This window comes from Micromonospora aridisoli (genome assembly GCF_056150025.1).
The window spans coordinates 1-57671 of sequence record NZ_JAXCFK010000010.1; the positions used below are offsets into that span (position 1 = coordinate 1).

General features: G+C 71.5%; 51 protein-coding genes, 1 tRNA gene and 3 pseudogenes (1 of these 55 running past the window's edge). 19 read left to right on the forward strand and 36 right to left on the reverse strand.

All coding sequences use genetic code 11. The features are described 5' to 3' along the window. Positions 1-370: 370 nt before the first annotated feature. The 13 genes from SM447_RS20710 to SM447_RS20770 form a co-directional block, all read right to left on the reverse strand. A complete protein-coding gene (locus tag SM447_RS20710; RefSeq protein ID WP_474574496.1) occupies positions 371-826 on the reverse strand; it encodes a DUF2550 domain-containing protein in 456 nt (151 codons plus the stop codon). Positions 827-838: 12 nt separating this feature from the next. Continuing rightward, positions 839-1123, reverse strand: a complete 285-nt coding sequence (locus SM447_RS20715) for a F0F1 ATP synthase subunit epsilon (protein ID WP_474574497.1) — start codon at positions 1121-1123, stop codon at positions 839-841. Positions 1124-1212: 89 nt separating this feature from the next. Beyond that, on the reverse strand, positions 1213-2355 hold the full coding sequence (locus SM447_RS20720; protein ID WP_474574498.1) for an LCP family protein: 1143 nt from the start codon (positions 2353-2355) through the stop codon (positions 1213-1215). Positions 2356-2594: 239 nt separating this feature from the next. After that, positions 2595-4031, reverse strand: a complete 1437-nt coding sequence (atpD, locus tag SM447_RS20725; protein WP_474574499.1) for a F0F1 ATP synthase subunit beta — start codon at positions 4029-4031, stop codon at positions 2595-2597. Then, entirely contained in the window at positions 4031-4969 is a 939-nt protein-coding gene (locus SM447_RS20730; RefSeq protein ID WP_474574500.1) for a F0F1 ATP synthase subunit gamma, read from the reverse strand. The genes atpD and SM447_RS20730 overlap by 1 nt, the downstream gene beginning before the upstream one ends. 9 nt (positions 4970-4978) lie before the next feature. Further along, complete coding sequence (gene atpA, locus SM447_RS20735; protein ID WP_474574501.1) at positions 4979-6625, reverse strand: F0F1 ATP synthase subunit alpha; 1647 nt, start codon at positions 6623-6625, stop codon at positions 4979-4981. A gap of 93 nt (positions 6626-6718) precedes the next feature. Further along, on the reverse strand, positions 6719-7540 hold the full coding sequence (locus tag SM447_RS20740) for a F0F1 ATP synthase subunit delta (RefSeq protein ID WP_474574502.1): 822 nt from the start codon (positions 7538-7540) through the stop codon (positions 6719-6721). Further along, entirely contained in the window at positions 7540-8064 is a 525-nt protein-coding gene (locus SM447_RS20745; protein WP_474574503.1) for a F0F1 ATP synthase subunit B, read from the reverse strand. The genes SM447_RS20740 and SM447_RS20745 overlap by 1 nt, the downstream gene beginning before the upstream one ends. Before the next feature lie 29 nt (positions 8065-8093). Beyond that, positions 8094-8315 carry an ATP synthase F0 subunit C gene (gene atpE, locus SM447_RS20750; protein ID WP_474574504.1) on the reverse strand — a complete coding sequence of 74 codons (222 nt, stop codon included), beginning with the start codon at positions 8313-8315 and terminating at the stop codon, positions 8094-8096. Positions 8316-8410: 95 nt separating this feature from the next. Next, positions 8411-9232: a F0F1 ATP synthase subunit A gene (gene atpB / locus SM447_RS20755; RefSeq protein ID WP_474574505.1), complete on the reverse strand. Its 822-nt coding sequence runs from the start codon at positions 9230-9232 to the stop codon at positions 8411-8413. Beyond that, positions 9233-9454 carry a hypothetical protein gene (locus tag SM447_RS20760; protein WP_474574506.1) on the reverse strand — a complete coding sequence of 74 codons (222 nt, stop codon included), beginning with the start codon at positions 9452-9454 and terminating at the stop codon, positions 9233-9235. Between the two features lie 166 nt (positions 9455-9620). Continuing rightward, complete coding sequence (locus SM447_RS20765; RefSeq protein ID WP_474574507.1) at positions 9621-10094, reverse strand: hypothetical protein; 474 nt, start codon at positions 10092-10094, stop codon at positions 9621-9623. Further along, on the reverse strand, positions 10091-11377 hold the full coding sequence (locus SM447_RS20770) for a serine hydroxymethyltransferase (protein WP_474574508.1): 1287 nt from the start codon (positions 11375-11377) through the stop codon (positions 10091-10093). Before SM447_RS20770 ends, SM447_RS20765 begins: the two co-directional genes overlap by 4 nt. A 34-nt stretch (positions 11378-11411) precedes the next feature. Here SM447_RS20770 and SM447_RS20775 point away from each other — a divergent pair, with 34 nt between their 5' ends. Beyond that, complete coding sequence (locus SM447_RS20775) at positions 11412-12890, forward strand: SDR family oxidoreductase (RefSeq protein ID WP_474574509.1); 1479 nt, start codon at positions 11412-11414, stop codon at positions 12888-12890. A gap of 29 nt (positions 12891-12919) precedes the next feature. On the opposite strand, the gene SM447_RS20780 is transcribed toward SM447_RS20775, so the two are convergent. From SM447_RS20780 to prmC, 4 genes are all read right to left on the reverse strand, one after another. Continuing rightward, complete coding sequence (locus tag SM447_RS20780; RefSeq protein ID WP_474574510.1) at positions 12920-15031, reverse strand: transglycosylase domain-containing protein; 2112 nt, start codon at positions 15029-15031, stop codon at positions 12920-12922. A gap of 96 nt (positions 15032-15127) precedes the next feature. Continuing rightward, on the reverse strand, positions 15128-15739 hold the full coding sequence (locus SM447_RS20785) for an arsenate reductase/protein-tyrosine-phosphatase family protein (RefSeq protein ID WP_474574511.1): 612 nt from the start codon (positions 15737-15739) through the stop codon (positions 15128-15130). Then, entirely contained in the window at positions 15740-16384 is a 645-nt protein-coding gene (locus SM447_RS20790; RefSeq protein WP_474574737.1) for an L-threonylcarbamoyladenylate synthase, read from the reverse strand. After that, entirely contained in the window at positions 16384-17349 is a 966-nt protein-coding gene (prmC, locus tag SM447_RS20795) for a peptide chain release factor N(5)-glutamine methyltransferase (protein ID WP_474574512.1), read from the reverse strand. Before prmC ends, SM447_RS20790 begins: the two co-directional genes overlap by 1 nt. Before the next feature lie 74 nt (positions 17350-17423). Here prmC and SM447_RS20800 point away from each other — a divergent pair, with 74 nt between their 5' ends. Then, complete coding sequence (locus tag SM447_RS20800; RefSeq protein WP_474574513.1) at positions 17424-18974, forward strand: GGDEF domain-containing protein; 1551 nt, start codon at positions 17424-17426, stop codon at positions 18972-18974. A 14-nt stretch (positions 18975-18988) separates the two neighbouring features. Here the strand turns inward: SM447_RS20800 and prfA are convergent, their stop codons facing one another. The 4 genes from prfA to thrB form a co-directional block, all read right to left on the reverse strand. Beyond that, complete coding sequence (gene prfA, locus SM447_RS20805) at positions 18989-20077, reverse strand: peptide chain release factor 1 (RefSeq protein WP_474574514.1); 1089 nt, start codon at positions 20075-20077, stop codon at positions 18989-18991. 96 nt (positions 20078-20173) lie between these two features. After that, positions 20174-20398, reverse strand: coding sequence for a 50S ribosomal protein L31 (rpmE, locus tag SM447_RS20810; protein WP_278178965.1), 225 nt, complete (start codon positions 20396-20398; stop codon positions 20174-20176). Positions 20399-20685: 287 nt separating this feature from the next. Further along, the gene (gene rho / locus SM447_RS20815; RefSeq protein WP_474574515.1) at positions 20686-22734 is read right to left on the reverse strand and encodes a transcription termination factor Rho; all 2049 of its coding nucleotides are present in this window, start codon (positions 22732-22734) and stop codon (positions 20686-20688) included. A gap of 296 nt (positions 22735-23030) precedes the next feature. Continuing rightward, complete coding sequence (gene thrB / locus SM447_RS20820) at positions 23031-23984, reverse strand: homoserine kinase (RefSeq protein ID WP_474574516.1); 954 nt, start codon at positions 23982-23984, stop codon at positions 23031-23033. 119 nt (positions 23985-24103) lie between these two features. On the opposite strand from thrB, the gene SM447_RS20825 reads away from it, so the two are divergent. Next, positions 24104-24514 carry a hypothetical protein gene (locus SM447_RS20825; RefSeq protein WP_474574517.1) on the forward strand — a complete coding sequence of 137 codons (411 nt, stop codon included), beginning with the start codon at positions 24104-24106 and terminating at the stop codon, positions 24512-24514. A gap of 16 nt (positions 24515-24530) precedes the next feature. Here SM447_RS20825 and SM447_RS20830 read toward each other — a convergent pair whose 3' ends face one another. The 3 genes from SM447_RS20830 to SM447_RS20840 form a co-directional block, all read right to left on the reverse strand. Further along, complete coding sequence (locus SM447_RS20830) at positions 24531-25772, reverse strand: MFS transporter (protein WP_474574518.1); 1242 nt, start codon at positions 25770-25772, stop codon at positions 24531-24533. A 91-nt stretch (positions 25773-25863) separates the two neighbouring features. Then, on the reverse strand, positions 25864-29169 hold the full coding sequence (locus SM447_RS20835) for an efflux RND transporter permease subunit (RefSeq protein ID WP_474574519.1): 3306 nt from the start codon (positions 29167-29169) through the stop codon (positions 25864-25866). 9 nt (positions 29170-29178) lie between these two features. Further along, a complete protein-coding gene (locus SM447_RS20840) occupies positions 29179-31053 on the reverse strand; it encodes an ABC transporter ATP-binding protein (protein ID WP_474574520.1) in 1875 nt (624 codons plus the stop codon). A gap of 72 nt (positions 31054-31125) precedes the next feature. Between SM447_RS20840 and SM447_RS20845 the strand changes: the two genes are divergently transcribed. Further along, a complete protein-coding gene (locus SM447_RS20845) occupies positions 31126-31692 on the forward strand; it encodes a TetR/AcrR family transcriptional regulator (protein WP_474574521.1) in 567 nt (188 codons plus the stop codon). 366 nt (positions 31693-32058) lie between these two features. Here SM447_RS20845 and thrC read toward each other — a convergent pair whose 3' ends face one another. Genes thrC through argS form a run of 4 tightly spaced genes read right to left on the reverse strand, consistent with a single transcriptional unit; the run spans position 32059 to position 37515 of the window. After that, entirely contained in the window at positions 32059-33108 is a 1050-nt protein-coding gene (thrC, locus tag SM447_RS20850; RefSeq protein ID WP_474574522.1) for a threonine synthase, read from the reverse strand. A gap of 35 nt (positions 33109-33143) precedes the next feature. After that, entirely contained in the window at positions 33144-34466 is a 1323-nt protein-coding gene (locus SM447_RS20855) for a homoserine dehydrogenase (RefSeq protein WP_474574523.1), read from the reverse strand. Then, positions 34463-35848, reverse strand: coding sequence for a diaminopimelate decarboxylase (lysA, locus tag SM447_RS20860; RefSeq protein ID WP_474574524.1), 1386 nt, complete (start codon positions 35846-35848; stop codon positions 34463-34465). The genes SM447_RS20855 and lysA overlap by 4 nt, the downstream gene beginning before the upstream one ends. Before the next feature lie 2 nt (positions 35849-35850). Then, positions 35851-37515: an arginine--tRNA ligase gene (gene argS / locus SM447_RS20865; protein ID WP_474574525.1), complete on the reverse strand. Its 1665-nt coding sequence runs from the start codon at positions 37513-37515 to the stop codon at positions 35851-35853. A gap of 100 nt (positions 37516-37615) precedes the next feature. On the opposite strand from argS, the gene SM447_RS20870 reads away from it, so the two are divergent. From SM447_RS20870 to SM447_RS20895, 6 genes are all read left to right on the forward strand, one after another. Next, the gene (locus SM447_RS20870; protein WP_474574526.1) at positions 37616-38437 is read left to right on the forward strand and encodes a DUF3105 domain-containing protein; all 822 of its coding nucleotides are present in this window, start codon (positions 37616-37618) and stop codon (positions 38435-38437) included. Between the two features lies 1 nt (position 38438). Further along, complete coding sequence (locus tag SM447_RS20875; protein WP_474574527.1) at positions 38439-39095, forward strand: DUF305 domain-containing protein; 657 nt, start codon at positions 38439-38441, stop codon at positions 39093-39095. A 225-nt stretch (positions 39096-39320) separates the two neighbouring features. Beyond that, positions 39321-40013, forward strand: a complete 693-nt coding sequence (locus SM447_RS20880; protein WP_474574528.1) for a winged helix-turn-helix domain-containing protein — start codon at positions 39321-39323, stop codon at positions 40011-40013. A gap of 59 nt (positions 40014-40072) precedes the next feature. Further along, positions 40073-40144: transfer RNA gene (locus SM447_RS20885), tRNA-Arg, on the forward strand. A 184-nt stretch (positions 40145-40328) separates the two neighbouring features. Further along, positions 40329-40886, forward strand: coding sequence for a hypothetical protein (locus SM447_RS20890; protein ID WP_474574529.1), 558 nt, complete (start codon positions 40329-40331; stop codon positions 40884-40886). A gap of 212 nt (positions 40887-41098) precedes the next feature. Beyond that, positions 41099-41692 (forward strand): hypothetical protein, encoded by a 594-nt coding sequence (locus SM447_RS20895; protein WP_474574530.1) that lies wholly within the window; start codon positions 41099-41101, stop codon positions 41690-41692. Between the two features lie 91 nt (positions 41693-41783). On the opposite strand, the gene SM447_RS20900 is transcribed toward SM447_RS20895, so the two are convergent. Together SM447_RS20900 and SM447_RS20905 are read right to left on the reverse strand one after the other, a co-directional pair. Continuing rightward, positions 41784-42746 carry a DNA polymerase domain-containing protein gene (locus SM447_RS20900; protein ID WP_474574531.1) on the reverse strand — a complete coding sequence of 321 codons (963 nt, stop codon included), beginning with the start codon at positions 42744-42746 and terminating at the stop codon, positions 41784-41786. A 192-nt stretch (positions 42747-42938) separates the two neighbouring features. Continuing rightward, positions 42939-43709, reverse strand: a complete 771-nt coding sequence (locus SM447_RS20905) for an isocitrate lyase/PEP mutase family protein (RefSeq protein ID WP_474574532.1) — start codon at positions 43707-43709, stop codon at positions 42939-42941. A gap of 126 nt (positions 43710-43835) precedes the next feature. Between SM447_RS20905 and SM447_RS20910 the strand changes: the two genes are divergently transcribed. The 3 genes and pseudogenes from SM447_RS20910 to SM447_RS20920 all read left to right on the forward strand — a co-directional run. Further along, positions 43836-44384: a TetR/AcrR family transcriptional regulator gene (locus SM447_RS20910; protein ID WP_474574533.1), complete on the forward strand. Its 549-nt coding sequence runs from the start codon at positions 43836-43838 to the stop codon at positions 44382-44384. 37 nt (positions 44385-44421) lie between these two features. After that, a pseudogene (locus tag SM447_RS20915) lies at positions 44422-45427 on the forward strand (MMPL family transporter); the annotation flags it as partial. 113 nt (positions 45428-45540) lie between these two features. Further along, positions 45541-46668, forward strand: a pseudogene (locus SM447_RS20920) (MMPL family transporter); the annotation flags it as partial. Between the two features lie 69 nt (positions 46669-46737). Here SM447_RS20920 and SM447_RS20925 read toward each other — a convergent pair. Then, positions 46738-47994, reverse strand: coding sequence for an erythromycin esterase family protein (locus SM447_RS20925; RefSeq protein ID WP_474574534.1), 1257 nt, complete (start codon positions 47992-47994; stop codon positions 46738-46740). 85 nt (positions 47995-48079) lie between these two features. On the opposite strand from SM447_RS20925, the gene SM447_RS20930 reads away from it, so the two are divergent. After that, positions 48080-48271: a DUF2795 domain-containing protein gene (locus SM447_RS20930; RefSeq protein WP_474574535.1), complete on the forward strand. Its 192-nt coding sequence runs from the start codon at positions 48080-48082 to the stop codon at positions 48269-48271. A 19-nt stretch (positions 48272-48290) separates the two neighbouring features. Here the strand turns inward: SM447_RS20930 and SM447_RS20935 are convergent, their stop codons facing one another. Continuing rightward, complete coding sequence (locus tag SM447_RS20935; RefSeq protein WP_474574536.1) at positions 48291-49193, reverse strand: Gfo/Idh/MocA family protein; 903 nt, start codon at positions 49191-49193, stop codon at positions 48291-48293. A gap of 137 nt (positions 49194-49330) precedes the next feature. Between SM447_RS20935 and SM447_RS20940 the strand changes: the two genes are divergently transcribed. Next, on the forward strand, positions 49331-49729 hold the full coding sequence (locus tag SM447_RS20940; RefSeq protein ID WP_474574537.1) for a hypothetical protein: 399 nt from the start codon (positions 49331-49333) through the stop codon (positions 49727-49729). Then, positions 49722-50208: pseudogene (locus SM447_RS20945) on the forward strand (hypothetical protein). The gene SM447_RS20940 and the pseudogene SM447_RS20945 overlap by 8 nt, the downstream one beginning before the upstream one ends. On the opposite strand, the gene fabG reads toward SM447_RS20945, so the two are convergent. Next, positions 50181-50939 (reverse strand): 3-oxoacyl-ACP reductase FabG, encoded by a 759-nt coding sequence (fabG, locus tag SM447_RS20950; RefSeq protein WP_474574538.1) that lies wholly within the window; start codon positions 50937-50939, stop codon positions 50181-50183. The pseudogene SM447_RS20945 and the gene fabG overlap by 28 nt on opposite strands. Positions 50940-50981: 42 nt before the next feature. Next, the gene (locus tag SM447_RS20955) at positions 50982-52634 is read right to left on the reverse strand and encodes an alpha-amylase family protein (RefSeq protein ID WP_474574539.1); all 1653 of its coding nucleotides are present in this window, start codon (positions 52632-52634) and stop codon (positions 50982-50984) included. A gap of 59 nt (positions 52635-52693) precedes the next feature. On the opposite strand from SM447_RS20955, the gene SM447_RS20960 reads away from it, so the two are divergent. Both SM447_RS20960 and SM447_RS20965 read left to right on the forward strand, forming a co-directional pair. After that, a complete protein-coding gene (locus SM447_RS20960; RefSeq protein ID WP_474574540.1) occupies positions 52694-53284 on the forward strand; it encodes a DUF1349 domain-containing protein in 591 nt (196 codons plus the stop codon). Positions 53285-53384: 100 nt separating this feature from the next. Beyond that, complete coding sequence (locus SM447_RS20965; protein WP_474574541.1) at positions 53385-54080, forward strand: DedA family protein; 696 nt, start codon at positions 53385-53387, stop codon at positions 54078-54080. Positions 54081-54110: 30 nt separating this feature from the next. Here SM447_RS20965 and SM447_RS20970 read toward each other — a convergent pair whose 3' ends face one another. Both SM447_RS20970 and SM447_RS20975 read right to left on the reverse strand, forming a co-directional pair. Further along, positions 54111-55496 carry a chitinase gene (locus SM447_RS20970; RefSeq protein WP_474574542.1) on the reverse strand — a complete coding sequence of 462 codons (1386 nt, stop codon included), beginning with the start codon at positions 55494-55496 and terminating at the stop codon, positions 54111-54113. A gap of 147 nt (positions 55497-55643) precedes the next feature. Then, a complete protein-coding gene (locus SM447_RS20975) occupies positions 55644-57068 on the reverse strand; it encodes a carbohydrate-binding protein (protein WP_474574543.1) in 1425 nt (474 codons plus the stop codon). Between the two features lie 213 nt (positions 57069-57281). Between SM447_RS20975 and SM447_RS20980 the strand changes: the two genes are divergently transcribed. Then, positions 57282-57671: the beginning of a carboxylate-amine ligase gene (locus tag SM447_RS20980; RefSeq protein ID WP_474574544.1), read on the forward strand. Its footprint extends 759 nt past the window's final position; only the first 390 of its 1149 coding nucleotides appear in the window; the start codon lies at positions 57282-57284; its stop codon lies beyond the right edge, outside the window.

Genomic DNA, 57671 nt, shown 5'->3' on the forward strand with positions numbered 1-57671 from the left:
ACACCCACCCACCACGCCGGCGGGCGATCTTCCTCGGTCGCTCAGCCATGTCCAACGACCGGCGGCCCGCCACCATTCCCGGACCACACCCACCCACCACGCCGGCAGGCGATCTTCCACGGTCGCTCACCCGTCAACAACCACCCCGACCCGCCACCCATTCCACCCCGAGCCCCCAACCGCCCCGCAATCTTGGTCCCAAACCACCCACCGAAGGGCGAAACCGCACCAAGATCCCCACCCGACACACCACGAAACCGGACACCCGGCGCACCCGGGCGGAGGTCACCCACGACGAGGGTGTGGCACGGGCGGGCTGCAGCCCACGATCACAACGCGGCAGGCCGAGCTCGGACGGGCGCGGCCTGGGTCAGGCGGCGGGCCAGTCCTGGGAGGCCACACGTGGCGAGACCGCCCCCGGAGGGGCGGCCTCGAGCCAGGAGAGAAACCCGGTGACGGTGGATCGTGCCATTGCGATCTCGACCGGGGCGTGTCGACTGGTACAGCGGAGGATGATCCAGTCGGCCGGCATGGACATTCGTTCCTGCCCCTCCGGCAGCCGCCGCCGCTCTACCGTCAACCCTTCGCGGGAGAGCACCCGCTTGGGACGTACGGCGAAACTGAACATCCGGTACCAGCGGAGTTGATCGCCGACGAAGCGGCCGAAACCGGGCGACCAGCCGCGGCCGTCAAGCATGGTGGAGGTCCGGACGCTGAGCCGGATGATGCCTCCGCTACGAGTGACCAGAGCCCGCCGGATGAAGAGGAACAGGATCGCGCCGAGGATCACGGCGAAGCCGATTCCGATCCCTTCCACGATCTCCATCGGCGGGTCGGCTCAGTTGCCCGTAGCGGCGGCGGCCGGAGTGGCGTTCTCGGCCAGCACGGTCACGCCCTGCTCGCTGACCGACAGGAAGCCGCCGGCCACGTCGTAGGTCAGCTGCTCACCCCCGGGGAGCTTGATGCGTACCTGGCCGGGCTCGGCGAGCTGGCCGAGCAGGGGCGCGTGCCCCGGCAGCACACCCAGCTCACCTTCGGTCGTCCGGGCCATGACCATCTCGGCCTTGCCCGACCAGACCTTCTCCTCGACGGCCACGAGCTGGACGTTAAGCTGCTCTGCCACGCTGTCTCCTTGCTGAGGCGGCGGATTGGGAAAATTCTAGTCGCGCCCCGGTCGTGTTCTTCAGGCGGGTGCCGAGACCCACACCACTGTCAGCTCTTGTTCACCAGCTTGGGATGCTCCAGGAGGAACGGGTCCAGCAGCTCCCGCTCCAGGGCCACGAAGAAGTCGTCCACCTCGGGTTCGAACCGCTCACCCAGGTATTTGCCGTTCTCCACGATCCCGCCGCCCGGCAGCTTGATCATCTGGATGTTGCCGGGGCGGATGTCCTTGAGGGCGAGGCCGAAGTCGACCACGCTGTGCCCCCGGCCGCTGAAGATCAGTGACTCGCCGGCCGCGCGGAGCACCTTGTCCAGCTTGACCGGGTTGGTCACCACGTCGGCGCTGAGCGCCTGGCCGGCCATCGCCTTGACGAACTGCTGCTGGTGCCGCTGCCGGCCGTAGTCGCCGTCCGGGACACCGTTCTCCGGGTACCGCTGGCGGACGTAGTCCAGCGCCTGCCAGCCGCTCAGGTGCTGCTTGCCCTTCGGGTAAACCGCCTGCGGCCCGATGTAGCCCTTGCCATTGGGGTTGCCCTGGCGGTGCTTGCCGTTCGGCTCCCGGTGCTCGGAGCGGACCTCCCGCTCGATGTTCATGGTGACGCCGCCCATGGCGTCGACGATCTTCTGGAAGCCGGAGAAGTTGATGATCGCGCCGGCGTCGAACCGCTCGATGCCGGTGACCTGCTGCACGGTGAGGGCGAGCAGTTCGAAGCCGCGGGCCGCGTCCGGCTTCCCACCCGGCACCCGGCTGCCGAACGACATCGCGGCGTTGAGCTTGGTGGTGGCGCCGCCGAACTCCGCCTTACGGAACGGCGGGATCTCCACGTAGAGGTCGCGCGGGATGGAGAAGAGGTACGCGCGGTCCATCTCCTTCGGCACGTGCAGAACCATGATCGCATCGGAGAGCGGCGGGGTGTCCTCGTCGCGGGGGTCGATGCCGACCAGCAGGATGTTGAGCGGTCCCTTGATGTCGCTCTTGCGCGTGTTGGCACCGGCCGCCTGGTCGCCGAAGAGGTCGGCCTTGCCGATCGCGCCCTCGTAACGGGCCATCAGCGCCTCCGCGCCCACCAGGCTCGTCCCGCTGAGGACCATCAGGATGACGCCGAAGATGGTGCAGAGCTGCGCCCAGCGGGGCACGCCCCGCCACACCGACGAGCGCCCACCAGGCTTGCCGCGTCTACCGGCCCTACCCACAAGCTTCTCCGTTCGTCGCGCCCCACCGAGGGATACGGACGCGCGCGGTCCAATGGTTTAAACGGATCAACGCTCATCGGCGCATGAGCGTGGCTAGACGGTATCTCGCAAGCGGCGTGATCGCCGAGCACGGGAAACCGGGCAAGCGGGGATGGTACGTCGCGAAGATGAACAGAAGGCCGCCCCGGGGTTACCGGGACGGCCTTTTCTGTTTCGTGTCTCTCAGCGGAGCCGAAGGGTCAGCCCTTCATCAGCTCGGCGGCCTTCTTCTCCAGGTCGTCGAGCCCGCCGCACATGAAGAACGCCTGCTCGGGGAAGTGGTCGTACTCGCCCTCGCTGATCTTGCGGAAGGCCTCGATGGTCTCCTTGATCGGGACCGTCGAGCCCGGCACGCCGGTGAACTGCTCCGCCGCGTAGGTGTTCTGCGACAGGAAGCGCTCGATCCGCCGGGCCCGGGCCACGGTGATCTTGTCTTCCTCGGAGAGTTCCTCGATGCCGAGGATGGCGATGATGTCCTGCAGGTCCTTGTAGCGCTGGAGGATCCGCTTCACCTCGCTGGCCACCTGGAAGTGCTCCTGGCCGACGAACTCGGGGGCCAGGATCCGCGACGAGGAGGCCAGCGGGTCCACCGCCGGGTAGATCCCCTTGTCGGAGATGGACCGCTCCAGGTTGGTGGTGGCGTCCAGGTGGGCGAACGTGGTGGCCGGGGCGGGGTCGGTGTAGTCGTCCGCCGGCACGTAGATCGCCTGCATCGAGGTGATGGCCTGGCCCCGGACGGAGGTGATCCGCTCCTGCAGCTCGCCCATCTCGTCGGCCAGGGTCGGCTGGTAACCCACCGCGCTGGGCATCCGGCCCAGCAGGGTGGAGACCTCGGAACCGGCCTGGGTGAAGCGGAAGATGTTGTCGATGAAGAGCAGCACTTCCTGCTTCTGCACGTCGCGGAAGTACTCCGCCATGGTCAGCGCGGAGAGTGCCACCCGCAGCCGGGTGCCCGGCGGCTCGTCCATCTGGCCGTAGACCAGGGCGGTCTTGTCGATGACGCCGGAGTCGGTCATCTCGTGGATCAGGTCGTTGCCCTCACGGGTCCGCTCACCCACGCCGGCGAAGACCGAGGTACCACCGAAGTTGCGGGCGACACGGGTGATCATCTCCTGGATGAGCACCGTCTTGCCCACGCCGGCACCGCCGAACAGGCCGATCTTGCCACCCTTCACGTACGGGGCGAGCAGGTCGATGACCTTGATGCCGGTCTCCAGCATCTCGGTCTTCGGCTCCAGGTCGGCGAAGGCCGGGGCCTTGCGGTGGATGCCCCAGTGGTCGTCGGCCTGGATGGTCTCGCCCTCGGTGAGGTTGAGGCACTCGCCGATGGCGTTGAAGACGTGGCCCTTGACCGCGTCACCGACCGGCACCTTGATCGGGCCGCCGGTGTCGCGCACCTCGGCACCGCGCACCAGGCCGTCGGTCGGCTGCATCGAGATGGCGCGGACCAGGTTGTCACCCAGGTGCTGGGCGACCTCCAGCGTCAGCGTCTTCTCGCCGCCGGACAGGGTCACGTCCACGTGCAGCGCGTTGAACAGGTCCGGCATGGCGTCGCGCGGGAACTCGGCGTCGACGACCGGGCCGATGACCCGGACCACGCGACCCGTGGCCGTCTTGGTCTCTACTGGGGCAGTCATCACACTTCACTTCCCGACGCGGCCAGCGCGTTCGCGCCGCCGACGATCTCACTGATCTCCTGGGTGATCCCGGCCTGGCGGGCCGAGTTCATCTCACGCGTGTACTTGTCGATCATCTCTTCGGCGTTGTCGGTGGCGCTCTTCATCGCCCGCCGCCGGGCCGCCGACTCGCTGGCCGCCGACTCCAGCAACGCCGCGTAGATCCGCGTGTTGATGTACTTCGGCAGCAGCGCGTCGAGCAGCGCCTCCGCGTCCGGCTCGAACTCGTAAGCCGGCAGCACGCCGGGCGCCGCCTCCGACCGGGGCCGCTCCTCGATCTGCAGCGGGCCGATGATCCGGGTGACCGGGTTCTGCGTCATCAGGGACTTGAACTCGGTGTAGACGATGTGCAGCTCGTCCACCCCGCGCACCCCGTCCGGGCCCGGCTCGCCGTCGACGTCGTCCGCACCGGCGGCGAACGCCTTGATCAGCGTCTCACCGACCTCACGGGCGTCGGCGAAGGACGGCTGCTCCGAGAAACCCGTCCAGCTGGCCTCGATCGGCCGGTTACGGAACCGGTAGAACGACACGCCCTTGCGCCCGATGACGTAGAGCACCGGCTCCTTGCCGTCGGCCTGGAGCCGGGCGACCAACGACTCGGCCGTCCGGATGGCGTTGGAGCTGTAACCACCGGCCAGACCCCGGTCGGCGGTCACCAGCAGCACGCCCGCCCGCCGGACCCGCTCGCGCGGGGTGAGCAGCGGGTGGTCGACCGAGGCGTTGGACGCCAGCGCGGTGAGCACGCCGGTGATGGCCCGGGAGTACGGCAGGGACGCCTCCACCCGGGCCTGGGCCTTGGCGATCCGGCTCGTCGCCACGAGCTCCATCGCCTTGGTGATCTTCTTCATCCCCTTCGCCGAGCGGATGCGTTGACGAAGAACACGTACCTGCGCCGCCATGGCCCGGCCCTACTGCTTCTGGGCCGGGGCTCCGCCGCTGTAGCGGGTGACCGTCTCGTGCTCGGCCTCGCCCTCCAGCGGCGCCGCCGGCGCCTCGTTGATCGTGCGCTCGTCCTCACGGCCGAGGAAGCCCTGCTTGAACTCCGCGATGGCGGAGTCGAGGGTCGCGATGATCTCGTCGTCCCACGTGTTGTCGGCGATAGCCTGCAGCGTGGCGTTGTGCTTGCGCCGCAGGTGCTCCAGGAACTGGGTCTCGAAGCGGCGAACCTCACCGACCGGGACGTCGTCGAGCTTGCCCTCGGTGCCGGCCCAGACCGAGACGACCTGCTCCTGCACCGGGTACGGCGAGTAGTTCGGCTGCTTGAGCAGTTCCACCAGGCGGGCACCGCGGTCCAGCTGGGCGCGGGAGGCCTTGTCCAGGTCCGAGGCGAAGGCGGCGAACGCCTCCAGTTCGCGGTACTGGGCCAGGTTCAGCCGGAGCGAGCCGGCGACCTTGCGCATCGGCTTCACCTGGGCCGCGCCGCCGACCCGGGAGACCGAGGTACCGACGTTGATCGCCGGCCGGACGCCCTGGTTGAACAGGTCGGTCTCCAGGAAGATCTGGCCGTCGGTGATCGAGATGACGTTGGTCGGGATGAAGGCCGAGATGTCGTTGGCCTTCGTCTCGATGATCGGCAGGCCGGTCATCGAGCCGCCGCCCATCTCGTCGGAGAGCTTCGCGCAGCGCTCCAGCAGGCGGGAGTGCAGGTAGAAGACGTCACCCGGGTACGCCTCACGGCCCGGCGGGCGACGCAGCAGCAGCGACACCGCCCGGTACGCCTCGGCCTGCTTGCTGAGGTCGTCGAAGACCACCAGGACGTGCTTGCCGCCGTACATCCAGTGCTGTCCGATGGACGAGCCGGTGTACGGGGCGAGGTACTTGAAGCCGGCGGGGTCCGACGCCGGGGAGGCGACGATGGTGGTGTACTCCATCGCGCCGGCCTCCTCGAGGATGCCCTTGATGCCGGCGATGGTGGAGGCCTTCTGGCCGATGGCGACGTAGATGCAGCGGACCTGCTTCTTCGGGTCGCCGGAGGCCCAGTTCTCCCGCTGATTGAGGATGGCGTCCAGAGCGACCGTGGTCTTACCGGTCTTGCGGTCACCGATGATCAGCTGCCGCTGGCCCCGACCGATCGGGGTCATCGCGTCGATGGCCTTGATGCCGGTCTGCAGCGGTTCGAAGACGGACTGCCGGGCCATCACGTTCGGGGCCTGCAGCTCCAGCTCGCGGTAGCCCTCGTCGGCGATGTCGCCGAGGCCGTCGATCGGCTGCCCGAGCGCGTTGACCACGCGGCCCAGGAAGCCGTCGCCGACCGGCACCGAGAGCACCCGGCCGGTGCGCTTGACGCGCTGCCCCTCTTCGAGCCCGGAGTAGTCGCCGAGGACGACGACACCGATCTCCCGGACGTCGAGGTTCAGCGCCACGCCGAGCGTGCCGTCCTCGAACTCCAGCAGCTCGTTGGTCATGGTCGAGGGCAGGCCCTCGACGTGGGCGATGCCGTCGCCGGTGTCGGCGACGGTGCCGACCTCCTCACGGGAGACGTCGGGCGAGTAGGAGGAGACGTAGCGCTCCAGGGCGCCGCGGATCTCCTCCGTCGAGATGGTCAGCTCGGCCATCCTCTGCTTCCTTAAGTATCAGGGGCCCGGGATACCTAGTACCGACCGGTCCTCGGGTCGACTGTCGTTTCCGGGCGCTGCGCGGGGTGCTGGTCAGCGCTTCGCGAGCGCGTTGCGGGTCTCGTTGAGGCGGCGGAGGATCGTACCGTCGTACAGGTCCGAACCCACCCGGACGCTCACTCCACCGAGGATCGTCGGGTCAACCGTAAGCTTGACAGCAACCTGTCGATCGTATATGGCGGATAGCCGATCGCCCAGTCGCTGCTCCTCCTCCTCGGTGAGTGGGGCGGCGACCGTGACATACGCGACCTGCCGGTCCCGCCGCTCCGCCGCCAACTCCACCAATCGGGACAGCGAGGCGGTGAACGACCGGCCACCGAAGCCGGCCAGTGCCGCCTCCGCCAGCCGCACCGTCACCGGCCGGGCCTTGCCCGTCAGAAGCATCCCGACCAGCTCGGCCCGCTGCGCCACCGGCGCCATCGGGTCGGACAGGGCGTTGGACAGCTGTGGGTCCGCGGCGACCACCTGGCCGAAACGGAACAGCTCGTCCTCCACCTCGCCCAGCTCACCGGCGCGGTCCGCGCTGGCGAGCAGGGCCTGCACGCCGAGGCGTTCCGCGCCGTCGAGCAGTTCCGACGGCGCCGACCAGCGGCCGGCGACCAGAACCCCGAGCAGGTCGAGCGTGTCCGCGCCGACCTTGCCGGAGAGCACCGAGTTCAGCAGACCGGTCCGGTCCGCGCCCGCGCGCGCCGGGTCGGAGAGCGCCCGGCGCAGCCGGACCTCCCGCCGCAACAGGTCCGCGACGGCGAGCAGTTCCGCGCCGGTGCCGGCCACCGCCGACGGCTCGGCACCGGCGACGTGCTCCTCCAGCCGCGCGAGCGCGGCGGCGTAGGACTCCCGGCTGGCGGCCTGCATCAGCGGGTCCCCGCGCTCTCGAGGTCGGTGAGGAACCGCTCGACGGTGCCCTTGCGGCGGGCCTCGTCGGCGAGCGACTCACCCACGATCCGGCTGGCCAGGTCGACCGCGAGGCCACCGACCTCCGCGCGCAGCTCGCGCACGATGGTCTGGCGCTCCACGGCCAGCGACTCCCGGCCGGCGGCGATGATCCGGTCGGACTCCTCCCGGGCCTTGGCCAGGATGTCCGTACGGATCGACTCGGCGTCGGCACGGGCGTCGTCCCGGATCCGGGCCGCCTCGGTACGCACCTCGGCGAGCTGGGCCCGGTACTGCTCCAGCAGCTGGTTGGCCTCGGCCTGAGCAGCCTCGGCACGCTTGAGGCCGCCCTCGATCGCGTCGACCCGCGCCTGGTACATCGCCTCCATGCGCGGCAGCACGAACTTCATCAGGACGAAGCAGAGCAGGGCGAAGGCGATCGTCCCGACGACGAGCTCCTGCCAGATCGGCACGAGCGGGTGGTGGCCTTCAGCGGCGAGATTCATGTCAGACCTCCGGGTCGACTAACGGACCGTCAGACTGCGAACGCGAGCACCAGGCCGAACAGGGCGAGCGCCTCGACCAGCGCGAAGCCCAGGACCAGCCAGGTGCGGTTGTAGCCGGCGGACTCCGGCTGACGGGCGCTGGCCTGGATGTAGGCCGCGAAGACCAGGGCGACACCGATGCCGGGGCCGATGGCGGCGAGGCCGTAGCCGATGGTGTTGACGTTGCCCTCGATGGCGGCAAGAACGTCCATTGCGGGTATTCCTCCTAGTAGACGCGTGAGTTCTCACGCGTACGCGGTCGTGCCGGAAGCTAGGTCGGGCCGGGCGGCCCGCCGGGGTCTGTGGATCAGTGCTCGTCGGCGAGGGAGCTGCCGATATAGTTGGCGGTCAGAGTGACGAAGACGTACGCCTGCAACAGCGCGACCAGCACCTCGAAGAAGGCCATCAGGATCGCCATGAGGAACGCGGCGATCGACGAGATCTGGACGAAGAGGTTGTCCGAGGCGAGCATCACGAAGCCGCCGACGGTGAACACCAGCAGGATCAGGTGGCCGGCGAACATGTTGGCGAAGAGCCGGACCGCCAGCGTGACCGGCCGCACCACGAACGTCTGCAGGAACTCGATCGGGATCAGCAGGAAGTGCATCGGCCACGGGATGCCGGGCAGGATCAGGCTCTGCTTGAGGTAGCGGCCCAGACCGTGCTTGCGGACACCGATGTAGAGGTACATCACGTAGGAGATCGCGGCGAGCACGATCGGGAAGGCGATGTGCGAGTTCGGTGAGATCTGCAACCCGGGGGTGATACCGAAAAGGTTGGTCACCACGATGAAGCAGAACAGCACAGTGAAGTAGGGCGCGAACCGGATCCCGTCCTTGCCCATCTGCTCGCGGGCGATGTTGTCCCGGACCAGGCCGTAGATCGACTCCGCGTACCACTGGCCCTTGCTCGGCACCAGCTTCGGGTTCCGGTAGGTGGCCATGAAGAAGATGATCAGCAGACCGACGGCCAGCCAGACCATCAGCGTGAACTTCGTGACCCACGGGCCGGCGAGATCCGGCGGATAGAAGTCTTCGACGCTGGGGGGCCAGGGAAGGCCCTCTGCGGCGACAAGCTGTCCGCTCACCGTGTCATCCTCCGCACTCGACAGACCCGCGCGTGCCGGCACTCAGGCACTGAGCCTCTTCATGATCAGGTAGATCGCTCCGGCTGCGCCGAGCATCATGCCCACGGCGATTCCCACGCCGGTCGGCACGCCGAGGAACTCCCCCGCCAACCAGCCGAGGAATCCCCACACCACGATGCCGGCGAGCAGGTAGCCGAGGACGGCTCCGGCGACACCTTCCGACGAGTCTTCGTCGGGGCTTCTGCGGTGAGGGTTGTCGGCCATGACGAGGCGAACACTATCAGCCGGGTGTTTCGCGAGTGTGCGGCACCCCCCACACTGCGAGCAGCGTGCGGGCGGCGGGTGCGGGCGCGTCAAGCCGGAATCAGCCTACTCCTGTCCGGCCAGCCGGACAGGCCGACGAAACGCCCGGGAAACGCCAGCCGTACGGTCAGTGACCCGCTGGACGGTCCACGTGCGGCAGCGGGGAGCGCAACGCCCAGGTCAGGTGGGCGCCGGTCCACACGACGACGGCCGCGATGATGGCCACGCCCATGTCCGGCAGCCCGGGCCAGCCGGTGGCCGCGACGGCGGCCATCACCACCCCCAGGATGACGATCTTCGTTACGTAGGTGACCAGTCCCACCGACATGATCAGTCTCGGGTGGACCGCGTCCGCCCAGGCCACCGAGAGCCCTGAGATCAGGTAACTGACGATCACCAGGGCGATCCCGGCGGCCATCCCCGCCGCCCCGGTCGGGCCACGCAGCCAGGCCGCCGCCGGCACCGCGATCACGGCCAACCCGGCGCAGGCGAGCAGCGGCAGGCGCAGGTGGGGCACGCGGGCCCGGATGGCACCGGGCTCCCCCGCCCGGGGCGCGGTCGTCGGCGGCACGTCGGGCTCGCCGGTACGGGGCTCGCTCATCGGGGATAGGCCGGGAACTCGGCGGCCAGGTCGGCCACGTCGGCGGCGATCCGGGCCAGCTCGTCGGTCCCACCGGCGGCCGACGGGTCGGCGCGTACCGCCCGGGCGATGAGCTGCGCGATCTGGCGCATCTGCGCCTCCCCCATGCCCTGGGTCGTCACGCTTGGGGTGCCGACCCGGATACCGGAGGCGACCATCGGCTTCTGCGGGTCGTACGGGATGGCGTTCTTGTTCAACGTGATGGTGGCGGCGTCGCAGCGCGCCTCGGCCTCGGCGCCGGTGACCCCGGAATCCCGCAGGTCGATCAGGGCCAGGTGGGTGTCGGTGCCCCCGGAGACCGGTCGCATCCCCTCGGCCGCCAGACCGTCGGCGAGCGCCCGCGCGTTCGCCACCACCTGTGCGGCGTAGCTGCGGTACGCCGGTTGCGCCGCCTCGTGCAGCGCGACGGCCTTGGCCGCCACCGCGTGCATCAGCGGACCGCCCTGGGTGAACGGGAAGACCGCCTTGTCGATCCGCTCGGCCAGCGACTCCCGGCAGAGGATCATGCCGCCGCGGGGGCCGCGCAGCACCTTGTGGGTGGTCGCGCAGACCACGTCGGCGTACGGCACCGGTGACGGGATCGCCTGTCCGGCGACCAACCCGATGAAGTGCGCCGCGTCCACCATCAGGTACGCGCCCACCTCGTCGGCGATCTCCCGGAACCGGGCGAAGTCGATCAGTCGCGGATACGCCGTCGCCCCACAAATGATCATCTTCGGTTGGTGGGCGCGGGCGAGGTCGCGGACCTCGTCGTAGTCGATCAGCTCGGTGTCCCGCCGGACCGTGTAGCCGACGGGGTGGAACCACCGGCCGGAGAAGTTCACCCGGCTGCCGTGGGTCAGGTGCCCACCGTGCGGCAGTTCCATCGCCAGCACGGTGTCGCCCGGCTGCACCAGCGCGGCGTACGCGGCCAGGTTGGCGCTCGCGCCGGAGTGCGGTTGCAGGTTGGCGTGCTCGGCGCCGAAGAGGTCCTTCGCCCGGGCGATGCCCAGTTCCTCGGCCCGGTCCACCTGGGCGCAGCCACCGTAGTAGCGCCGCCCCGGGTAGCCCTCGGCGTACTTGTTGGTCAGCGTGGAGCCCAGCGCCGCCAGCACGGCCGGCGAGGTGAGGTTCTCGCTGGCGATCAGCTGCAGGCCCCCGCGCAGCCGGTCGAGCTCGCCGAGCACCACCTCCGCGATCTCCGGGTCGGTGGTGCTGAGCTGCTCGAAGTCCGGCCCCCAGAAGGTGCCCTCGGCGGTCTCCACAGCGCCAGAGTCTATGAGACCGCAGACTGGAGGCGTGAGATGCCTGGTGACCGGTGCGACCGGATACATCGGCGGGCGCCTGGCGCCGCGCCTGCTGGCCGAGGGATACACGGTGCGCTGTCTGGCGCGGCGGGCCGGCCGGCTGCGCGACGTGCCGTGGGCCGCGCAGGTCGAGGTGGTCGAGGGTGACCTGAGCCGGCCGGAGAGCCTGGCCGGGGTGTTCGACGACGTCGACGTGGCGTACTACCTGGTGCACTCGCTCGGCCAGGCCGGCTTCGAGGCCGCCGACCGGCAGGCCGCGACCGCCTTCGCGGACGCCGCCCGCGCCGCGGGCGTACGCCGGATCGTCTACCTGGGCGGGCCGGCGCCGGCCGCCGGCGACGAGCGCTCGTCGGCGCACCTGCGCTCCCGCACCGAGGTGGGCCGGATCCTGCTGGACAGCGGGGTGCCGACGGTGGTGCTGCGGGCAGCGGTGATCATCGGTTCGGGCTCGGCCTCCTTCGAGATGCTGCGCTACCTGACCGAACGGCTGCCGGTGATGGTCACCCCGCGCTGGGTCGCCAACCGGATCCAGCCGATCGCGGTCCGCGACGTGCTGCGCTACCTGGTCGGCTGCACCGGAATGCCAGCGGAGCTCAACCGTGCCTTCGACATCGCCGGCCCGGACGTGCTGACCTTCGGCGACATGATGCAGCGCTACGCGCGGGTCGCCGGGCTCTCCCGCCGGATCCTGTTACCGGTACGGCCACTGACGCCCACGCTGTCGTCGTACTGGGTCGGACTGGTCACCCCGGTGCCGAACGCGCTCGCCCGGCCGCTGGTGGAGAGCCTGGTGCACGAGGCGGTCGCGCACGAGCACGACATCGCGGCGTACCTGCCGGACCCTCCGGGCGGGCTCACCGGCTTCGACCGGGCCGTCGAGCTGGCGCTGGCCATGGTCCGCGACGCCCAGGTGGAGACCCGCTGGTCGACCGCGGCCGGTGCGGACGCCCCCGCCGAGCCGTTGCCCAGCGACCCGCAGTGGAGCGGCGGCACCGCCTACACCGACCTGCGGGAGCAGGCGGTGGACGCCTCGCCGGAGGCGTTGTGGCAGGTGATCGAGGGGGTCGGTGGAGACAACGGCTGGTACTCGTTCCCGCTCGCCTGGTCGGTGCGCGGCTGGTTGGACCGACTGGTCGGTGGGGTGGGGCTGCGGCGTGGTCGGCGTAACCCCCACCACCTGCGGGTGGGTGAGGCGCTGGACTTCTGGCGGGTGGAGGAGATCGTGCCGGGCGAGCTGCTGCGGCTGCGCGCCGAGATGCGGTTGCCCGGCCGAGCCTGGTTGGAGATGCAGGTGCAGCGGGACGACGACGGAGGGGTGCGGTACCGGCAACGGGCGGTGTTCCTGCCCCGGGGTCTGGCGGGGCACGCGTACTGGGCCGCGGTGGCGCCGTTCCACGCGCTGGTCTTCGGCGGCATGGCCCGCAACATCGCTGTGGGCGCCGAACGTCTCGCCGTGCCGGCCCGGCCGTAGGCCGCCGTTCACGAGCCCAGCCGCGCCGGTCAGTTGCCGGTGCGCTGCCCGGTGACCCGCCAGGCGGTCATCTCGCTCGGCGGCACGAAGTCACGCACCGGCTCGTCCCGCAGCGCGAAGGCCAGGATCTCGCCGATCCCCTCCACCATGGCGTCCTGCACCGCCCGACCGACGGCGTCGTGCGGCTCGTCGGGGTTCGCCGCCATCGCCGCCACCGCCAACTGCGGGGTGAGGGCCACCACCGTCTCCGTGGCGTACCGCTCGGAGCTGCCCGTCTTGCCCGCGACCGGCCGGCCGAGCTGACCGCGCAGCCGGGCCGCCGTGCCGCCGGCACAGCCGTGGTACATGGACTGGTCGCCGACCGGGCAGCGGGCCGCGTCCGCCGCCGCGCGGGCCACGTCGACGTCGAGCACCTGCCGGCAGTCCGGCTGCCCGGCGGTCACCGGCCGGCCGGTGGCGTCGGTGATCGAGGTGACCGGTGTGGGGGCGCACCAGGTGCCCTCCGCACCCAGCGTCGCGTACGCCCCGGCCAGGTCGAGCGGGGTGGTGGCGGACACGCCCAGGGTGAACGGCCCCCACTCTCGCGCGCCGTGCCGGGCCAACTGGGCGTCGTCCTCGGCCCGGAACACGATGCCGAGCCGTTCGGCCATCTCCACCACCCGGTCCGCGCCGACCCGTTCGGTCAGCCAGGCGAAGTAGGTGTTCACCGAGTCGCCGAAGGCGGTCCACATGTCGTGCCGGCCGCTCATCGAGGCGCTGGCGTTCTGCGGGCACCAGTACCCACCGCAGCTCGCCTCGCCGCTGACCCGGTAGTCGGTGATGATCCGTCGAGGCGCGGCGAAGACCGTGTTCAGGGGCAGTCCGGCCTCCAGGGCCGCCAGCATGGTGAAGAGCTTGAACGTGGATCCGGCCTGGTAGCCGACGATGGTGCCGCCCCCGGCGACGAGCTGGTTGACGGTGTTCGGGTGGTTCTGCTGCCCGCCCGGGTTCGCGGCCACGCTGTAGACCCGGTTCACCGACATCGCGAGTACCCGCCCGGTGCCGGGCTGGACCACGGCGGTGGGCATGGCGTGCGGATGCTCGGCCGGGTAGATCCGTCGGACCTGTTCGGTGGTGGCCCGCTGCACCCCGGGGTCGAGGGAGGAGACGATGCTGAACCCGCCCCGGCGCAGGGTGCGCTGCCGCTCGTCGACGCTGGCGCCGAAGGCCTTCTGGTCGTTCCACCAGCGGGTGAACCAGTCGCAGAAGAATCCCCAGTCGTTGTGCCCCTCGGGCACCGCGGTGCAGTCGTTCGGAGTTTCGCTGGGCCGCAGGTTCAACGGTTCGGCCGCCGCCCGGGCCGCCTGCTCCGGGTCGACCACGCCGGACTCGACCATCCGCTCCAGCACGTAACCACGGCGGGCCGTCGCGCTGTCGGCGTCCCCGTTGATCGGGTCGTCGCTGTGGGGGGAACGGACCAGTCCGGCCAGCAGCGCCGCCTGGGCCAGCGTGAGTTCGGCCGGGGACGTGGAGAAGTAGCGCTTGCTGGCGGCGGCGACGCCGTACGCCCCGGCACCGAAGTACGCGATGTTGAGGTACCGGGTCAGGATCTGGTCCTTGCTCAGCTCCCGCTCCAGCGCCAGCGCGTACCGGATCTCCTGGATCTTGCGAGCGGTGCTCACCTCGGTGGCCGCCGCCCGCTGCGCCTCGGTCAGCCGGGGATCGGTGCTCAGCACGTTGCGGACGTACTGCATGGTCAGCGTGGAGGCGCCCTGCCGGGTGACCCCGTCGCGCCGGTTGGCGGTGAACGCCCGCACGATGCCCCGCAGGTCCACCCCGCTGTGCTCGTGGAATCGGGCGTCCTCGGCGGCGATGATCGCCTGACGCATCACCGGAGCCACCTCGTCCAACGGCACGTCCACCCGGTCCTCCTGGTAGAAGGAGGTGATCAGGGTGGTGCCGTCGTTGGCGTAGAGGTTGGACCGCTGGGCAGTCGGCGGTGTGCGCAACGTGTTGGGCAGCTCCGCGTACGGCGCGGAGAGCGCCGAGAAGCCGATGCCGAACACCAGCGCGGCCGGCAGCGCCGCCGCCGCCAGCACCAGGCCGGCCAGTGCGCCGGCCAGCAGAACGGTGAACATCTTCGGCAGGAACGCCCGGGTCATCAGCTCTCCCCGCAGGAGCCGTCAGGACTCCCCCAGGATGGCGCTAATCCCCCTTTGTGCCGCGCTTTTCCCTCAAACCCGGATGAAATTCGCCGATCAGGGGAGCAGCAGCGCGGCGAGCGGCTGCACCGTCTCCTCGATCTCGTCGGCCACCCGGCTGAAGCACTGGTCGCCACGCCCCCACGGGTCGTCGAGGTCGTCGGTGGGCAGCGGGGTGGCACCCTGGCGGGCCGCGTGCGCCGCCTCGACCAACGCCACACCACGGGCGTGGACGGCGTCGGGGGTGGCGTCGACCGCCGGCAGCGGGGCCGGATCGAGGACGGCCAGCAGGCGTCCGAACTCACCGAGCACGAACGTACGGGCGGCGGCGTCGGGTCGCAGCGCGGTCACGTACTCCTGCTGGTCAGCCGTGGCGGTGAGGACCAGATCGGCGGCGTCGATGTGGTCGGAGCGCAGCTTGCGCGCGGCGAAACCGGCGACGTCTCCGCCCCGGTTGAGAACCTGACGGGCGGCCGGCGGGTTCATCTCCTCGCCAGCGTGCCACCCACCGGTACCCGCGCTGTGGCTGTGCAGCAGTTCCTCGGCCCGGGCCGGATCGACCTCGCGTCGGGCCAGCCGGTCGGCCACGGCGAGGGTGAGCAGCCGCTCGGCCATCGGCGAGCGACAGATGTTTCCCATGCAGACGTGCAGGACGGTGAAGGGAGGCACCTACGCCACCTGACTCTCGCGCAGTTCCGGCACCACGTCGCGCAGCCGGGCCAGGTCGATCGCGCCCTCCCGGACGAGCACCGGCTCGTCACCGGTCAGGTCCACGATCGTGCTCGGCACCGGATCCACCGCCGGCCCCGCCTCCAGGTAGGCCCGCACGGAGTAGGCCAGTTGGTCACGCGCCTGGTCGGCGGTGAGCGCGGCCGGTTGGCCGGCCTTGTTGGCCGAGGCCACGGCCATCGGCCCGGTCTCGCGGAGCACCTCCAGCGCCACCGGGTGCAGCGGCATCCGCACCGCCACCGTGCCGCTGTCGTCGCCGAGATCCCACCGCAGGGTCGCCGAGTGCCGCACCAGGATGGTCAGCGCCCCCGGCCAGAAGGCCTCGACCAGGTCCCGCGCCGCCGCCGGCAGCGTGTAGGCGAGGCCGTCGAGGGTGTGCCGGGAACCGATCAGCACCGGCGGCGGCGCGTGCGGGACGCCCTTGGCGTCCAGCAGCGCCTTGACCGCGTACGGGGTGAACGCGTCGGCACCGATCCCGTAAACCGTGTCGGTCGGCAGGACGACCAGCTCACCGTTGCGGACCGCCTCGATGGCCGCGGCGATGCCGCGGTCCCGGTCGGCGAGCGACCGGCAGTCGTAGAGCATCACGAGGAGCCAGTCTGCCACGTCACGGCCGGGTCGGGTGGCGGGCGGTCCGCCCGGCGGGACGCCGTGACGAATCGGGGCCGGCCAGCGAGGTCACGATGGCCGACGATCGCGGCGTACCGGCCGTCGGCGGCGATCAGTTCGGGCACCACGGCACCCTGGCTGTCATCGTGTTCGATGCCGAGGGTGCCGCCGGGACGCAGCAGGGACGCCGCACGGTCGATCACCCGACGGATGACGTCCAGCCCGTCGGCCCCGCCGAACACGGCCTCCGCCGGGTCGTGGTCGGCCACCTCCGGGGGCACGGCCACCGTGAGCGGCACGTACGGCGGGTTGCACAGCAGCACGTCCACCTCGCCGACCAGCCCGTCCAGCAGCGCCGGACCGGTGACGTCCGCCGCCACCACCTCGATCGGCCGGTCACCGGCGGCGGCCCGGGCGGCCGCGTTGCGCCGCAGCCAGGACAACGCCTCCGACGAGCGTTCCACCGCCACCACCCGGGCACTCGGCACCTCGTACGCCACCGACAGGGCGATCGCGCCGGAACCGCTGCACAGGTCGACCACCAGCGGCCCGGCCGGCTCTCCGGTCCGTGCCGCCTGTCGGGCCTGCTCGACGCCCCAACCGGCGAGCAGTTCGGTCTCCGGACGCGGCACGAACACGCCCGGCCCGACGGCCAGTTCCAGGTGCCGGAATCCGGCGGTGCCGGTGAGATGCTGGAGGGGTTCCCGTCGTGACCGGCGGGCCACCAACGCACGGTATCGGTCGAGTTGCCCGTCGGTGAACCCGTCCGCCAGGGCCAACCGTCCGCGGGGCACCTGGAGCACGTACGCGGCCAGCAGTTCCGCCTCCGCACGGGCCGAGGCCACGCCGGCGGCGGCGAGGACCCGGGCCGACTCGGCGACCACGGGAGTCGGACGGTGGCGTCTCGTCCCTTCGGACGGGTGTTGCGGCGCGGTGGTCACGCAATAATCATGAGGCGTCGCCGTGCACGTGCATCAGCGGGTGCACGCGCGGCACACCGACAGGGAGGTCGTGGGTGGGCTGGCTCGACCGGGTCGGAGACCAGGTTGACGCCCTGACGAAGGCGCGGGCGTTGCAGGAGGTGAGCCGCTCCAACGAGGCGTACGGGCTCCTGGAACGGGTGCTGTGTACCAGTCGCGACCCGAACGCTCGCGCCGACGCCCTCGTCCAGCGGCTCTCCGCGCTGATCAATCTAGGGCGCACCGCCGAGTACACCCGCGCCATCGAGGAGGCCTCCGCGGCGGTACGCGACCTCGCCGAGCCCTATCTGCACGGGCACCTCAACGCGCTGGCCGCGCTGGCCGCCCACCACCAGGGCGCGCTGGACCGCTGTGTGACGCATCTGGTCAAGGCCGCTCGGGCGCTCGGTGCGGTGGAGGACCCGGACCGGGACACCGCCTGGGGCTGGCACGACCTGGCGATGGCCTACTCGTACCTCAGCTTCCACGGTTACGCGTTGGGCGCGATCGAACGCGCCCGGCAACTCGGCACCGCAGCCGGAATTCCGGAGGAGACGTTCGCCGCGCCGGGCATCCGGTTGCGCAACGCGGTCGCGCTGGACCACACCGGCGACAGCGACGGCTGCCTGCGCGTGCTGCGGGACGTCGGCGGCGACCTCGACCGGTTCGTGACCACCGGGCGCGCCGACCGGCTACGCCCGAGCAGCCTGGCCGCCTACGGTTACGCGGCCGCCCGCCGGTGCGCGCTCGGTGACGACGTCGACCTCGCCCCGGGCCGGGATCCGGCCCGCCTGCTCGGGCACGGGGCGGACAGTGCCCGCGCCCGCGACATGCGTCAGCTCGGTCAGGTGTGTCTGGCCATCGCCAGCGGGCGGCCGATCGAGGCCGTCACCCGGCTGGACACCGTCCAGGTCTCCGCGGAGACGCTGGGCGCGGCCGAACCGGCTCGGCTGCGCAGCATGGCGCTGGGGCGGGCGGGTGACCACGCGGCCGCGCACCGCGCCGACCGGCTGGCCTTCCGGCTCGCCGCCCAGCGCCATGACCGCCTCCGCGACGTCTACATCGACGGCATCGCCGCGCGCATCGACCACGAGGAGATGCGCCGCGAGGCGGCGCGGTTCGAGGGGGAGGCGCTGACCGACCCGTTGACCGGGCTGCCCAACCGGCGCCGGCTGGAACGCTACATCGCGGCCGTGGTCGCCCGGGGCGAACGGGTGGTGATCGGCGTCTGCGACCTGGACGGTTTCAAGGCGGTCAACACGCGGCACGGACACCACTCAGGTGACCTGGTTCTGCAACGCATCGCCGGGGTGATCAACCGGGTGATGCGTCGGGGCGACTTCGTCGCCCGGTACGGCGGCGACGAGTTCGTGGTGGTGCTGCCGGAAGCGGGTATGGCCGAGGCGGCCGAGGTGGCCCGACGCATCGACGCCGCCATCCGTGCCGAGGAGTGGGAGTCCCTGGTACCCGGCACTCCGGTCGGCGTCAGCATCGGCTTCGCCGAGGTGGGCTCCGGTGGGCCCGGCCAGCGGGACGCGCTCGGCGCCGCGTTCGAGGCAGCCGACCGCGAGATGCTGCGGGCCAAGGCCCGCCCGCGTACCGCCTGACGAGGGACGGCGTCTCAGCGGCGGGCCAGCTCCGCGTCACCCGCCAGGCGCGCGGCCCGGTCCGCCTCGCCGAGCGCGTCGAGCACGCCGTCCAGTTCCCCGGCGAGCACCAGATCCAGGTTGTACGCGGTGAAGCCGATGCGGTGATCGGTGATCCGGTTCTGCGGGAAGTTGTACGTACGGATCCGCTCGGAGCGGTCCACCGTACGCACCTGGGCCTTGCGCGCGTCCGAGGCGGCGGCGTCGGCCTGCTCCTGCGCCGCGGCGAGCAGCCGGGCGCGCAGGATCCGCATCGCCTGCTCCCGGTTCTGGAGCTGGGACTTCTCGTTCTGGCAGGAGACCACGATGCCGGTGGGCAGGTGGGTGATCCGGACCGCCGAGTCCGTGGTGTTCACCGACTGGCCCCCGGGCCCGGACGACCGGAACACGTCGATGCGCAGCTCGTTCGGGTCGATGGTGACATCGACCTCCTCGGCCTCCGGCAGCACCAGCACGCCGGCCGCGCTGGTGTGGATGCGCCCCTGCGACTCGGTGACCGGGACCCGCTGCACCCGGTGTACGCCGCCCTCCCACTTCAATCGGGACCAGACGCCGTTGCCCCCCTCGGGCACTCCCTTTGTCTTGATCGCCAGTGAGACGTCCTTGACGCCACCGAGATCGGAGTCCTGGGCGTCGATGACCTCGGTGAGCCAGCCGCGCCGCTCCGCGTACCGGGTGTACATGCGCAGCAGGTCACCGGCGAACAGCGCGGACTCCTCGCCACCCTCACCCGCCTTGATCTCGACGATGACGTCCTTGGCGTCGTGCGGGTCACGCGGAATGAGCAGCTCGGCGAGGCGCTCCTCCAGCGCCGGGAGCATCGCCGCGAGCGTCTCGGCCTCCGTCGCGAAGGAGGCATCCTCGGCGGCGAGTTCACGCGCGGCGGCGAGATCGGCGCGGGCCTGCTCCAGCTCAGCAGCCGCCTTGTGCAGCGGCACCAGCTCGGCGTAGCGACGGCCTACCCGGCGGGCGGTGCCCTGGTCGGCGTGGATCGCGGGGTCGGCCAGGCGCTTCTCCAGCTCGGCGTACTCGTCGAGGAGGGCGGCCAGGCGCTCGCTGCTCATGCTCGGTAACGCTCCTTGGGCGGCGGGGAGACCGGGGACACAGACGGACGACGCCCGCGGCCGGCGGCAAACCGGACGCGGGCGTCGGACGAGGAGCTACTTGGCCTTCTTGCCCTGAACCTTGGCGTACTTCTGCTGGAACTTCGCGACCCGACCAGCGGTGTCCAGCACGCGCTGCTTGCCCGTGTAGAACGGGTGGCAGGCGCTGCACGTCTCGACGTGGATCGAGCCGCCCTTGGCGGTGCTGCGGGTGGTGAAGGTGTTACCGCAGGAGCAGGTGACCTCGGTGGTCACGTACTCCGGGTGGATGTTGGGCTTCATGTCGCCTCGGTCCTCTCGTCTGTGGTCGCCGGGTCGCCCCTGGCCGCTGTTGCCTGCCGATGTGGGCGTGAACCGGAACCGGTGGCCGATTGACCAGTCTGCCATGGGCGTGGACCGCCCCTGGAGGCGGGCCGCGTCACGGGGGTGCGCTGGTCGTGCAGGTCAACACCGGGCCGTCCGGACGCATTCCCACCGCCCCGGTGGAGCATTCCTGGCCACGCGGTCCGGATCCGGCGAGGGGCGCGGCCGGTGTCGGCCGCGCCCCTCGCCGTACGGTGCCGGGGAGGTCACTCCCCCGGCGTCGACTTGGCGATCTGCATCAGGAACTCGATGTTGGTGCGGGACTGCTTGAGCCGGTCCAGCAGGAGGTCGAGCGCCGCCTGGGAGTCCAGCGAGTGCAGCACCTTGCGGAGCTTGTGCACGATTGCCAACTCCTCCGGCGCGAGCAGGATCTCCTCCTTGCGCGTGCCGGACGGGTGGATGTCGATGGCCGGGAAGGTCCGCTTGTCGGCGATCTTCCGGTCCAGCTTCAGCTCCGCGTTACCGGTGCCCTTGAACTCCTCGAAGATGACCGTGTCCGCCATGGAGCCGGTCTCCACCAGGGCGGTGGCGAGGATGGTCAGCGAGCCGCCGTTCTCGATGTTGCGCGCCGCGCCGAGGAACCGCTTCGGCGGGTAGAGCGCCGTGGAGTCGATACCACCCGACATGATCCGGCCACTGGCCGGTGCCGCCAGGTTGTACGACCGGCCGAGCCGGGTCACCGAGTCGAGCAGCACGACCACGTCGTGGCCCAGCTCGACCAGGCGCTTGGCCCGCTCGATCGCCAGCTCGGCGACGGTGGTGTGGTCCTGCGGCGGGCGGTCGAACGTGGCCGCGATGACCTCGCCCTTGACCGACCGCTGCATGTCGGTGACCTCTTCGGGCCGCTCGTCCACCAGCACCACCATCAGGTGGCACTCCGGGTTGTTGTGCGTGATCGCGTTCGCGATCGCCTGCAGCACCATGGTCTTACCGGCCTTCGGCGGCGACACGATCAGCGCCCGCTGCCCCTTGCCGATCGGCATGACCAGGTCGATGACCCGGGTGGTGAGGATGTGCGGCTCGGTCTCCAGCCGCAGCCGCTCCTGCGGATACAGCGGGGTGAGCTTGTAGAACTCCGGCCGACGCTTGGCCTCGTCGGGCTCCATCCCGTTGATGGTGTCCAGCCGGACCAGCGGGTTGTACTTGTCGCGCCGCTGCTCGCCGTCACGCGCCGCACGAACCGCACCGGTGATCGCGTCGCCGCGACGCAGGCCGTACTTCTTGATCTGGGACATCGACACGTAGACGTCGTTGGGGCCGGCCAGGTAGCCGGTGGTCCGGACGAAGGCGTAGTTGTCCAGCACGTCCACGATGCCGGCCACTGGCACGAGCACGTCGTCCTCGCCGACCTGCGGCTCGCGACCGTTGTCACCGCCGGACTCGCCCCGGTCACCACGGCCCCGTCGACGGTCCCGGAAGCGGCTGCGCCGACTGCGCCGGCCGCCGCCCTCGCCGTCGTCGTCACCGTCGTTGTCCCGCTCGGCACGCTGTCCCCGGTCGCCGCGGTCGCCACGATCGGCGCGATCGCCACGCTCACCACGATCGGCGGCACGCTCGCCCCGCTCGGCGCGGTCGCCCCGGTCGCCACGCTCGGCACGGTCGCCGCGCTCGGCACGCTCACCACGGTCGCCGCGCTCGGCACGCTCACCACGGTCAGCGGCACGCTCGGCACGCTCGCCCCGCTCGGCACGGTCGCCACGGTCAGCGGCACGCTCGGCACGGTCGCCGCGCTCGGCACGGTCACCACGGTCAGCGGCACGCTCGGCACGGTCGCCGCGCTCGGCACGATCGCCGCGGCCGGACCGACCCTCGGAACGCTCGCCCTCGGCGGCGGTCTCCTCGGCGCGCGGTTCCGCCACGGCGGTCCGGCTACGCCGGGTACGGCCACGGCCCTCGTTCTCGACGCTCGCCGCCGGCTGCTCGGCGCCACGGCGCTCAGCCTCCGACCGCTCACCCGCGTCGCGTACCTCCGCGTGGACCTCCTCGCGGACCGGTGCGGCGGCCGCCGCGACCTCGGCCCGTGGTCGAGGGGCCCCGGCAGCGCCGCCCTGCCGCTCGGTGATCGCGCTGATCAGCTCGCCCTTGCGCATGCGAGCCGTCCCCGAGATGCCGAGCGACGCAGCCAGGCTCTGCAGCTCCGGCAGCAGCATCGCCGACAGACCGGTACCGCTGCGCCGACGGCGGGCGGGGGCAGCGGTGGTGGCATCGCCAGCGACGTTGGAAACATCCGACGTCACGTCGGTGGTGTCGCTCAATGGATTCCTTCCCTCGATAGGCCGGGACTGCCCGGAATCGACAACAGGTGGCCGGGCGGCCTCGGTGCACCCGCCTCGCATGACGCTTCGCGGGAGTCTGTAACACAGCAGCCGGTCGGTCACCCGACCCACCAGATGCGCCGGTGAGCGGGGTTTCGCCGTCTGCGGCGACCAGTGAAGACTGCGGTGCGGCGTGGGCCTAGGCAGGGGTGACGGGCTTACCGCCGAAAGCTTCGGGGGTGCGCCGACCCGCAGGAGATCGCATGCTTCGCGGCTGTGCTAAGTCTAGAGCGTAATCAACTCTTCCGACCTGCGGCAACAGGGTCCCGCTCCGCGTGTCCGAGTCTACCCCGTCGAACCTGCGCGCCGCATACGTCCACCGACAACCGCAGCGGTCGCCAATCTGTTCCCGCGTCGAAGTCTACGGGCAGCTCAGGCAGGGCGAGCACGGTGGGGCCCGCCCCACTGACCACGGCGGCCACACCCGCCGCACGCAACTCGTTGACCAGCGCGGCCGTACCCGGCATCGAGGGTGCCCGGCTGTCCTGGTGCAGCCGGTCGGCGGTCGCCGGCAGCAGCAGTGCCGGTTGCGTGGTCAACGCGTGCACCAGCAGGGCCGCTCGTCCGGCGTTGAACGCGGCGTCGGCGTGCGGCACGGTCGCCGGTAGCGCCGCGCGGGCCGAGGCGGTCAGCCCGCGTTCGGCGGGCACCAGCACCGTGGGACGCACCCCGTCGGCCACCGGCAGCGACACCGCCCGCGCGCCACTGGCTTCCGTCCAGGCCAGGGTGAAGCCGCCGAGCAGGCAGGGCGCGACATTGTCCGGATGGCCCTCGATGCGGGCCGCCAACCGCAGCACGGCCTCGTCGTCGAGGCGGCGCTCCCCGTCCGTCACCAGAGCCCGGGCCAGCAGCACCCCGGCGACGATCGCCGCGGAGGAGGAGCCGAGCCCGCGTGCCTGCGGGATCCGGTTGACGCACTCCACGGCCAGCCCCGGCGGTTGCCCGCCCAGCGCGTCGAAGGCCGCCCGCATGGCGCGTACCACCAGGTGCCCGTCGTCGACCGGCAGGTCGCCGGCGCCCTCGCCGATCACCGTCACCCGCACACCCTCGGTCGTGACCTCGGCGGCCACGTCGTCATGCAGCGCGAGGGCCAGCCCGAGCGCGTCGAAACCCGGCCCCAGGTTCGCACTGGTGGCGGGGACCCGGGCCCGGACCGGTTCGGCGACGAATGTGATCGGCACGTCGCCCATGCTAGGGACACCGACCGCCGGTGGGGACCTTCGCCCGGCTCCTGGGACGCCCGGCACGTCCGCCGCCGGTTGCCAGCAGACGTTAGGCTCCCGCCGACCGAAGGCTTTGGAAGGTGGACATGGGAAACCTCGGATACGTGCTGATCCAGCTGGCGACGCAGCTACCGACGTTCGCGGTCCTGCTCACCGGCGGACTGCTGGTGACGACCGGCCGGTACCGGCTGCCGCCATCGGCACGCCGCCTGCTGCTGGCCGGGCTCGGTACGCTGCTGCTCCTCGCGCTGATCAGCACCCTGTGGTCGATCATGCTGCCCTGGGCCGCCACGGACGACCCCACCAGGTACGGCGCACTGGCCCTGGTCATGGGGGTGATCCAGGCTCTGCTCCTGCCCCTCGGGCTCGGCCTGCTCATCGCAGCTGCCGTCAGCGGTCGCCGCACCGCCTCCGGGCCGGGCGGCGCGCCCGCTGACGGCGCACCAGCCTGGGCCGTGGCGCCGGATCCGCAACGACCGCCCACCGTCGCCCGGTAGTCCCGAACGGAGGTGTCTACCGGGTCGTGCCCGCGACCACGGGTGGCGGCGCGGCGAGCGAGAGCCGCCGGGTCGCGATCCGCCAGCCGATCGCGTAGACCAGGGTGACCAGGCCGCAGCCGGCCAGCACGACCCGTTCGTCGACCAGGTCGACGACCGCGGCCACCACCAGCTGGCTGACCGAGATCGCCAGGGTCGCCAGCATCATGTCGGTGGCGAAGACCCGACCCCGTAGCCGGTCCGGCACCTCGCCCTGCAACGCGAAGTTCGACATCACCCAGTTGCTGCCACCCGCGAAGTGGGCCACGAAGACCAGCACCAGCACCAGCGGGAACCAGGCCGCCACGGAGGTGCCGAGGTAGGCCAGACCGTACGCCGACATGGACAGTGCCAGGCCCGGCAGCAGCCAGGCACGGTTGGTCAGCACCCGACGCATCAGGATGGGGCCGACCAACGCGCCGGCACCGCGTACGGCGAACAGCAGGCCGGCGCCGAGCGCGCCGACCCCGTAGACCCCGGCGAGCAGCGGAAACACGGTCAGCACGCCGTTGCCGAGACCCACCGCCGACTTGACCGTCACCAGCGCCAGCACCCGCGGACGGTGCCCGATGTAGCTGAGCGCCTCGCGGATGGCCGCCCAGGTCTGCGGTGGTCTCGCGCCCTGCTCGCGGGGGGCCTGCAACGGGCGGCGGATGAGGGTGGCCAGGCCCGCGGCGATCACCAGCGCGACGGCACCGACCCAGAAGCACACGTACGGTCCGGCCGCCGCGCTCAGGACCCCGCCGAGCGACGCGCCGACGATGGTCATCGTGCCCCACGCCGACCCGGCGACCGCGTTACCCGCGGCCAGTTCCTCCGGGTCGAGGACGTTCGGCAACGCCGCCTGTGCCGCCGGGGAGTAGAACGCCTTGGCCACCGCGACCACGCCGATGCCGAGCAGCGCCAACCAGGCCGTGCCGGCACTGCGTACGGCGAGCAGCAGCAGGACCCCGACCAGCGCCGCGCAGTTCGAGACGATCATGATCGTGCGTCGGTCGAACCGGTCCGCGATGGTGCCGGTGTACGGCAGCAGCAACGCCACGATGCCGGTGTCCACGGCGAGCACCAGGGCTCCCCACACGCCGCTGCCGGTCAGCTTCGGCAACAGCACGAGCAGCGGCACCATGACGAACCAGTCGGCGCCGAAGACCACCAGCTCGGCCAGGAAGAGGTTGCGGAAGTTCCGGTTCCGGGTGAGGACCGAGAGGGTGGACGCCACGGAGCGGACCATACCCAAACACGGTCAGTGGTTGCGTCGGAGCGCGGACAGCGGCCCCCCGGAGGGCCCGAGGACCCTCCGGGGGCACCGGTCACTCGGCGGGCGGGAACGGTGAGCTGCGGCTCTTCGGCAGCCGGAGCACCTCGAACTGGTCGGTGTTCTCGATCAACGCACCGGACGGCGCCGCCGGCACCGGTCGACTCTCCCGCCGGACGGCGTCGGTCGCGCCGGCACCGACCCCCGCACCCACCGGGGCCCGCTCGGTGGTGTCCGGCGCGGTGTCCTCGACGGCGCTCGCCGCACCTACGCTCGCCCCGCCTCCGTCCGGTGTGTCACCGGACCGGCGGTGACGCCACGCCCGCACCGACACCTTGGTGTCCTCCACCATCGCGTACAGCGTCGGCACCAGGATCAGCGTGAGCAGGGTGGAGGTGAGCAGGCCGCCGATCACCACGATCGCCAGCGGCCGGGAGATGAAACCACCCTCCCCGGTGAGCCCGAAGGCCATCGGCGTCAACGCGAAGATGGTGGCGATCGCGGTCATCAGGATCGGCCGCAGCCGGTGCCGCCCGCCCTCGACCACCGCCTCCCGTACGCCCATCCCCTGAGCTCGGTACTGGTTGACCAGATCGAGCAGCACGATCGCGTTGGTCACCACGATGCCGACCAGCATGAGCACGCCGATCAGCGCCGGGACGCTCAGCGCGGTACCGGTGGCCAGCAGCAGGGCGACCGCGCCGGTGGCCGCGAACGGGATGGAGACCAGCAGGATCAGGGCCTGGATCACGCTGCGGAACGTCGCCATCATGATCAGGAAGACGATCGCGATCGCGGCCAGCACGGCCAGGCCCAGGTCGGCGAAGGTCTCCCGCTGCTCGGCGCTGACGCCACCCAGCGTGAGGGTCGCGCCCGGTACGTCGATCGCGTCGAGGCGGCTCTGCAGCTCGGTACTGATCGCGCCGAGGTCCGACCCGGTGACCGTGCCGGTCACCGAGACGCTGCGTTCGCCGTCGATCCGGCGTACCTGCTGCGGTCCGGTGGTTTCCGTGATGTCGGCGATGTCGTCCAGCTTGACCGAACCGACGCGCAGCGCCCGCAGCCCCTCCACGGTCACCGGCGGCGTCGCCGACAGGCGCAGCACCACGTCCCGGGCGGCGCCGTCGACGGTCACCTGACCCAGGGGCGTACCCCGGAAGGCCTGCGACACCAACTGCCCGACGGCGGCCTCGGTGAGTCCGGCCCGGCTGGCGGCGACCCGGTCGACGGTCACGTCGACGCGCGGCACCCGGTCGGCCAGGGTGGTCGAGACGTCCTCGACGCCCCGGATACCGGCCATCGCCGTCTCGGCCCGCTCCGCGGCGGCGGCCAACGCCTCAGGGTCGGCGGCCCGGACGATCACCGCCAGCTCGTTGGCGGAGGCCCCGCCCTGGCCGGCCGGGAAGGTGATCTCGCCGGCCTCCGGCCCGAGCGCCGCGAACCGGTCCCGCAGCACGCCCCGCATCGCCTTGGCGTCGGTCTCGCCGCCGAGCCGCAACGCGTAGTTGGCCACGTTGTTGCCGGCGCTGCCGGCCCAGGGCGTGTCGCCGCCGCCGGCGGTCACCTGGTACGACTCGACGCCCGGGGTGCTCGCCAGCACCGCCTCGACCCGACGGGCCGCCGCGTCGGTGCCGGACAGTCCCGTGCCGACCGGCAGTTCCTGCCGAATGTTGAGGGTGTCCTGGCCGGAGTCGTCCAGGAAGTTCGTCTCCAACTGCCGGGCCAGCCCGAAGGTGCCGACCAGCACCAGCAGCCCCGCCGCCAGGGTCGCCCAGCGGTAGGCCCGCCGCCCGGTGGCGAACCGGATGACCGGCAGGTACGCCCGCTGCAACGGGCTGCGCAGTTCGCGTTCCTCGGCGGCCCGCCGGACCGCCACCCCGTCGGTGGCACCGGTCACCGGCTTGAGGAACCAGTACGCGAGCACCGGGATCACCGTCAGCGACACCAGCAGCGAGGCCAGCAGCGCCACGGTGACCGTGATCGCAAAGGGCGCGAAGAGCTGACCGACGAAACCACCGACCAGAGCGATGGGGGCGAAGACGGCCACCGTGGTCAACGTCGACGCGGTGACGGCACCGGCCACCTCGCGTACGGCCGTGATGATCGCCTGTCGCTTGGGCCCCCCGTACGTCAGGTGCCGCTTGATGTTCTCCAGCACGACGATCGAGTCGTCGACCACCCGGCCGACCGCGACGGTCAACGCGCCGAGGGTGAGCAGGTTGAGCGAGTAGTCGCCGATCCAGAGAGCGATCAGCGCGACCACCACCGACAGCGGAATGGAGACCGCCGTCACCACGGTGGAGCGCACCGACAGCAGGAAGACCAGGATGACCACCACGGCCATGATCAGGCCGAGCAGGCCCTCGGTGCTCAGCGTCTTGATGGACTTCTCCACGAACGGCGCCTGGTCGAGCACGACGGTCAGCTCCGCACCGGTGGCGGACCGCAGGTCGGCGAGGCGGTCGGCGACCGCGTGCGAGATCTCCACCGCGTTGCCGTCCGGGTCGGCGGTGACCGCGATGCCGAGACTCTCGCGACCGTTGGTCCGGGTGATCGCGGTGGCCGGAGCGAGGCCGTCCGCCACCGTCGCGACATCACCGAGGCGGACCGGACCGGCCTTCTTGGCCGGCGGGGCGACGACCACGTCACGCAGCTCGTCCAGGGTGGTCAGCGGGGCACCGACCTGCACCGGCAGGCTGCGGTCACCGTCGAGTACGGCACCGGCCGGCACCGCCACGCCGTTGGCCCGCAACGCGGTGCCGATCGCGGTCGGCTGCACCTTCGCCCTGGCCAGCTTCGCCGGATCCGGCGTGATCACCACCAGTTCGTCCCGAACGCCGGTCAGCTCGACGCTGCGGACGCCCTCGATCGCCGCCAGTTCCGGCACCACGACGTCACGCAGCTTGCCGGCGAGGGCCCGCTGGTCGTCGTCGCCGGACGCGGCCAGCACCACGGCCGGCAGGTCGTCGGTACTGCCCGCGATGACCTGCGGCTCCACCCCGTCGGGCAGTCGGGTCCGGTTCAACGCGGTCTGCATCCTGCCGACCACGTCGTCGAGGTCCGTACCGAACTCGTACTGCACCTGGATGGTGGTCAGGCCCTCCCGGGAGGTCGAGATGACCGTGTCGAGACCGGAGATGCCGCGCAGGCTGTTCTCGATCGGCTCGGCGACCTGGGATTCGACGACCTCCGGTGCGGCACCGGGGTACTGGGCCACGATGAACGCGGCGGGGAACTCCAACGACGGTAGAAGTTGCTGCTTCAGCGACGGCACGGCGTACGCACCGAACGCCGTGGTCACCACCGCGATGAGGGCTACCAGCCCCCGGTTGGCGAGGCTGAATCTGGCGAGCAGCGACATCGGCGTGGCTCACTCCTGGGGGAGACGGTCGAGGGGCACGAGCAGTGTGCCCGACCCGGCCGGCCCACCGGCCTCCGGGGCGGCCGAGCCGTCGGCGGTGCCGATTCGCAGCGATTTCACCAGGTCGCGGTACAGCTCATCGATGCGCAGCAGGGTCGCGTGGTCACCGACGGCTCGGATCCTGCCACGGTCCATCACGACGATCTGGTCGGCGTCGAGCACGGTGGAGAGCCGGTGCGCGATGGTCACCACCGCGCCCGCCGCGGCCAGCTGCCGTACGCACCGGCCGACGGCCGCCTCGGTCAGCCCGTCGACCTGGGAGGTGGCCTCGTCGAGCAGCAGCACGTCCGGGGTACGCAGCACGGCCCGAGCCAACGCGATGCGCTGCCGCTCGCCGCCGGAGACGGTGGTGGCGCTCAGCGGTGTGTCCAGCCCACGGTCGAGCGATCGCACCTTGTCATGCAGCTCGACGGCGCGCAGCGCGGTCCAGAGCTCCTCGTCGCTCGCGTCGGGATGGGTGAAGCGCAGGTTGTCGCCGATGGTGCCGGGTACGACCGGCGCCTCCTGCTCGACATAGGCCAGCCGGGCGCGGATCTCACCGGGAGTGTGCTCCGGGTAGGGACGGCCATCGAGCAGCAGTCGGCCCTGCTCGGGTTCGAGGAAGCGCAGCAACAGGGAGAACAGCGTGGTCTTGCCGGCACCGGAGGGTCCGACGATCGCGGTGTGGCCGACCCGTGGGATCTCCAGGTCGATGCCACGTACCGCGGGTGGTACACCCGGGGCGTACCGCGCGGTGACCCCCCGCAGCGCCAGCACGGGGTCGCGGCGGTCCGTACCCTCGGGTCCGCGCGGCGCGGCCGCAGCCGCCGGTCCGGGTGGCGGAGCCGCCGGCTCGACCGCCATGGCCTCGATCTCCCGCAGCCGGCCGGCCGCCGCGATGCCGGCCTGCATGGCCGTCATGTTCTGGGTCAGCTCGCTGATCGGCCCCATCAGTTGGAAGGCGTAGAGCAGGAACGCGATGAGCGTGGAGACCTCGATGAGGCCGCGCTCGGCGCGCGCCGCCCCGAACCCGAGGATGACGATCACGGCGAGCTGGATGCCCGTCCAGGAGATGGTCCAGACGGTGGCGGCGCGGCGAGCGGCGTGGATGCCGTGCCGCGCCGCGTCCTCGGCATGCCTGGTGATCATGGTCGCCTGGCGTTGCTCGGCCCGGCTGGCCTTGACCGTGCGGATGGCCCGCAGCGAGCCCTCCAGAATCCCGCCGAGACGCCCCACCGACTCCTGCGCCGCTTCCTGGGCCCGCCCGATCGACGGCAGCAGGAGTCCCATCAGCAGCGCGACGGCCACGACCGCGACGAGTGTCGTGCCGAGCAGCACCACGTCGAGCGTGCCCATCAGCACGAGCGTCCCGACCAGCGCCACCGCCCCGTTGATCAGGCCGACGAGGCTGCCGGACGCCTCGTGCAGCAGCCCTGGGTCGGAGGTCGCCCGGGTGACCAGTTCGCCGCTGGGCCGGCGGGTCAACTGATCGATCCGGGCGGCGAAGTAGCGGCGGACGACCCCGGACCGCGCGTCGAGCACCACCCGCTCGGCGACGCCACCCATCAGCATCCACTGCCACAGCGAGATGGCGGCACCGACGACGACCAGCGCGAACAGCACGGTCACCGGCCGGGACAGCGAGCCGCCGGCACCGAGGGTGTCCAGTACCCACTTGGTCACCAGCGGGGTCGCGAGCCCGGCGGCGTTGGCCAGCAGGCCGAGCAGCAACCCGAGCAGCATGGCCGGCCAGTGCGGCCGGAGGTAGGCCAGCAGAAGGCCGGTACGGGCCCGGTGGAGGGTCGGCTGAAGGTCGGTCGGTGCGGAAGCAGCGGTCTCGGTCACCCCGCAATGGAACACCGATGTTCCATTACGGGCAAGTGTTATTCGGAATACGGACATTGGTAGCCTCTCCTCGTGACGAGCACCGAGGAGAGCGGTAGCCGGCTGCGGACCCGGCAGGCCATCCTGCAGGCGGCGATCGAGGTGCTGAGCCGCAACCCCGCCGCCAGCCTCGGCGACATCGCCACCGCCGCCCAGGTCGGCCGGACCACGCTGCACCGCTACTTCCCGGAACGGTCGGACCTGCTGGCCGGCGTGGTCGCGGAGGGCGTGGCTCGGTTGAACAACGCCACCGCCCGCGCCCGGCTGCACGAGGGCAGCGGCGCGGAGGCCCTCTACCGCCTCTGCGCCGAGTACTTCGACCTCGGGGACCTGCTCTCGCTGATCTTCGCCGAACCGCAACTCGTCACCGACCCGGCGTGGACCGCCGAAGTCTGCGACGACGACTTCCACGCCGTGGTGGCCCGGGGGCACGCCGACGGCAGCATCGACCCCGCGCTGCCCGCGGCCTGGTTGCAGTCCGTGCTCTGGTCACAGCTCTACGCCGGCTGGAGTTACCTGGCCGAACACGACGTCTCCCGCCACGAGGTGCTCGGCCTGGTCACCCGGACCGTCGCCGGCGCGGTCGCGCCCCGCCCCTGACCCGCCCTCGCCCCGAACCGGCTCACCGCCCGTGCCGCCACCTGTGACCCGAACCCCGTCCCGCCGCCGCAACCGCCAGGCCGCCTGCCTCCGACGCAAGGCCCTTGTCGACACTCCCGCGCTGTCGAGCTGACTGCACAGACGGATCGCCTGCCCCCAGCCCGTTCGCTGCCACCACACGTATGGGGAGATGGCCGAAGAAGCCCGACAAGCCGCTGAGAGCACAGACGGGTCAGCTCGACAGCGCGCGAGCCCTTTCCGCCCGGCAGGACACGCGCAACGATCTTCCGGAGGAACCGACTCCGAGCGGGTGGCGGGGACGGTGCCGGATGCGGCCCAGGTCGGGCGGCGGGCGGGGCCGGGAACTCAGGCGAGGTCGAGGGAACGGGCGGCGACGAGCGGGTCGTTGGCGATGGTCACCGGGGCGGGGGCGGTGGAGATGGCCCACTCGGGGTCCTTCAGGCCGTGCCCGGTGACCGTACAAACCACGGTGGACCCGGCCGGTACCCGCCCGGCGGCGGCCTGCTGGAGCAGGCCGGCGACGCTGGCCGCGCTGCCCAGTTCCACGAAGACACCGACTTCCCGGGCCAGCAGCCGGTACGCCGCCAGGATCTCCCGGTCGGTGACCGCCTCGATCAGGCCGCCGGAGGCGTCCCGCGCGTCCAGGGCCTTCGTCCAGCTCGCGGGGTTGCCGATCCGGATGGCCGTGGCGATGGTGGAGGGCTCGGCCACGACCTGCCCGGTCACGATCGGCGCCGCACCGGCCGCCTGGAAGCCGTACATCTTCGGTAGCCGGCTGGCGTTGCCGGCGTCGCGGTCCTCCCCGTAGCCCATCCAGTACGCGGAGATGTTGCCCGCGTTACCCACCGGCAGGCAGTGGATGTCGGGTGCGTCGCCGAGCGCCTCGACGATCTCGAAGGCCGCCGTCTTCTGGCCGTGCAGCCGGTCGATGTTGACCGAGTTGACCAGGGCCACCGGGTAGTCCTGGGCGAGCTTGGCGGCCAGCGCCAGGCAGTCGTCGAAGTTGCCGTTGACCTGGAGCAGCTTCGCGCCGTGCACGAGCGCCTGAGCCAGCTTGCCCAACGCGATCTTGCCCTGCGGCACCAGGACCGCACAGGTCATCCCGGCCCGGGCCGCGTACGCGGCGGCGGAGGCGCTGGTGTTGCCGGTGGAGGCGCAGATGATGGCCTTGTTGCCGGCCTCGACCGCCTTGGAGACGGCCATCGTCATGCCGCGGTCCTTGAACGAGCCGGTGGGGTTCGCGCCCTCCACCTTCAGGTACACGTCGCAGCCGAGCCGGGCGGAGAGCACCGGCGCGGGCAGCAGCGGGGTGTTCCCCTCGTGCAACGTGACCACCGGCGTGGCGTCGGTGACCGGCAGCCGGTCCCGGTAGGCGTCGATCAGGCCACGCCACATCTCGCGCTCCTCGCCTCTGCGAATGATCCGGCCGCTCACAGTCCGCCCTCGACCCGTAGCACGCTCGCCACCGACCGGACGATGTCCAGGCCACGCAGCTCCTGGACGGTCGCCGCGAGCGCCGCGTCCGGCGCGACATGGGTCACGATGACCAGTACCGCGTCGCCGGCCGCTCCGGCGGCACCGCCGGCGGGCCCCTGACGGACGGTGGCGATCGAGACGTCGTGCCGGGCGAACACTCCGGCCACCGCCTCCAGCACACCGGGACGATCGGCCACGTCGAGGCTGATGTGGTAGCGGGTGAGCGCCTCACCCATCGGCCGCACCGGCAGGTCGGCGTAGGCGGACTCGCTGGCGGCGCGGACCCCGGCGAGCCGGTTGCGGGCGACCGCCACCACGTCACCGAGCACCGCGCTGGCGGTCGGCGCCCCACCGGCACCCCGCCCGTAGAACATCAGCTGCCCGGCCGCCTCCGCCTCGACGAAGACCGCGTTGAACGCGTCGCCGACGCTGGCCAGCGGATGGGTCACCGGGATCATCGCCGGATGCACCCGGACGCTGACCGCCTCCCGGCCCTGCCCGTCGGCACCACGGGCGGCGATGCAGAGCAGCTTGATCGTGCAGCCCATCGCCTTGGCGCTGGCCACGTCCGCGGCGGTGACCTCGGTGATGCCCTCGCGGTGCACGTCGGCGGCACCGACCCGGGTGTGGAAGGCGAGCGAGGCGAGGATCGCGGCCTTCGCGGCGGCGTCGAAGCCCTCCACGTCGGCCGTCGGGTCGGCCTCCGCGTACCCCAGTTCGGTCGCCTCCTCCAGCGCCTCGGCGAACCCGGCACCGGTGGCGTGCATGGCGGAGAGGATGAAGTTGGTGGTGCCGTTGACGATGCCGGTGACGCGGGTGATGCGATCACCGTGCAGCGACTCACGCAGCGGGCGCAGCAGCGGGATGGCACCGGCCACGGAGGCCTCGTAGTAGAGGTCGCCACCCCCCTCGACCGCCGCGTCGTGCAGCGCGCCGCCGTCCTCGGCGAGCAACGCCTTGTTCGCGGTGACCACGCTCTTGCCGGCCCGCAACGCCTCCACCAGCCAGCCGCGCGCCGGCTCGATGCCGCCGACCACCTCGACCACCACGTCGACGTCGTCTCGCTTGATCAGCCCCAGCGCGTCGGTGGTGAACAGGGCCGGATCGACCGGCAGGTCGCCGCGATCCCGGCCGATCCGGCGTACGGCGATGCCGGCGATCTCCAGCGGAGCACCGACCCGGGCGGCGAGGTCCGCCGACTGCTCATGCAGCAGCCGGACCACCTCGGCACCGACGGTGCCGCAGCCGAGCAGGGCGAGGCGTACAGGTGACGTCATCCCACATCCAAAGCGAGCAGGTCCTCTTCGGTCTCCGGTCTAACGATCAGCCGGGCCCGGCCGTCTCTAACCGCGACCACGCCGGGGCGGGGCACGTGGTTGTAGTTGCTGGCCATGCTGCGGCAGTACGCACCCGTGCCGGGCACCGCGACAAGATCTCCGGGCTGCACGTCAGCGGGCAGGAATTCATCCTTCACCACGATGTCCCCGGACTCACAGTGCTTTCCCACCACGCGGGCGAGCATCGACCCGGCGGCGCTCGTCCGGGAGGCCAGCGTCGCCGAGTACGACGCGTCGTACAGCGCGGTGCGGATGTTGTCGCTCATCCCCCCGTCGACGCTGACGTACGTCCGGATGCCGTCGACGTCCTTGACCGTGCCGACCTCGTAGAGGGTGAACACGGCCGGGCCGACGATCGCCCGACCCGGTTCGATGGACAGGTGCGGGCTGACCAGCCGCTCCGCCGCGCACTCCGAGTCCACGATCTTGCGGAGCCGCTTGGCCAGGTCGTGCGGGGGCGCGGGGTCGTCCTGCGAGGTATACGCGATGCCGAAGCCGCCGCCGAGGTCCAGCTCGGGCAGGTCCACCCCGCGGGCGTCGCGGATCTGCGCCTGCAGGGCGAGCACCCGGCGCGCGGAGACCTCGAAGCCGCTGGTGTCGAAGATCTGCGAGCCGATGTGCGAGTGCAGACCCCGCAGCTCCAGCACGTCCTCGTCGAGCACGCGCAGCGCGGCGGTCAGCGCGGCCCCACCCGCGAGGGAGAAGCCGAATTTCTGGTCCTCGTGGGCGGTGGCGATGAACTCGTGGGTGTGCGCCTCCACCCCGACGGTGACCCGGATCAGCACCCGGGGTCGTACCCCGCGGTCGCGGGCCAGCGCGGTGAGCCGCTCGATCTCGTGGAAGGAGTCCACGATGATCCGGCCGACTCCGACGTCGAGGGCCCGGCTCAGCTCGGCCACCGACTTGTTGTTGCCATGGAAGCCGATCCGCTCCGGCGGCATCCCACCGGCCAGCGCCACGGCCAACTCCCCGCCACTGCACACGTCGAGGAAGAGCCCCTCCTCGGCGATCATCCGGACCACCGCCCGGCAGAGGAACGCCTTGCCGGCGTAGTAGACGTCCTCCGTCGGGAAGGCCGCCCGGAAGTCCCGGCAACGCGAGCGCAGGTCGTCCTCGTCGAGGACGTAGACCGGGGTACCGAACTCGGCGGCGATGTCACGTACGCCCAGGCCCGCGACGGTCAGCGCGCCGTCGGCACCGCGCGCCACGTTGACCGGCCACAGTTGCGGCACCAGGGCGTTGACGTCGTCCGGGGTACGCAGCCAGGCCGGTCCCCGGTTGCCGATGTCGCCGTGCAGCGCGCCCGCCTCGTGTGCCCGCACGGTTACATCCTCTCCGGTGCGGAGACACCGAGCAGGCGCAGCCCGTTGGCGATGACCACCCGGGTGGCGTCGTTGAGCCAGAGCCGCGCCCGGTGCAGGTCGGTGACCTCCTCGTCGCCCCGGGGCAGGATCCGGCAGTTGTCGTAGAACCGGTGGTACGCCCCGGCCAGGTCCTCCAGGAAGCGGGCCACCCGGTGCGGCTCCCGCAGCTCGGCGGCGGTGACCACCACGGCGGGGAACTCGGCGAGCGCCTTGAGCAGCTCGTTCTCCTTGTCGTGGTCGAGCAGCTCGGGCCGGAACGACGCGGCGTCGCCCCTGGTGAGACCGACCTCGGCGGCGTTGCGGCCGACGCTCGCCGTCCGGGCCGCCACGTACTGCACGTAGTAGACCGGGTTGTCCCGGGTGGCCCGGGTCCACAGCTCGATGTCGATGTCGATCGGCGAGTCGCTGGAGTAGCGGGCCAGCGCGTACCGGGCGGCGTCCACCCCGATCGCGTCGACCAGGTCCTCCAGGGTGACCACGGTGCCGGCCCGCTTGCTCATCCGCACCGGCGCGCCGTCGCGGACCAGGTTCACCAGCTGGCCGATGAGGATCTCCAGCGTGCGCTCGGGATCGTCACCGAAACAGGACGCCATCGCGTTCATCCGGCCGACGTAACCGTGGTGGTCCGCCCCGAGCATGATCACGACCCGGTCGAAGCCGCGTTCCCGCTTGTCCAGGTAGTAGGCGCAGTCGGCGGCGAAGTACGTCCACTCGCCGTTGGACTTGCGCAGCACGCGGTCCTTGTCGTCGCCGAAGTCGGTGGTCCGCAGCCAGGTGGCGCCCTCGGAGTCGAAGACGTGGCCCTGCTCGCGCAGCCGGGTCAGGGCGTGCTCCAGCTCGTCCCGGTCGTGCAGGTCCTTCTCGTTGAAGTAGGTGTCGAACTCGACGCCGAAGTCCCGCAGCGAGGACTTGATCTCGGTGAACATCAGCGCGACGCCCTCGACCCGGAAGACCTCCTGGGCGGCGGCGTCGTCCAGGGTCAGCGCGTCCGGCCGCCGGGCCGTGACCTGCTCGGCGATCTCGGCGATGTACGCCCCGCCGTAGCCGTCCTCCGGTGCCGGCTCGCCTCGCGCGGCGGCGAGCAGTGACCGGGCGAACCGGTCGATCTGCGAGCCGGCGTCGTTGAAGTAGTACTCGGTGCCGACGTCGGCGCCGGTGGCCCGCAACAGCCGGCTGAGGGCGTCACCGACCGCCGCCCAGCGCACCCCGCCGATGTGCACGGGGCCGGTCGGGTTGGCCGAGACGAACTCCAGGTTGATCTTCAGACCGGCGAGCCGGTCGCTCCGGCCGTACTCCTCGCCCGCCTCGACGATCGAGCGGGCGAGCTGGCCGGCGGCGGCGGCGTCGAGCCGGATGTTGAGGAAGCCCGGACCGGCGATCTCGACGGACTTGATTCCCGGGGCGCTGGCCAGCTGGGCGGCCAGCGCGGCGGCGAGCTCGCGCGGCGGCAGGCCGACCTTCTTGCTCAGCTGGAGCGCCAGCGTGGCGGCGTAGTCGCCGTGCTCAGGGTTGCGGGGTCGCTCGACCGTGGTGTGCTCCGGTAGCGCGGAGCGGTCCAGCCCCCGGTCGGCGAAGACGGCGTGAGCGGCGGCGAGGACGGCGTCGGCGAGTTCTGCGGGAGTCACCGATCCATGTTATCGGGGGTAGACTCGGTCCCCGCGGCGGCGACCCAGCATCCCATTTCGGCCCGCCAGAGCCCCTGACCGACCGACCTGACGAGGCACGATGAGCATCAGCACCCCGGGTGGCCCGCAGCGCCGCCCGACCGTGGTCAGCACCGGTAAGAAGCCGGCGGCGGGTCGACCGGCCGCCGGCACCAAGGCGACCGGGTCCAAGGCCGGCTCCGACAGACCAGCCGCCGCGCAACGCGCGGGCGGCGGTGGCAAGGGGCCCCGCAAGCCGATCACTCCGGTCAAGGTCAGCCAGGGCCGGTCGTGGGGGCCGATCGCGCTCTTCGTCGCCGTCGGGGTGCTCGCCACGTCGATCATCGGGTTCGGGGCCTGGGCGACCTTCAAGGGCAGCCAGTCCTGGCAGGACAAGGCGGCGGGCATCTCGGGCATCGTCAACTACCGCGAGACGGACCCGGAGAGCCTCAACTACGAGTCGCACCAGGCCGGCAAGATCGACTACAAGTACAGCCCGCCGGTCGGTGGCGCGCACAACAACGCCTGGCAGCGCTGCCTGGGTGACGTCTACGACGCGCCCATCGCATCCGAGCACGCGGTGCACAGCATGGAGCACGGCGCGGTCTGGCTCACCTACCGGCCCGATCTGCCCGCCGCCGACGTGGAGAAGCTGGCCAGCGTGATCCGTGGCAACGACTTCATGCTGATGAGCCCGTACGAGGGCCTGGACGCCGCCGTGTCGCTGCAGGCGTGGGGCTACCAGCTCAAGGTCGACAGCGCCGACGACCCGCGGATCAAGGAGTTCGCCACCACGCTGGCGCAGAACGCCTCGATCGAGCCGGGCGTGCCCTGCTCCGCCGGCAACTACACCACCGGCACCGGCACCGAGCCGCGCGAACTCGCGCCGCCGACGGGTGGCTGACGTGCCCGACACGGTCCAGGAGGCCCCGACGGCGGAGGGGAACGATTCGGTCGAGCCCCGTCGGCGGCCCCGGACGCTGCGCTACCTCACGCTGGCCCTCACGGCGCTGCTGCTGCTCGGAGTCGGCTGGACGGCCGCGACGCTGGTCGCCGGGCGGGCTCCGGGTGACGACTCGGCCGAGGCCGGCTTCGCGCGGGACATGTCCCGTCACCACGCCCAGGCGGTGGAGATGGCGATGGTCGCGTACGCCAAGGGTCAGGATCCGGCGATCCGGCAGATGGGCTACGACATGGCCCTGACCCAGCAGGCCCAGATCGGCCAGATGCAGCGCTGGTTGCAGGAGTGGGAGCTGCTGCCCACCGGCTCCCGGCCGGCGATGGAGTGGATGCCCGACGCCGTGCCGGTGGGTCAGGACGGGCTGATGCCCGGCATGGCGACCCGCGAGGAGATCACCCAGTTGCACGAGGCCCAGGGTGCCGAGGTGGACCGCCTCTTCATCCGGCTGATGATCAACCATCACCTCGGCGGGGTCCACATGGCCGACGGCGTGCTCAAGGTCTCCGACCGCGCCGAGGTGGTCCGGATGGCCGAGGCGATGAAGCAGACGCAGCAGAAGGAGATCAACGAGCTGCGCCTTCTGGAGACCGCCAGCGGTTGATCCGCAGACCGCCAGCGGTTGATCCGCCCGATGTCCGCCGCGACCTTCGCCGCCCCGCTCGCCGTCGAGCGGGGCGGCGTCGTGTCGGCGCCCCGGCATCCGGGTTCGGCGTGCCTGGAGTCGGAACACCTCGACCGGGATCGTAGGCTCCGCCCCACCTTGGGGTTATACGACCGATTTTCCCTCTAGGGGTTACTTGGAGCGAAGTGCACTCGTTGTCCGGACGTGGGGGTTGCACTCAGAGACGCGCGGCGTTCGGTCACCAGTTGGTGCCGACGCCACACCATCGGCGGTGACGGGGCGGTGGCAGCCGTCCGTCGCGGACAGCGGCAGGGCGAGCCGGGAACGCTCAGCCGCGAACAGGAGCTGGAACTGATCGACACCCTCCGGGGTGTCCACCCTGACGCGTTCGGCCTGGACGAGGAGCTGTGGACCCGCCAGAGTCTGCACACGCTCATCCAGCAGCACTTCGGGGTGACGCTGGACGCGGGAGTGGTCGGGGCGTACCTGCGGGCCTGGGGGTTGGGTCCGCGCGAGCCCCGGGAACGGGCCTGCGGGCTCTGCGTCGGAGCGGTCGAGCGTTGGGTACGCAGCGAGTACCCGGCGATCACCCGAGCCGCCCAGGAGCACCTGGCGGAGGTCTACTGGATCGGCCGGATCCGGCTGCGCGGCACGATGCCGGCGGCCGACATCATCTCGGCGGTCTCCTCGCGCGGACGGGTCCGATTCATGATTACCACCCCGTCGGTCGACCCACCGCTGCCCCGGGACTTCGTGTACCGGCTCAGCGGAGCCGAGCGGCGCACCGTACACCTGATCGTGGACGGCTCCTGGGCCCGCAACGAATGGCCGCGCCGGCTCCCCCGGCGCATCGTGCCGCACCCGCTGCCCAGCTGCGGACGCGCGCTCGCCGCCTGACGCGCCGATACCGATTCGGTGATCGGCTACGGGGTTTGCTAGTCTTCTCCAGTCGCTGAGCCCCCGTAGCTCAGGGGATAGAGCACCGCCCTCCGGAGGCGGGAGCGCAGGTTCGAATCCTGCCGGGGGCACTCTCTGTAACTCTTTCGGGTGGATGCTCGATTGGGTGAACAGCGGGCGGCTGCTCGACGCGTCGACCGCGGAGCGCACCTGCTACTCACGAGCGAAACAGGATGACGCTCGGCCGAGATCCGTGCCAGGACCACGATCGTCAACGCAGGCCGGCGGAACCACAAGGGGCATAGAATCGCTCCTATGTCCTCGCCCGATGCCGACGACGCCGCGTGGCAGGCCTGGGCGGCGGGCGCGGAACCGGAGCGGGCTGCGGCGGACCGACGGCGCAAGATGTTGATCGTCGTCGGGGCCGTCGCGCTGATCGCGACCCTCGTGGTCCTGCGGACGTTACTCGCCGATTTCGGTCAGCAGAAGTTGGGCGACGAAGTGGAGATGCAGGTGGTGTTCCTCGGTGGCACCGCCCCTCCCGGTGGGGCCCGCCTCGGCGTGACGCCGCTGACGGTGCGTAAGGATGCGCCAAAGGATGGCGTGGTGCCGCACTACGTGGACGTGCGGGTTTCCAACAAGGGCGTGGTGACGCTCGATGCAAGAGTGGCCATGGACGCGTACGACGAGCAGGGCAGGCGGTTCGACCAGGCAGACGTGTCAACACCGCTGTGCCCGGCTGACCGGCCCCAGATCACGTCGGGTAGAGCTGCGACGATCTGCCTTGCATTCCTGATCCCGCGCGGCGCGCGGCTGGTCCGTCTCGGCTCTGGCGGCGGAATCGGCGGGCGGACACACTGGGCCGTCGACTGACCGACATCCCGCGTTCCGTTCGACGTAGCTGCCGCATCGTTCGTCCTGGCCGGCAGGAGGTTCCTGCAGCTGAGGAGTAGGCGAACCGCGTCAGCGGACGGGCCCGGCGAGGTCGGGACCTTGGTCCCGGCGGGTTCGGGTGTTCCGGCCCGCGCGCCCGGCCCCCGCCAGGGCGAGAGTGGTCATGTAAGAAACGGACCACGGAGGCAACGATGACCGTCCACCAGGGCACCCACCGCTCGATCGAGCGCCCGCTCGAGCACGCCGAACTGCCCGGCGCCATGCTGACCACCACCGCCGCCCGGGCACTGGCCGTGCTGCGGATCTCCACCGGGCTCGTCTTCATCTGGGCCTTCCTCGACAAGACCTTCGGTCTGGGCTACGCCACCCCGGCCGAGCGCGCCTGGATCAACGGCGGTTCGCCGACCAAGGGCTTCCTCGCCAACGTCGAGGTCGGACCGATGCAGTCGGTGGCCCACACGATCGCCGGGACCTGGTGGGCGAACGCACTCTTCATGGTCGGACTGGCCGCCATCGGCCTCGCCCTGATCGCCGGCGTCGGCCTGCGGGTGGCGGCCGCCTCGGGCACCCTGATGATGGCGCTGATGTGGCTGGCCGAGTTCCCGCTGGCCCGCTTCACCGCCGGTGGCGACCCGACCGGCTCCACCAACCCGGTGGTCGACTACCACCTGATCTACGCCGTGGTCCTGGTCGCCCTGGCCGCCGCGTACGCCGGGCACACCTGGGGCCTGGGCCGGCTCTGGGCCCGCCTGCCCTTCGTGCAGCGCCACCGCTGGATGATCTGAACCGCTCGACCAGCCGCTGGGCCGGACCGCACCACGGTCCGGCCCAGCGGTGTGCCGGCGGCAGGGCGACCGGCGCGGGCGGTGGTCCTGCTCAGTCCGCGGCGGCGCGCCGGGCGCGGGCCCGACGACGGCCCTCGTGCATGGCCTGCACCCGCGGCACCGGAATGGCCCGCCCCTCCTCGACCAGGTCGACCGGGAGATGCTGCGGTGGTGGCATCAGCTCGGCCCACGGGTCCCGCTGCGCCACCAGCGCCGGTGCCGTCCGGACGGTGAAGTCTCCGGGGGTCACGGATTCCAGGTCGTCCCAGGCCACCGGGAAGGAGACCGGCACGCCGGGGCGCAGCCGGGGGCTGTACACCGACACGACGGTCGCACCGCCGGTCCGGGTGGGATCGACGAAGACCTTCCCACCCCGGTCCTCACGGATGAACGCGGTGGTCGCCAACTCCGGATCCAGCCGTTCCGCCCGGGCAGCGAGGGCCCGGGTGGCGGCAGCCAGCTCCTCGGCGTCGGGGCCCGGCTCGACCGGAACGAACACGTGCACGCCCTTGGCACCGCTGGTCTTCACCGCACCCACCAGCCCGGCGTCGGCGAGGGCCTGCCGGACCAGCAGCGCGGCGCCCACGCCGGCCGCGAACCCACCGGTCTCCGGCGGATCGATGTCCAGCACCAGGTGGGTGGGACGGCTCAGGTCCTCGACCGTGGCCAGGGTGGGGTGGTACTCGACCGCCCGCTGGTTGGCGAACCAGAGCAGCGTGCGGCGGTCGTCGCAGAGCGCGTACGCGATCTCCCGGCGGGACGCCTCGGCCCAGATCGGCACCCGACGTACCCAGTCCGGGGTGTAGCGCGGCAGGTTCTTCTGCATGAACGGCGGTTGTCCCGGACGCACCCGCACCACCGACAACGGACGGCCACGCAGTGGCGGGAGGATCCGGCCGGCCATCGCGTCGAGGTAGTCGACCAGGTCACGCTTGCTCGCTCCCGACCCGTCGAACAACGACTGGTCGAGATTGGTCAGTGCGACCCCGTCCCGGGTCTCGTCGGCCCCGCCCACCCGATCACCATCCCGGCCGGACGCCCGGCGGTCAACCGGAACACCGCTTGAACCGTCCACGCCGTCAGCTCGACAGGGACAGCGGAGCATGACCGCCGGGCCGCGTGACTCCGTAACCGAACGGTCGGAGCGGTCAGGAACGCGAGCGATGCGCCGGACGAACGGTCGGACCGTCGGAGCGCGAGCGCCAGGTCAGCTGAGCGGGCCGCCGGCGGCGACGGCGGCGAGCAGGCGGGCTGTGTGGGCGCGGGTCGCCGCGTAGAGGCCGGAACCGTAGCTGACCCGGGCCACCCCCAGGGCGGCCAGTTCCGCGAGCGCCGGTGCGCCGCGACGCGCCAGCACGTTCACCGGCGCCGCGACGGCCGGCACGAAGCTCCGCAGCTGTGCCGGGTCGGCCAGCAGGATCGGGTAGACGCTGTCCGCCCCGGCCGCCAGGTAGCGCCGGGCGCGGCGGATCGCCTCGGCGAGCCGGTCGGCCGGCTCACCTCCGGGGCGCAGGAAGACGTCCACCCGGGCGTTCAGCACCAGCGCCACCCCGGCCTCGTCGGCCGCCGCCCGCACCCCGGCCAGCAGGTCGGCCTGTTCCTCCGCGTCCAGCATGACGCCGGTACGGGGATCCGAGTCCTCCAGGTTGAGCCCGACCGCCCCGGCGTCGAGCAGCCGGGAGACCAGTTCGGCCGGGCGTAGCCCGTAACCCCGCTCCAGGTCGGCGGTGACCGGCACATCGACCACACGGGCGATCCGGGCCACGGCGGCGAACATCTCCCCCGGCGGCGTGTCCTCACCGTCGGCGTACCCGAGCGACTCGGCGACGGCGGCGCTGCCGGTGGCCACGGCGGGAAAGCCGGCGTCGACCACGGCCCGCGCCGAGCCGGCGTCCCAGGCGTTGGGCAGCACCAGCGGATCGCCGGGTCGGTGCAGGGCACGCAGCGCGGCCGCCCGGGCCGTCGGGGAGTTGGTCATGACCCCCGATTCTCGACGCTCGGCCACGCCGCGCGGAGAGCCAATCCGGTACGGCTGGCTGTGGGGAAGGCCACTGATCTGACCGATCGGTCAGCCTCTGACCGATCGGTCAGGCATGCTGAGGTCATGGCCCGCCCCACCCCGCAGACCCACGGCGAGATCCTGGCCGCCGCGGCGAGACGTTTCGCCGCCACCGGCTACCGGGGTACGTCGTTGCAGGACATCGCGACCGAGGTGGGCTGTTCCAAGGCCGCAGTGCTGTACCACTTCGCCAACAAGGAGGCCATCCTCACCGAGTTGATGGCCCCCGCGATCGAGGTACTGCGGTCGCTCGACGACCGGATCGCCGCCCAGCCCGGACCGGCCGCGGCGCAGCGCGTCGCCGCCGAGGGCTTCGTCGACCTCGCGGTCCGGTTCCGCAGCGAGATCGCCCTGCTCCGGGGCGAGTTCCCGGAACTGCTGCAACAACCCGGCTTCGCCCACATCCAGCAGATCTCCGAGCGGCTCATCGACGCGCTCGCGGGGCACCCCGAGCGGGCCTCCGCCCGGATCACCGCGCTGGTGCTGCTCGCCGGCATCGCCGAGACGTGCGGCCAGTTCGCCGAGGTGTCCGACGAGGAACTGGGCGATGCGCTGCTGGCGCTGCTGCGCCGGGCGCTGGAACCCACCCGCTGACCCGTCCCACCACTCCACGACCGAGGGAAAGGACCTCATGGCGACCCTGCTATACCGGCTTGGCCGGGGTTCGATGCGCCGACGGCGACTCGTCGCCGCGATCTGGCTCGTCGTACTTGTCGGGCTCGGTCTGGCCGCGGCGACCCTGCGCGGCCCGACGGCCAGCAACTTCACGATGCCCGGCACCGAGTCGCAGCGCGCGCTCGACCTGCTCGACGAGCAGTTCCCCGCCGCGTCGGGTGCCACCGGCACCATCGCGGTCAAGGCGCCCGCCGCAGGGCAACTCGGCACACCCGAGGGCCAGGCGACCGTCCAGTCGATCGCCCAGGAGGCGACGACGGTTCCCGGAGTCATCGCCGCCGTCGACCCGTTCCAGGTCGGGTCGGTCTCACCGGACGGCCAGTACGCGCTGATCCAGGTGCAGTTCAGCGGCGGCGCCGACCAGGTGACCGAGGAGCAGCGGGAGGCGTACGAACGGGTTGGTGCCGCCGCCTCGGCACAGGGCTGGCAGGTGGCGCCCGGCGGCGAGGTGCTCAACACCGAGCCGGAGGTCGGCTCCACCGAGGCGATCGGTGTCGCGGTGGCCCTCGTCGTCCTCGTGGTCACGTTCGGCTCGCTGGTGGCCGCGGGCATGACGATGCTCAACGCGCTGATCGGCGTCGGCGTCGGGATGGCCGGTCTCTTCGCGCTCAGTGGCGCGATCGAGCTGACCAGCACCGCGCCCATCCTCGCGCTGATGCTCGGCCTGGCCGTCGGCATCGACTACTCGCTCTTCATCACCTCCCGGTACCGGCAGAACCTGCTCGACGGGCTGCCGGCGGACGAGGCGATAGGCCGGGCGGTCGGCACCGCCGGCTCGGCGGTGACCTTCGCCGGAGCCACGGTGGTCATCGCGCTCGCCGGTCTCGCCGTGGTCAACATCCCGTTCCTGACCGTGATGGGTCTGGCCGCCGCCGGCACCGTCACCGTCGCGGTGCTGGTGGCGATCACGCTCCAGCCGGCCCTGCTCGGCTTCGCCGGGCGACGGGTACTCCCCCGCCGGCTGCGCTCGTCGGTGCCGGTGGCGCTCAGTGCCGATGACGCCCCGGACGACGCGACCCACCGCAGCGACGTGACCACGCACCGTGCGGCACCGGAGGCAGCCACCATCGCCGGCGAGGACACGTCGGCGTTCGGGTTCCGTTGGGCCCGACTGGTCACCCGGTTCCGGATTCCGGTGATCCTGGTCGGTCTGCTCGGCCTGGGTCTGCTCGCGCTGCCGGCACCGGACATGCGTCTGGCCCTGCCCGACGCCGGCACCGCTCCGGTCGGATCCGCGGCCCGGGTCTCCAACGACCTCATCACCGAGGGCTTCGGCCCGGGCTTCACCGGCCGGCTCGCGGTGGTCGTCGCCGCTGACGACGCACAGGCCACCGCGGCGGCCGTCCCGCAGGTCACCGCCCTGGTCCAGCGCACCGAGAACGTGCTGGCCGTGGCCCCGCCGCAGCTCAGCCCGGACGGCCGGACGGCCCTGCTCGGGGTGATCCCGCAGACCGGCCCGACCGACCCGGCCACCGAGACGATGGTGCACGACATCCGTACCGCCGTCGGCGACATCCAGGGCGCGGACGTGCTGCTCACCGGCGTGACCGCGATCGGCATCGACATCTCGGAGAAGCTCTCCGACGCGCTGCCGGTCTACCTGGCGCTGGTGGTCGGCCTGTCGATCCTGCTGCTGATGCTGGTGTTCCGGTCGGTGCTGGTACCGGTCAAGGCGGCCCTGGGCTTCCTGCTCACCGTCGCCGCCACATTCGGCATCACCGTGGCGGTCTTCCAGCAGGGGCACCTCGCCGACCTGGTCGGCCTGGACACCCCCGGTCCGCTGATCAGCTTCCTGCCGATCCTGCTGATCGGCATCCTGTTCGGCCTGGCCATGGACTACGAGGTGTTCCTGGTCTCCCGGATGCGGGAGGACTTCGTCCACGGGGACACCGCCCAGCAGGCCACCATCAACGGGATGGGGCACGGCGCACGGGTGGTCACCGCCGCCGCGCTGATCATGACTTCGGTCTTCGGCGGCTTCATCTTCCTCGACGACCCGGTGATCAAGTCGATGGGCTTCGCGCTCGCCATCGGCGTGGCGATCGACGCCTTCGTGGTCCGAATGACCATCGTGCCGGCGGTGATGTCGCTGCTGGGCAAGGTGGCCTGGTGGCTGCCCCGCTGGCTGAACCGGGCGCTGCCCAACGTCGACATCGAGGGCGAGAAGCTGCGCGCCCGACTCGACGACAAGGTGTCGGTGTAAGGAAGGGCCCCCTGCTAACGCCTCGGGTATAGCAGGGGGCCCCTTTTAACACCCCGTGCCGGCACCGGCTCAGACGCCGGCCGGGTACGTCTCCATCTCACCCGGGGCGGCCAGGGCCGGCAGCGGATGCAACGCGGTGGTCTCGTCACACCAGATGAAGGCGTCGTAGCGTTCGCCCAGCCGGGTCGGCACGTAGTTGCCCCAGGACTCGAACGACGGGTCGTACACCACCCCGATCGCCCGGTGGTCGAGCGTGTCGGTGACCCAGCCGGGCTGGTCCGGTCCGCCGAAGACCAGCACCGCCCGCTCCGGCATCAGCTCGTGCAACCGGTGCTCCAGCGAGCCGGGGCGGGCCGGGGGCACCACCATCGCCTCGGCCGGCGAACCCCAGCGCGGTGCGGCGATCACCGTCCCCCGCCAGCTGCCGAAGCCGATCAACGCCACCTGGTCGGCGCCGTGGCGCTCCCGGGCCAGCTGGCCGATGTTCACCATCCCGTCGGCGGCCATGTCGGTCGCCCGCGCGTCGCCGACGTGCGTGTTGTGCGCCCACACCACGCCCCGGGCGCCCGACCCGTAGCGGTCGAGCAACCGGTCCAGGGTGTCGGTCATGTGGATGTCCCGCACGTTCCAGGAACCGGGTCCGCCGGCGACCATCTCCCGGTAGTAGCGCTCCGCGCCGGCCACCACCTCCGCGTTCTGCCAGGCCGAGAAGGCGCCCGGCCCGTCGGTGGCGGCGTGTTCCCGGGTACGCGCCAGCAGCCGGACCACCTCCTGCTCGCACCGCGCGGAGACGAAGCGGCTCGCCATCCCGTACTCCTCGACCCGCTTGCCGTACGGCTCGAAGCACCGGTACGCGTCCTGCGCGGCCTCCAGCGACGCCGGGTCCTCCTCGCCGAGGTAGTCGAAGATCGCCTGCATCGACTCCCAGAGGCTGTAGACGTCCAGGCCGTGGAAGCCGACCCGGGACGCCTCCGCCCGCTCCATGTTCCAGGCCCGCAGCCAGCGGCAGAAGCGGGCCACCTCGGCGTTGGCCCACATCCACGTCGGCCACCGTTCAAAGCCCTCCAGCGCGGCCTGCGGCTCGGCCAGCGCACCCGCGGCACCGGTCACCGAGCGGTGCACCCGGTCGCAGTCCGGCCAGTCGCCCTCCACCGCCACGAAGGAGAAGCCGCACTCGGCGATCAGACGCCGGGTGAGCTGCTCCCGGATGCGGTAGTAGTCGTAGCTGCCGTGCGTCGCCTCCCCGATCATCACCACCCGGGCGTCCCGGACGCGCTCCAGCAACGGATCGAGGTCGCTCGGCGCGCCGAGCCGCTGTACCAGCATGCCTGCGGCTACCCGGCACCCCGACGGGCAAACGCGCGGCCCAGCCGTGGTGTGCCGGGGCGGTTGCGCGGGTAGATCGGACGCCATGACCGACAGTGGCGCCGCCCTGCAGGAGTACCTCGCCGGGTTGGACTATCCCGTCTCCCGCGAGGACCTGATCCGCTGGTGCCAGGAGAACGGCGCGAGCACTGAGCAGTTGCAGGCCGTACGTGCCCTGCCGGTGGAGCAGTTCAGCTCCCCCACCGAGCTGACCGAGGCGCTGCGCATGCCCTCCTGAGCGAGCGGGTGGGGCAGGGTCAGACGGGTACGTCGACGACGGTGCCCTCCGCGCGGGAGGTCTCGGCGGCGGCGAGGACCGCCACCACCTCGCGCCCGAAGCGCACGTCACAGCGGTGGTCCCGGGTGCCGGCGTCGACCTCGGCCAGCAGCTGGTCGATCGCCACCCCGAAGGCGGTAGCCGGGCTCGCGCCGCCGTCCGGCAGCCGCTCGATGCCGCTCTCGCCGTAGAGGACGAACTCCGCGGCGACCGAGCGGGGCGGTGCGTCCAGGGTCAGCGACACCGTGCTGGTGGCGCCGTCGGCGTGGCTGAGCAGCAGGTGCACCAGACCGCCCGGACCGTCGGTGGCCGCCACCCGGGCCACCCGGCCCAGCACCGGCAACAGGACGGCGAGGGCGTGCGGACCGATGTCCCACAGCGCGCCGTGCTCCCGGCGCCACGGCGACTGCGCGTACGGGCTGCCGGGCTGAAAGATCGAGGCGAACCGGATCACGTTGGCGGTGTGCCAGCCGCCGGCGGCGGCGGTCGCGGCGATGAATCCGGCGACGTTCGGCTGGTAACGGCCGGTGAAGAAGACCACCGACGCCACCCTCGACCCGGCGGCCGCCTCGACGACGCGGTCGGCGTCGGCGAGGGTCAACGCGAGCGGCTTGTCCAGCAGGAGGTGCCGGCCCGCGGTGGCGGCCCGGACGGCGATGTCCGCCTGAATGTCCGGCGGCAGGGCGACCGCCACCGCGTCGCACGCCTCGATCAGCGCGTCGACCTCCTCGAACGCCGGCACTCCGTAGCGGGTCGCCAGCGCGGCGGCCTTGTCCGGGTCACGTCCCCAGACGCCGACCAGGTCCGACCTCGGGTGTGCCTCCAGCGCCGCCGCGTGCGTCTCCGCCGCCCAGTGCCCGGTGCCGAACAACCCGAACCGCATTCCGTACCTCCGCCGTCTCGCCGGCCGCGGCTGACCCGCGACCGCGTCCAGGCTATGCCCTGTCCTGTCGGCGGATGCTCTTACTACGGGGGTTAGTAGAGTGGGCCGGTGATCGGAACGAGCACCGGGCGGACCAGGTGACCGCCGCCGCGACCACCACCGGATCTCCGGCCGACGGGGCGCTGGCCGTCGCCGCCATCGTGCTGTCGCTGCTGGTCGCCGGCTGGGCGCTGGTGGCCGCGCTGCGCCACCGGCCGCCGGACCGGGTGCAGTTGATCGGGCTGGCCGTACTGGAACTGCTGCTGCTCGGCCTGGTGCTGGTGACCGCCGTGGCGCTGGCCGGCGGCGAGCGACCGGGCGAGCCGGGGTCGTTCTTCGGCTACCTGGTCACGCTGGTCTGCCTGCCGCCGCTGGCGGCGGTACTGGCCCGGATGGAACCGACCCGCTGGGGGTCGGCGATCGTGTGCGCCGTCTGCCTGGTGACGCCGGTGGTCGTGGTGCGGCTCCAGCAGACGTGGGAGGTGCTCGGTGGCTGAGCTGAGCACCGTCCGGCCCCGGACCAACGCGGGCCCGGGCCGGCTGCTGATCGCGGTCTACCTGCTCTTCGCCATCGCCGCGAGCAGCCGCGCCGCCCTCCAGATCGCCACCCGGTTCGACGAGGCGCCGCTGGCCTACCTGCTCTCCGCCCTCGCGGCGGTGGTCTACATCGTGGCCGCGATCGGTCTGGCCCGGGCCGGTCACGCCGGCCGCCGCGTCGCCCTGGCCTGCTGCACGCTGGAACTGGTCGGCGTGGTCGGTGTGGGCGCCTTCAGCCTGGCCCGCCCGGACCTCTTCCCCGACGAAACGGTCTGGTCCGGCTTCGGTAGCGGCTACGGCTACATCCCCCTGGTGCTGCCGGTCCTCGGCCTCGCCTGGCTCGCACGAACCCGTAAGCAAGGGCCCCTTCCTAACGCCTGATGTAGCGGAAGGGGCCCCGCTTAACACGTGTCAGTCCTTCGGACCGCCGGCGACGTAGATCACCTGGCCGGAGACGAATGAGGCTCCTTCGCTGGCCAGGAACGAGATGGTGTGCGCCACGTCCTCGGGCCGGCCCACCCGGCGGACCGGGATCTCCGACTCGGCGTGCTTCTGCAACGCCTCGAAGTCGACCTTCATCCGGGCGGCGGTGGCCGCGGTCATGTCGGTGACGATGAACCCGGGCGCGACCGCGTTGACGGTCACCCCGAACGGGCCCAGCTCGACGGCGAGGGTCTTGGTGAAGCCCTGGAGCCCGGCCTTGGCCGTGGAGTAGTTGGCCTGGCCCCGGTTGCCCAGCGCGGAGGTGCTGGAGAGGTTGACGATGCGGCCCCAGCGTGCGTCGACCATGTGCTTCTGCGCGGCCTGACTGAACAGGAACGCTCCGCGCAGGTGTACGCCCATGACCGTGTCCCAGTCGGCGTCGGTCATCTTGAACAGCAGGTTGTCGCGGAGCACGCCGGCGTTGTTGACCAGCACCGTCGGCGCGCCCAGTTCGGCGGCCACCCGTTCCACGGCGGCTTCCACCTGGGGACGGTCGGCCACGTCCGCGCCGACGCCGAGCGCCCGGCCGCCGGACGCCACGATCGCGTCCACGGTCTCCTTCGTCGCCGACTCCTCGATGTCGACGACGGCGACGGCCAACCCGTCGGCGGCCAACCGCTTCGCTGTCGCCGCTCCGATTCCCCGTGCCGCCCCGGTCACGATGGCGACCCGCTGCCCCTCCGACATACCTACCTCCCGGTAACTTGGCTCGACGGCAGGAGCCTAACCTCAGGACGACCAGGAGCGACAGAGCCGGATCCAGCGGTAGCCGTGACCGGCCAGTTGCAATTTGTCCAGCTTGCCCACGTCGTCGTAGTTGCGGTCGGACAGCACGTCGATGGGCAGGTCCGCCTCGGCCTGGAGGGTGCTCAGATCCACCTCGGCGTCCGCGGTGCCCAGGTTGTGCAGAAAGACCATCGTCCCGGTCGGCCCGTCGGCGCGGTGCGCCAGCACACCCGGCGGCATCGGGATGTCGATGTGGGTGGTGGAGCCGGCGCCGATCTCCGGGGCCTCCCGCAGCGTACGGATCATCCGCTCGAACCAGCCCAGCAGCGAGGTGCGGTCCCGGCGCTGGAGCGTGACGTTGACCTTCTCGTACCCGAACTCACCCTTGTCGATGACCGGCCGGACCAGCTTCTCCGCCTCGGCGGTGGAGAAGCCGGCGTTGGGCTGGTTCGACCACTGCATCGGGGTGCGGATCGCCTCCCGGCCTTCCAGCGACAGGTCCTCCCCCATGCCGATCTCCTCGCCGTAGCGCAGCACCGGCGTGCCCCGCAGGGAGAACTGGAGCGAGTACGCCAGCTCGATGCGCCGGCGGTCGTTGCCCAGCATCGGCGCCAACCGGCGGCGGATGCCCCGGTCGTAGATACGCATGTGCTCCTCGGGGCCGAACTGCTCGTACACCTGGTTGCGCTGTTCGGCGGTGAGCCGCGACAGGTCGATCTCGTCGTGGTTGCGCAGGAACGTCGCCCACTGCCCGCCCTCGGGCAGCGCGGGGGTGTCCCGCAGCGCCTCGATCACCGGTTCCGGGTCCTGCCGGGCCAGGGCCAGCATCAGCCGGCCGTTGAGCATGAAGTCGAAGAGCATGTGCACCCGGTTGGCCGAGCCGCCGCTGTCACCGAAGAACGCGGGCAGCTCGTCCGGCTCGACGTTCGCCTCGGCCAGCAGGATCGCGTCGCCCCGGCGCCACTGCACGTGCTGGCGCAGCTCGGTGAGGAACTCGAAGTCCAGGTCCGGGTTCGGGTCGCCGGGCTCGGTGCGCTCGATGATGAACGGCACCGCGTCCATCCGGAAGCCGGCGACACCGAGCTGGATCCAGAACGACATGATCTTCTTGATCTCGTCGCGTACCGCCGGGTTCTTGGTGTTTAGGTCCGGCTGGAACTTGTAGAAGCGGTGGTAGTACCAGGCCTTGGCGGTCCGGTCGTAGGTCCAGGTCTCGTGCTGTTCGCCGGGAAAGACCATGCCCTGGTGCCGGTCGGCCGGCTCCTCGTCGGACCAGACGTACCAGTCGCGGTACGGGGAGTCTGGTGAGGAGCGCGCGGACTGGAACCACGGATGCTGGTCGGAGGTGTGGTTGACGACCAGGTCGATGATCACCCGGATGCCCCGGTTGCCGGCCTGGTGCAGCAGCTCGGCGAAGTCGCCCAGGGTGCCGAAGCGCGGGTCGACGTTGTAGAAGTCGGTCACGTCGTAGCCGTCGTCGTCGTTGGGCGACGGGTGGATGGGGTGCAACCAGAGGCAGGTGACGCCGAGCCGGGCGAGATAGTCCAGCCGGCCGATCAGGCCCCGGATGTCACCGACCCCGTCACCGTCGGAGTCCGCGAACGTGTCGATGTCGAGGCAGTACACGACCGCCTCCGAGTACCACCTGTCAGACATGCCCCAGTACCTTCTCCGCGCCCGGGCGTCGGCAAACCCGCAGCCGGTACGGTGCCGGGATGCGGAGCATCGAATGGTCCACCGGCGTCTGGCACCGTCGGCCGGTCCGGGCGGCCGAGGAGCCGGCCGGCGCGCTGAGCGTCGAGCCGGGTCCGGGCAGCGACCTGTGGCGGCACACCGGCTACGGCTTCGTGCACGACGACGCACCGGCGCTGCTCACGCCGTTCCCGGCCGGCACCGCCGTGGAGGTCGATTTCCGGGTGGACTGGACCGAGCAGTTCGACCAGGCCGGGGTGCTGGTCCGGGTGGACGACCGGAACTGGGTGAAGGCCGGCGTGGAGGTCAGCGACGGCCAGCCCCAGGTGGGCGCGGTGGTCACCCGCGAGGTTTCCGACTGGTCAGTGGCACCGGTCCCCGACTGGGCGGGCCGGGAGGTGAGCGTACGCGTCAGCCGCGCCGGTGACGCGCTGACCGTACGCGCCCGGGTGGCCGGGGAACCGTGGCGGCTGGTCCGGCTCGCGCCGCTGGCCCCCGACGCGGTGGCGACGGCCGGGCCGTACTGCTGCTCGCCCAGTCGGGGCGGGCTGACCGTCCGGTTCACCGGATGGCGGCACGGCCCGGCCGACGAGGCTCTGCACCCGCCGGAGTGAACCTCGGGTCCTGGTCGAGGTCGCGCGCGCCCTGACTGCGGTGTGGGGTCCACCTCGGCGGGTACAGCCGCTTTACGCCGGACCCGCGGGAGGCAACATCATGGCGCTCGCCCAGGACGTCGACCCCGCTCAGGTCGGCGGGCTGACCGGCTGGGTCGCCGGGGTCATCGAGGCGGGTGGGGCGGTGGGGGTGGCCCTGCTGGTCGCCCTGGAGAGCATCGTCCCGCCGATTCCGAGCGAGATCGTCCTGGCGATGGCCGGCTATCTCGCCGGTGAGGGTCGGTTCAACGTGGTCCTGGTGACCGTCGCGGCCACCGTCGGTTCGGTGCTTGGCGCACTGGTCCTCTACTGGCTCGGCGCTGTCGTCGGGGAGGACCGCCTCAAACGCTGGCTGGACCGGCTTCCCCTGGTCGACCCGGACGACCTGGAGAAGGCCGACCGGTGGTTCGACCGGTACGGCCGCTGGGCGGTGTTCCTCGGCCGGATGGCCCCGGTGGTACGCAGTCTGGTGTCGGTGCCGGCGGGGGCGAACCGGATGCCGCTGGTTGAGTTCGTCACGCTCACCACGTTGGGCAGCGGCATCTGGAACGGGATCTTCATCGGTCTCGGCTACCAGCTCGGCTCCCGCTGGCAGCAGATCGACCGCTACAGCTCCTGGCTCGACTACGCAATCCTCGCCCTGATCGTCCTCATGCTCGCCCTCTGGGCCCGCAAGAAACTCCGCCGCCGCCGCGCCTCCCCTCCTCAGGTTGATCATGAGGTTAGCGGTTCATTTGGAGATCAAAATCGCCGCTAACCTCATGATCAACCACACGGATGCAGCGGGTCAGGGGAGGGTGCGGAGGTGGGGGGCGACGGTGCGGGCGAAGGTGTTGTTGTTCGTGACGTCCCAGTTGATCGACCAGGTCATCGCGCCGCGCAGGGCGGGATAGGTGCGCGGGGGGCGGAAGCTGCCGCAGTTGGTGCCCCGGGTCAGGCAGTCCAGGGCGGCGTTGACCACGCTGGGCGGGACGATGCCGCCACCGGCCGCTCCGGCACCGGCCGGCAGGCCGAGCCCGACCTGGTCGGGGCGCAGCCCCGCCTCCAACTGGATGCAGGCCAGCGCGACGATGAAGTTGACCGTCCCCTGGGCGTACGCGGCGTTGTTGTCGCAGCCGAGCATCGCCCCCGAGTTGTAGAACTGGGTGTTCACCACGGTCAGGATGTCCTTGATGTCCAACGCCAGCTTGAAGTAACTGCTCGCCGGGTTCTGCATGTCGATGGTCTGCGGCGCCATCGCGATGATCAGGCTGCTGCCCACCTTCGCCCGCAGTGACCGCAATGCCTGCGCCATGTACGTCGGGTTCAACCCGTTCTCCAGGTCGACGTCGACGCCGTCGAAGCCGTAGCGCTGGATCAGGGCGTACACGCTGTCGGCGAAGGCCACCGCGGAGGCCGAACTGTTGACCACGACCCGGCCGGTCTCGCCGCCGACCGAGATGATCACCTTCTTGCCGCGACTCTGCAGGGTCCGTACGTCGGCCGAGAACTCGGCGTCGGTGTAGCCGCCCAGCGCGGCGGACAACCCGGGGTCGATGGCGAAGCCGACCGCGCCGGGAGTGCCGGTCGCGTCGGCGAAGGCGACCGCCACCAGGTCGTACTCGTTGGGCACGTCACGCAGCCGCAGCTCGACGGCCGGATTGTCGAAGTTGTGCCAGTAGCCGGTGAGGATGTGCTTCGGCAGCCCGGTGACCGGCGGCGGGCTGGTCGGCGGCGGCGTGGTGGGTGGCGGCGTGGTGGGTGGCGTGGTCGGCGGCGGGGTGGTCGGCGTGGTGCCGCCGGCGCAGGCCGCGCCGTTGAGCTGGCAGTTCGTCGGTACGCCGGAGCCGCTGCCGAGGAAGCCGAAGGAGACCGAGGCCCCGGGCGCGATGGTGCCGTTCCAGGAGCGGTTGGTGAAGGTGTACCGCTGGCCACTGGAGGTCAGCAGCGCATCCCAGTAGCTGCCGACCGTGGTGCCGGGAGGCAGGTCGAAGGCGAGACTCCAGCCGTTTACCGTGGCGCCGCCACCGTTGGTGATCGTGTACTTCCCCTCCCAGCCCGAGCCCCAGTCGGACGTCTTGACGAAACTCGCGGTGACTCCGGCGGCGTACGCGGCCGGTGCCAGCCAGACCGCGCCGAGCGCGGCGGCCAGCACGCCGGCCAGCGAAAGTGCCAGGGTTCTGGACCGTTTCATGTGCCCCTCCAGCCCGAACGAAATCCATGAACGTCGACCTGGCGGATATTATTAAGACTGTTAACTGTTTCTGTCCAGGGGGTGGGGAGTGTTAATAAGGGCCCCCTGCTCTACCGGAGGCGTTAACAGGGGGCCCTTCCTTGCACCTCAGCGGCGGAAGTGGAACCAGTTGACGTTGACGAAGTCGTTGGGCTGACCACTGGTGAAGGTCAGGTAGACGGTGCGCCGCCCGGTGACCCCGGAGACGTTGCCGGGCACCGAACGCCAGCTCTGCCAGCCGCCGGTGTTGGCGATGGCGAAGCTGCCGATCGGCGCGCTGGTCGGGCTGTCCAACCGCACCTCCACCAGGCCGCTGACGCCGGACGCCGCGCCGGAGGCGACCCGGGCCACGAAGTCGCGCGGCCCGCCGGAGCCGAACTCCACGTTGTCGTAACGGGCCCAGTCGCCGTTACGCAGCGCGGCGATGTTCTGCCCGCCCTCGGAGCACGCCTCGACGATCACACCGTTCTGGGCGTTGAACGACTCGGCCTGGATGGTCGCGTACGCGTCCCGCACACCGCTCGGCGGCGGCGTGGTGGGCGGCGGCGTGGTGGGCGGTGGGGTGCTGCCGCCACCCCGGCTGTAGACGGCCACGTAGTCGACCAGCATCGGCCGGCCCGGCACGGTCGCCGAGGTGGGCGTGGTGCTGCCGGCCACCCCGTTCGGGAACGCCCCGCCCATCGCCACGTTGAGCAGCAGGAAGTAGCCGGCGTGGTTGGTCATCTGCGACCAGTACGGCTCACCGACCCGGGACTGGCTGACCGTGTGGTAGAGCTGCCCGTCGACGTACCAGCGCAGTTGCTGGGGGCTGACCGAGGCGTCCCACTCGAAGCGGTAGGTGTGGAACGCCGACTGGCAGGTGCTGCCGGGGCAGGCCCGGGAGGCGCCGATGCCGTTGAACTCGTCGCAGGGGCCGCCCGGGGCGACACCGCAATGCAGCACGCCCCAGACCGTGTTGAGCCCGTTGACGTTCTCCATCACGTCGAACTCGCCGATGCCCGGCCAGTTCTGGTAGTTGCCCCGGTAGGGCGAGCCGAGCGCCCAGAACGCCGGCCAGTAGCCGGCGGCCGCGGCGCCGGTGACGTTGGGCATCTGGATGCGACCCTCGATGGCCAGCACTCCGCCGGCCGGGGCCTTGAAGTTGCTGCGCACCGTCTCGATGCGGGCCGAGGTCCAGCGGCCGGCGCTGTCGCGCAGCGGGGTGATCCGCAGGTTGCCGGCACCGTCGTGGCTGACGTTGGCGGTGCTGTTGGTGTACGTCTGGATCTCGCCGGTGCCCCAGTTCGGCGGGCCGCCGGGGTAGCTGGTGCCGGTGTCGATGATCCAGTTGCTGGACGACGGGAGGGTGCCGGCGGCACCGGTGAAGTCGTCGCTCCAGACCAGGCTCCAGCCCGACGGGGGCGGCGGCACGGCGGCGTCAGCCGTCGCGGTGAGCCCGGCCAGGGCGGTGGTGACGGCGGTGAGCAGGGCCAACGCCAGCGGCAGCCGGCGTCGCGCAGGCGGGGCGGCGGGTGCCGCCGGGGCAGGTGTCATGGACGTGCCTCTCTGCGGGGACGGGTGAGAGAGCGCTCTCTCAGGAGTTGTACGTCTCGCTCGCGCAGTTGTCAATGTCGATCGATCGGCCCCGCGCCACGGCCGCTCCCGGCCCGCCACACCGGCCGGAGTTTCCCGGTCCCGCCACCGGGGGTAATTGCCGGCCGACCCGGTGCGGACGGACCGCCCCGGCAGAAGTGGACGGTGGTAGCGATGGTCAGGCAGGCGGCGACGGCCCCGAATCCTCCGGTCGAGGCAACCGACCTGCTCACCGTGGGTGTCGAGGAGGAGTTCCTGCTCGTCGACCCGGAAACCGGGGTCGCGGTGCCCGCCGTCGAGGCGGTGCTGGAGCAGGTACCGGCCGAGCTGCGGGGACAGGTCGAGCGGGAGTTCCAGACCAGCCAGATCGAGATCGGCAGCCCGCCCGGGTTGGAACTGTCCTCGATCCGGCACTCCCTCGGCCTGTTGCGCGCCGCGCTCGCCGACGCCGCCGAGCGGGCCGGTGCCCGGCTGCTCGCGATCGGTACCGGGCCGGTCGACGGACCGGTGCCACCGGTGGTCGACAAGCCCCGCTTCGACCGGATGATCTCCCGCTTCCGGCTG

Coding starts and splice junctions, on each gene's coding strand:
- SM447_RS20870 (WP_474574526.1), top strand. CDS start 37,616: ATGAGCATCAGCACCCCGGGTGGCCCGCAGCGCCGCCCGACCGTGGTC.
- SM447_RS20910 (WP_474574533.1), top strand. CDS start 43,836: ATGGCCCGCCCCACCCCGCAGACCCACGGCGAGATCCTGGCCGCCGCG.
- SM447_RS20765 (WP_474574507.1), bottom strand. CDS start 10,094: ATGAGCGAGCCCCGTACCGGCGAGCCCGACGTGCCGCCGACGACCGCG.
- SM447_RS20825 (WP_474574517.1), top strand. CDS start 24,104: ATGGGAAACCTCGGATACGTGCTGATCCAGCTGGCGACGCAGCTACCG.
- SM447_RS20710 (WP_474574496.1), bottom strand. CDS start 826: ATGGAGATCGTGGAAGGGATCGGAATCGGCTTCGCCGTGATCCTCGGC.
- SM447_RS20970 (WP_474574542.1), bottom strand. CDS start 55,496: ATGAAACGGTCCAGAACCCTGGCACTTTCGCTGGCCGGCGTGCTGGCC.
- prfA (WP_474574514.1), bottom strand. CDS start 20,077: ATGAGCAGCGAGCGCCTGGCCGCCCTCCTCGACGAGTACGCCGAGCTG.
- SM447_RS20745 (WP_474574503.1), bottom strand. CDS start 8,064: ATGAATCTCGCCGCTGAAGGCCACCACCCGCTCGTGCCGATCTGGCAG.
- SM447_RS20790 (WP_474574737.1), bottom strand. CDS start 16,384: ATGCTCTACGACTGCCGGTCGCTCGCCGACCGGGACCGCGGCATCGCC.
- SM447_RS20730 (WP_474574500.1), bottom strand. CDS start 4,969: ATGGCGGCGCAGGTACGTGTTCTTCGTCAACGCATCCGCTCGGCGAAG.
- SM447_RS20930 (WP_474574535.1), top strand. CDS start 48,080: ATGACCGACAGTGGCGCCGCCCTGCAGGAGTACCTCGCCGGGTTGGAC.
- SM447_RS20760 (WP_474574506.1), bottom strand. CDS start 9,454: ATGGCCGACAACCCTCACCGCAGAAGCCCCGACGAAGACTCGTCGGAA.
- rpmE (WP_278178965.1), bottom strand. CDS start 20,398: ATGAAGCCCAACATCCACCCGGAGTACGTGACCACCGAGGTCACCTGC.
- SM447_RS20955 (WP_474574539.1), bottom strand. CDS start 52,634: ATGTCTGACAGGTGGTACTCGGAGGCGGTCGTGTACTGCCTCGACATC.
- SM447_RS20965 (WP_474574541.1), top strand. CDS start 53,385: ATGGCGCTCGCCCAGGACGTCGACCCCGCTCAGGTCGGCGGGCTGACC.
- SM447_RS20960 (WP_474574540.1), top strand. CDS start 52,694: ATGCGGAGCATCGAATGGTCCACCGGCGTCTGGCACCGTCGGCCGGTC.
- SM447_RS20895 (WP_474574530.1), top strand. CDS start 41,099: ATGACCGTCCACCAGGGCACCCACCGCTCGATCGAGCGCCCGCTCGAG.
- SM447_RS20935 (WP_474574536.1), bottom strand. CDS start 49,193: ATGCGGTTCGGGTTGTTCGGCACCGGGCACTGGGCGGCGGAGACGCAC.
- SM447_RS20740 (WP_474574502.1), bottom strand. CDS start 7,540: ATGCAGGCCGCCAGCCGGGAGTCCTACGCCGCCGCGCTCGCGCGGCTG.
- atpD (WP_474574499.1), bottom strand. CDS start 4,031: ATGACTGCCCCAGTAGAGACCAAGACGGCCACGGGTCGCGTGGTCCGG.
- SM447_RS20835 (WP_474574519.1), bottom strand. CDS start 29,169: ATGTCGCTGCTCGCCAGATTCAGCCTCGCCAACCGGGGGCTGGTAGCC.
- atpA (WP_474574501.1), bottom strand. CDS start 6,625: ATGGCCGAGCTGACCATCTCGACGGAGGAGATCCGCGGCGCCCTGGAG.
- SM447_RS20890 (WP_474574529.1), top strand. CDS start 40,329: ATGTCCTCGCCCGATGCCGACGACGCCGCGTGGCAGGCCTGGGCGGCG.
- SM447_RS20905 (WP_474574532.1), bottom strand. CDS start 43,709: ATGACCAACTCCCCGACGGCCCGGGCGGCCGCGCTGCGTGCCCTGCAC.
- atpE (WP_474574504.1), bottom strand. CDS start 8,315: ATGGACGTTCTTGCCGCCATCGAGGGCAACGTCAACACCATCGGCTAC.
- SM447_RS20975 (WP_474574543.1), bottom strand. CDS start 57,068: ATGACACCTGCCCCGGCGGCACCCGCCGCCCCGCCTGCGCGACGCCGG.
- thrC (WP_474574522.1), bottom strand. CDS start 33,108: ATGTGGCGTGGCCTGATCGACGCCTACCGGGACCGGCTGCCGGTCACC.
- SM447_RS20855 (WP_474574523.1), bottom strand. CDS start 34,466: ATGACGTCACCTGTACGCCTCGCCCTGCTCGGCTGCGGCACCGTCGGT.
- fabG (WP_474574538.1), bottom strand. CDS start 50,939: ATGTCGGAGGGGCAGCGGGTCGCCATCGTGACCGGGGCGGCACGGGGA.
- SM447_RS20780 (WP_474574510.1), bottom strand. CDS start 15,031: ATGACCCGGGCGTTCCTGCCGAAGATGTTCACCGTTCTGCTGGCCGGC.
- SM447_RS20925 (WP_474574534.1), bottom strand. CDS start 47,994: ATGCTGGTACAGCGGCTCGGCGCGCCGAGCGACCTCGATCCGTTGCTG.
- thrB (WP_474574516.1), bottom strand. CDS start 23,984: ATGGGCGACGTGCCGATCACATTCGTCGCCGAACCGGTCCGGGCCCGG.